The 54,286-nt window shown below is 67.0% G+C and carries 61 protein-coding genes and 1 tRNA gene (1 of these 62 running past the window's edge); 6 read left to right on the top strand and 56 right to left on the bottom strand.

The window, feature by feature from the left end; all coding sequences use genetic code 11:
* Window positions 1-379: 379 nt before the first annotated feature.
* The 37 genes from SOM18_RS07255 to rpsL all read right to left on the bottom strand — a co-directional run bounded on the left by SOM18_RS07255 (window position 380) and on the right by rpsL (window position 26,921).
* A complete protein-coding gene (locus tag SOM18_RS07255; RefSeq protein ID WP_031439108.1) occupies window positions 380-1,996 on the bottom strand; it encodes a carboxylesterase/lipase family protein in 1,617 nt (538 codons plus the stop codon).
* 107 nt (window positions 1,997-2,103) lie between these two features.
* Window positions 2,104-3,660 carry a glutamine-hydrolyzing GMP synthase gene (gene guaA, locus SOM18_RS07250; RefSeq protein WP_031439109.1) on the bottom strand — a complete coding sequence of 519 codons (1,557 nt, stop codon included), beginning with the start codon at window positions 3,658-3,660 and terminating at the stop codon, window positions 2,104-2,106.
* 94 nt (window positions 3,661-3,754) lie between these two features.
* Window positions 3,755-4,177 (bottom strand): 50S ribosomal protein L17, encoded by a 423-nt coding sequence (gene rplQ / locus SOM18_RS07245; protein ID WP_031395235.1) that lies wholly within the window; start codon window positions 4,175-4,177, stop codon window positions 3,755-3,757.
* Window positions 4,178-4,343: 166 nt separating this feature from the next.
* On the bottom strand, window positions 4,344-5,414 hold the full coding sequence (locus SOM18_RS07240; RefSeq protein ID WP_031395236.1) for a DNA-directed RNA polymerase subunit alpha: 1,071 nt from the start codon (window positions 5,412-5,414) through the stop codon (window positions 4,344-4,346).
* 100 nt (window positions 5,415-5,514) lie between these two features.
* Window positions 5,515-5,904, bottom strand: a complete 390-nt coding sequence (rpsK, locus tag SOM18_RS07235; protein ID WP_031395237.1) for a 30S ribosomal protein S11 — start codon at window positions 5,902-5,904, stop codon at window positions 5,515-5,517.
* 84 nt (window positions 5,905-5,988) lie between these two features.
* Window positions 5,989-6,357 carry a 30S ribosomal protein S13 gene (gene rpsM, locus SOM18_RS07230; protein WP_031395238.1) on the bottom strand — a complete coding sequence of 123 codons (369 nt, stop codon included), beginning with the start codon at window positions 6,355-6,357 and terminating at the stop codon, window positions 5,989-5,991.
* A gap of 215 nt (window positions 6,358-6,572) precedes the next feature.
* Window positions 6,573-6,806 carry a hypothetical protein gene (locus tag SOM18_RS07225; RefSeq protein ID WP_031395239.1) on the bottom strand — a complete coding sequence of 78 codons (234 nt, stop codon included), beginning with the start codon at window positions 6,804-6,806 and terminating at the stop codon, window positions 6,573-6,575.
* Between the two features lie 49 nt (window positions 6,807-6,855).
* Window positions 6,856-8,199, bottom strand: a complete 1,344-nt coding sequence (locus tag SOM18_RS07220; protein ID WP_031439110.1) for a sensor histidine kinase — start codon at window positions 8,197-8,199, stop codon at window positions 6,856-6,858.
* 6 nt (window positions 8,200-8,205) lie between these two features.
* Window positions 8,206-8,898, bottom strand: coding sequence for a response regulator transcription factor (locus SOM18_RS07215; protein ID WP_031395241.1), 693 nt, complete (start codon window positions 8,896-8,898; stop codon window positions 8,206-8,208).
* Window positions 8,899-9,108: 210 nt separating this feature from the next.
* Window positions 9,109-9,759 carry an adenylate kinase gene (locus tag SOM18_RS07210; protein ID WP_320481486.1) on the bottom strand — a complete coding sequence of 217 codons (651 nt, stop codon included), beginning with the start codon at window positions 9,757-9,759 and terminating at the stop codon, window positions 9,109-9,111.
* Window positions 9,760-9,810: 51 nt separating this feature from the next.
* Entirely contained in the window at window positions 9,811-11,175 is a 1,365-nt protein-coding gene (gene secY, locus SOM18_RS07205; RefSeq protein WP_031393745.1) for a preprotein translocase subunit SecY, read from the bottom strand.
* 325 nt (window positions 11,176-11,500) lie between these two features.
* On the bottom strand, window positions 11,501-12,043 hold the full coding sequence (gene rplO / locus SOM18_RS07200) for a 50S ribosomal protein L15 (RefSeq protein ID WP_031393746.1): 543 nt from the start codon (window positions 12,041-12,043) through the stop codon (window positions 11,501-11,503).
* A 116-nt stretch (window positions 12,044-12,159) separates the two neighbouring features.
* Window positions 12,160-12,336: a 50S ribosomal protein L30 gene (gene rpmD / locus SOM18_RS07195; protein WP_031393747.1), complete on the bottom strand. Its 177-nt coding sequence runs from the start codon at window positions 12,334-12,336 to the stop codon at window positions 12,160-12,162.
* Window positions 12,337-12,342: 6 nt separating this feature from the next.
* Window positions 12,343-13,134, bottom strand: coding sequence for a 30S ribosomal protein S5 (gene rpsE / locus SOM18_RS07190; RefSeq protein ID WP_043156692.1), 792 nt, complete (start codon window positions 13,132-13,134; stop codon window positions 12,343-12,345).
* Between the two features lie 3 nt (window positions 13,135-13,137).
* Window positions 13,138-13,494, bottom strand: a complete 357-nt coding sequence (gene rplR, locus SOM18_RS07185) for a 50S ribosomal protein L18 (protein ID WP_031393749.1) — start codon at window positions 13,492-13,494, stop codon at window positions 13,138-13,140.
* A complete protein-coding gene (gene rplF, locus SOM18_RS07180) occupies window positions 13,494-14,027 on the bottom strand; it encodes a 50S ribosomal protein L6 (RefSeq protein WP_031393750.1) in 534 nt (177 codons plus the stop codon). Before rplF ends, rplR begins: the two co-directional genes overlap by 1 nt.
* The gene (gene rpsH / locus SOM18_RS07175) at window positions 14,027-14,422 is read right to left on the bottom strand and encodes a 30S ribosomal protein S8 (protein WP_031393751.1); all 396 of its coding nucleotides are present in this window, start codon (window positions 14,420-14,422) and stop codon (window positions 14,027-14,029) included. Before rpsH ends, rplF begins: the two co-directional genes overlap by 1 nt.
* A 10-nt stretch (window positions 14,423-14,432) precedes the next feature.
* Complete coding sequence (rpsN, locus tag SOM18_RS07170; RefSeq protein WP_031393752.1) at window positions 14,433-14,738, bottom strand: 30S ribosomal protein S14; 306 nt, start codon at window positions 14,736-14,738, stop codon at window positions 14,433-14,435.
* A gap of 65 nt (window positions 14,739-14,803) precedes the next feature.
* Window positions 14,804-15,418 (bottom strand): 50S ribosomal protein L5, encoded by a 615-nt coding sequence (rplE, locus tag SOM18_RS07165; RefSeq protein WP_042466294.1) that lies wholly within the window; start codon window positions 15,416-15,418, stop codon window positions 14,804-14,806.
* Entirely contained in the window at window positions 15,411-15,728 is a 318-nt protein-coding gene (gene rplX / locus SOM18_RS07160; RefSeq protein WP_031439112.1) for a 50S ribosomal protein L24, read from the bottom strand. Before rplX ends, rplE begins: the two co-directional genes overlap by 8 nt.
* Window positions 15,728-16,096: a 50S ribosomal protein L14 gene (gene rplN / locus SOM18_RS07155; RefSeq protein WP_031393755.1), complete on the bottom strand. Its 369-nt coding sequence runs from the start codon at window positions 16,094-16,096 to the stop codon at window positions 15,728-15,730. The genes rplX and rplN overlap by 1 nt, the downstream gene beginning before the upstream one ends.
* A gap of 164 nt (window positions 16,097-16,260) precedes the next feature.
* Window positions 16,261-16,533, bottom strand: coding sequence for a 30S ribosomal protein S17 (rpsQ, locus tag SOM18_RS07150; protein WP_031393756.1), 273 nt, complete (start codon window positions 16,531-16,533; stop codon window positions 16,261-16,263).
* Window positions 16,534-16,543: 10 nt separating this feature from the next.
* The gene (rpmC, locus tag SOM18_RS07145; RefSeq protein ID WP_031393757.1) at window positions 16,544-16,750 is read right to left on the bottom strand and encodes a 50S ribosomal protein L29; all 207 of its coding nucleotides are present in this window, start codon (window positions 16,748-16,750) and stop codon (window positions 16,544-16,546) included.
* Window positions 16,751-16,754: 4 nt separating this feature from the next.
* Entirely contained in the window at window positions 16,755-17,189 is a 435-nt protein-coding gene (rplP, locus tag SOM18_RS07140) for a 50S ribosomal protein L16 (protein WP_031393758.1), read from the bottom strand.
* Window positions 17,190-17,204: 15 nt separating this feature from the next.
* Window positions 17,205-17,912, bottom strand: coding sequence for a 30S ribosomal protein S3 (gene rpsC / locus SOM18_RS07135; protein ID WP_031393759.1), 708 nt, complete (start codon window positions 17,910-17,912; stop codon window positions 17,205-17,207).
* Window positions 17,912-18,289 carry a 50S ribosomal protein L22 gene (gene rplV, locus SOM18_RS07130; protein WP_320481485.1) on the bottom strand — a complete coding sequence of 126 codons (378 nt, stop codon included), beginning with the start codon at window positions 18,287-18,289 and terminating at the stop codon, window positions 17,912-17,914. The genes rpsC and rplV overlap by 1 nt, the downstream gene beginning before the upstream one ends.
* On the bottom strand, window positions 18,289-18,564 hold the full coding sequence (rpsS, locus tag SOM18_RS07125) for a 30S ribosomal protein S19 (RefSeq protein ID WP_031393761.1): 276 nt from the start codon (window positions 18,562-18,564) through the stop codon (window positions 18,289-18,291). Before rpsS ends, rplV begins: the two co-directional genes overlap by 1 nt.
* Window position 18,565: 1 nt before the next feature.
* Complete coding sequence (rplB, locus tag SOM18_RS07120) at window positions 18,566-19,405, bottom strand: 50S ribosomal protein L2 (protein WP_031393762.1); 840 nt, start codon at window positions 19,403-19,405, stop codon at window positions 18,566-18,568.
* Between the two features lie 4 nt (window positions 19,406-19,409).
* Entirely contained in the window at window positions 19,410-19,724 is a 315-nt protein-coding gene (locus SOM18_RS07115) for a 50S ribosomal protein L23 (RefSeq protein WP_031393763.1), read from the bottom strand.
* Window positions 19,717-20,343, bottom strand: a complete 627-nt coding sequence (rplD, locus tag SOM18_RS07110) for a 50S ribosomal protein L4 (protein ID WP_031393764.1) — start codon at window positions 20,341-20,343, stop codon at window positions 19,717-19,719. Before rplD ends, SOM18_RS07115 begins: the two co-directional genes overlap by 8 nt.
* Before the next feature lie 2 nt (window positions 20,344-20,345).
* On the bottom strand, window positions 20,346-21,092 hold the full coding sequence (rplC, locus tag SOM18_RS07105; RefSeq protein ID WP_031439113.1) for a 50S ribosomal protein L3: 747 nt from the start codon (window positions 21,090-21,092) through the stop codon (window positions 20,346-20,348).
* A 287-nt stretch (window positions 21,093-21,379) separates the two neighbouring features.
* Complete coding sequence (rpsJ, locus tag SOM18_RS07100) at window positions 21,380-21,688, bottom strand: 30S ribosomal protein S10 (RefSeq protein ID WP_007406109.1); 309 nt, start codon at window positions 21,686-21,688, stop codon at window positions 21,380-21,382.
* Between the two features lie 224 nt (window positions 21,689-21,912).
* A complete protein-coding gene (locus SOM18_RS19420; protein WP_081874055.1) occupies window positions 21,913-22,311 on the bottom strand; it encodes a GFA family protein in 399 nt (132 codons plus the stop codon).
* Window positions 22,312-22,482: 171 nt separating this feature from the next.
* Window positions 22,483-23,676, bottom strand: coding sequence for an elongation factor Tu (tuf, locus tag SOM18_RS07095; protein ID WP_031393767.1), 1,194 nt, complete (start codon window positions 23,674-23,676; stop codon window positions 22,483-22,485).
* 106 nt (window positions 23,677-23,782) lie between these two features.
* Complete coding sequence (gene fusA / locus SOM18_RS07090) at window positions 23,783-25,879, bottom strand: elongation factor G (RefSeq protein ID WP_031393768.1); 2,097 nt, start codon at window positions 25,877-25,879, stop codon at window positions 23,783-23,785.
* A gap of 123 nt (window positions 25,880-26,002) precedes the next feature.
* Window positions 26,003-26,473 carry a 30S ribosomal protein S7 gene (rpsG, locus tag SOM18_RS07085; RefSeq protein ID WP_031393769.1) on the bottom strand — a complete coding sequence of 157 codons (471 nt, stop codon included), beginning with the start codon at window positions 26,471-26,473 and terminating at the stop codon, window positions 26,003-26,005.
* A gap of 76 nt (window positions 26,474-26,549) precedes the next feature.
* Window positions 26,550-26,921 (bottom strand): 30S ribosomal protein S12, encoded by a 372-nt coding sequence (gene rpsL / locus SOM18_RS07080; protein WP_010164594.1) that lies wholly within the window; start codon window positions 26,919-26,921, stop codon window positions 26,550-26,552.
* Window positions 26,922-27,236: 315 nt separating this feature from the next.
* Between rpsL and SOM18_RS07075 the strand changes: the two genes are divergently transcribed.
* The 3 genes from SOM18_RS07075 to nusG all read left to right on the top strand — a co-directional run bounded on the left by SOM18_RS07075 (window position 27,237) and on the right by nusG (window position 28,696).
* A tRNA-Trp gene (locus SOM18_RS07075) sits at window positions 27,237-27,313 on the top strand.
* Window positions 27,314-27,952: 639 nt separating this feature from the next.
* Complete coding sequence (secE, locus tag SOM18_RS07070) at window positions 27,953-28,150, top strand: preprotein translocase subunit SecE (RefSeq protein WP_031393770.1); 198 nt, start codon at window positions 27,953-27,955, stop codon at window positions 28,148-28,150.
* Between the two features lie 9 nt (window positions 28,151-28,159).
* Window positions 28,160-28,696, top strand: a complete 537-nt coding sequence (nusG, locus tag SOM18_RS07065; protein ID WP_031393771.1) for a transcription termination/antitermination protein NusG — start codon at window positions 28,160-28,162, stop codon at window positions 28,694-28,696.
* Between the two features lie 68 nt (window positions 28,697-28,764).
* Here the strand turns inward: nusG and SOM18_RS07060 are convergent, their stop codons facing one another.
* The 8 genes from SOM18_RS07060 to SOM18_RS07025 form a co-directional block, all read right to left on the bottom strand.
* Complete coding sequence (locus SOM18_RS07060; protein ID WP_320481484.1) at window positions 28,765-29,691, bottom strand: glycosyltransferase family A protein; 927 nt, start codon at window positions 29,689-29,691, stop codon at window positions 28,765-28,767.
* Complete coding sequence (locus tag SOM18_RS07055) at window positions 29,688-30,596, bottom strand: polysaccharide pyruvyl transferase family protein (protein WP_235188435.1); 909 nt, start codon at window positions 30,594-30,596, stop codon at window positions 29,688-29,690. The genes SOM18_RS07060 and SOM18_RS07055 overlap by 4 nt, the downstream gene beginning before the upstream one ends.
* On the bottom strand, window positions 30,593-31,666 hold the full coding sequence (locus tag SOM18_RS07050) for a glycosyltransferase (protein WP_320481483.1): 1,074 nt from the start codon (window positions 31,664-31,666) through the stop codon (window positions 30,593-30,595). The genes SOM18_RS07055 and SOM18_RS07050 overlap by 4 nt, the downstream gene beginning before the upstream one ends.
* A complete protein-coding gene (locus SOM18_RS07045) occupies window positions 31,663-32,583 on the bottom strand; it encodes a glycosyltransferase family 2 protein (RefSeq protein WP_192008293.1) in 921 nt (306 codons plus the stop codon). Before SOM18_RS07045 ends, SOM18_RS07050 begins: the two co-directional genes overlap by 4 nt.
* Window positions 32,584-32,646: 63 nt before the next feature.
* Window positions 32,647-33,759, bottom strand: a complete 1,113-nt coding sequence (locus SOM18_RS07040; RefSeq protein WP_320481482.1) for a glycosyltransferase — start codon at window positions 33,757-33,759, stop codon at window positions 32,647-32,649.
* Window positions 33,756-35,672: an HAD-IIB family hydrolase gene (locus tag SOM18_RS07035; protein WP_306286318.1), complete on the bottom strand. Its 1,917-nt coding sequence runs from the start codon at window positions 35,670-35,672 to the stop codon at window positions 33,756-33,758. Before SOM18_RS07035 ends, SOM18_RS07040 begins: the two co-directional genes overlap by 4 nt.
* A gap of 260 nt (window positions 35,673-35,932) precedes the next feature.
* Window positions 35,933-37,966, bottom strand: a complete 2,034-nt coding sequence (locus SOM18_RS07030) for an alpha/beta fold hydrolase (RefSeq protein WP_320481481.1) — start codon at window positions 37,964-37,966, stop codon at window positions 35,933-35,935.
* Window positions 37,967-38,100: 134 nt separating this feature from the next.
* Window positions 38,101-39,222, bottom strand: a complete 1,122-nt coding sequence (locus tag SOM18_RS07025; protein WP_320481480.1) for an alpha/beta hydrolase — start codon at window positions 39,220-39,222, stop codon at window positions 38,101-38,103.
* Window positions 39,223-39,336: 114 nt separating this feature from the next.
* Here SOM18_RS07025 and SOM18_RS07020 point away from each other — a divergent pair, with 114 nt between their 5' ends.
* Window positions 39,337-40,092 carry a Crp/Fnr family transcriptional regulator gene (locus SOM18_RS07020; RefSeq protein ID WP_052380898.1) on the top strand — a complete coding sequence of 252 codons (756 nt, stop codon included), beginning with the start codon at window positions 39,337-39,339 and terminating at the stop codon, window positions 40,090-40,092.
* Between the two features lie 91 nt (window positions 40,093-40,183).
* Entirely contained in the window at window positions 40,184-43,342 is a 3,159-nt protein-coding gene (locus SOM18_RS07015) for a helicase-related protein (RefSeq protein WP_320481479.1), read from the top strand.
* Between the two features lie 3 nt (window positions 43,343-43,345).
* On the opposite strand, the gene cobF is transcribed toward SOM18_RS07015, so the two are convergent.
* From cobF to cbiE, 6 genes are read right to left on the bottom strand one after another with little or no spacing between them, the layout of a single operon-like run.
* Window positions 43,346-44,113 (bottom strand): precorrin-6A synthase (deacetylating), encoded by a 768-nt coding sequence (gene cobF / locus SOM18_RS07010; protein ID WP_235188379.1) that lies wholly within the window; start codon window positions 44,111-44,113, stop codon window positions 43,346-43,348.
* Window positions 44,110-44,829: a uroporphyrinogen-III C-methyltransferase gene (cobA, locus tag SOM18_RS07005; RefSeq protein ID WP_031440828.1), complete on the bottom strand. Its 720-nt coding sequence runs from the start codon at window positions 44,827-44,829 to the stop codon at window positions 44,110-44,112. The genes cobF and cobA overlap by 4 nt, the downstream gene beginning before the upstream one ends.
* Window positions 44,826-46,148, bottom strand: coding sequence for a cobyrinate a,c-diamide synthase (locus tag SOM18_RS07000; protein ID WP_320481523.1), 1,323 nt, complete (start codon window positions 46,146-46,148; stop codon window positions 44,826-44,828). The genes cobA and SOM18_RS07000 overlap by 4 nt, the downstream gene beginning before the upstream one ends.
* A gap of 8 nt (window positions 46,149-46,156) precedes the next feature.
* Complete coding sequence (cobM, locus tag SOM18_RS06995) at window positions 46,157-46,942, bottom strand: precorrin-4 C(11)-methyltransferase (protein ID WP_320481478.1); 786 nt, start codon at window positions 46,940-46,942, stop codon at window positions 46,157-46,159.
* Window positions 46,939-47,304, bottom strand: a complete 366-nt coding sequence (locus SOM18_RS06990; RefSeq protein ID WP_320481477.1) for a cobalamin biosynthesis protein — start codon at window positions 47,302-47,304, stop codon at window positions 46,939-46,941. Before SOM18_RS06990 ends, cobM begins: the two co-directional genes overlap by 4 nt.
* Window positions 47,301-48,506: a precorrin-6y C5,15-methyltransferase (decarboxylating) subunit CbiE gene (cbiE, locus tag SOM18_RS06985; protein WP_414712103.1), complete on the bottom strand. Its 1,206-nt coding sequence runs from the start codon at window positions 48,504-48,506 to the stop codon at window positions 47,301-47,303. The genes SOM18_RS06990 and cbiE overlap by 4 nt, the downstream gene beginning before the upstream one ends.
* Between cbiE and SOM18_RS06980 the strand changes: the two genes are divergently transcribed.
* Window positions 48,496-49,245, top strand: coding sequence for a cobalt-precorrin-6A reductase (locus SOM18_RS06980; protein WP_320481522.1), 750 nt, complete (start codon window positions 48,496-48,498; stop codon window positions 49,243-49,245). The genes cbiE and SOM18_RS06980 overlap by 11 nt on opposite strands.
* Here the strand turns inward: SOM18_RS06980 and cobJ are convergent.
* The 5 genes in view from cobJ to cobN are tightly spaced (at most 5 nt apart) and all read right to left on the bottom strand, a layout consistent with a single transcriptional unit that may run on beyond the window.
* The gene (gene cobJ / locus SOM18_RS06975) at window positions 49,221-49,985 is read right to left on the bottom strand and encodes a precorrin-3B C(17)-methyltransferase (RefSeq protein ID WP_320481475.1); all 765 of its coding nucleotides are present in this window, start codon (window positions 49,983-49,985) and stop codon (window positions 49,221-49,223) included. The genes SOM18_RS06980 and cobJ overlap by 25 nt on opposite strands.
* Complete coding sequence (gene cobI, locus SOM18_RS06970; protein ID WP_268745762.1) at window positions 49,982-50,752, bottom strand: precorrin-2 C(20)-methyltransferase; 771 nt, start codon at window positions 50,750-50,752, stop codon at window positions 49,982-49,984. The genes cobJ and cobI overlap by 4 nt, the downstream gene beginning before the upstream one ends.
* Before the next feature lie 5 nt (window positions 50,753-50,757).
* A complete protein-coding gene (locus tag SOM18_RS06965) occupies window positions 50,758-51,387 on the bottom strand; it encodes a precorrin-8X methylmutase (protein ID WP_031440264.1) in 630 nt (209 codons plus the stop codon).
* A complete protein-coding gene (locus SOM18_RS06960) occupies window positions 51,387-52,511 on the bottom strand; it encodes a cobalamin biosynthesis protein CobG (protein WP_192008312.1) in 1,125 nt (374 codons plus the stop codon). Before SOM18_RS06960 ends, SOM18_RS06965 begins: the two co-directional genes overlap by 1 nt.
* A protein-coding gene (gene cobN / locus SOM18_RS06955) for a cobaltochelatase subunit CobN (RefSeq protein WP_320481474.1) crosses the window boundary here: on the bottom strand, window positions 52,508-54,286 show its 3' portion. Its footprint extends 1,515 nt past the window's final position; 1,779 of the gene's 3,294 nt are visible here — the last part of the coding sequence; the start codon falls outside the window, past its right edge; the stop codon is at window positions 52,508-52,510. Before cobN ends, SOM18_RS06960 begins: the two co-directional genes overlap by 4 nt.

Here is a 54,286-nt window from a genome sequence, read left to right as displayed (position 1 = left end):
TGCCGAGTATCGCGTAACCTTCAGCGCCCCGCCAGTTTTCAGTCACACGGGCCGGCGGGGCGCGCAGCACCATCCCTCCCCGCTTGGTCGGCATCGTTCGGTGCAGACCACACACAGCGCAATCGGGATCGCCGAATCGCAATTCGATCTCCAGATTTGTCCCGCAATCGGTCGGCACAACTTCCTTTCAAAAGTCTTGATACATCGCGGCATTCCGCCCATATCCGATCTGTCCGACGCGCTTCCCCAAGACAGCAGCGTCGGCGCTGGACTGCGGCCCGCACGAGTTATCCCCTTTTCTCGAGCGGGCCGATTCCTTCAGAAAGCGAAAGAAGACACGGACGCACGACCTATGTGCGTGAGCGCTGCGCGGCGTGCGTCAGTGCCGTTCGGGACCTGCTGCCACGGCGTCGGCGGCCCCCTGTACCGCATCCAGCCGGGCCTTGAGCGGATCCACGCCGTTGATCGCGCTCGCATCGGCCTGCAGCAGCTGCACGGCGCCCCGGCGTGCGTCGAAGGCCGGCCAGCGCGGCAGTTCTGAACCATTGGGATCGCCCTTCCGCACGAAATTGACGACATAGCGGTTGGCGAGCTGCGCGGCGCGGGCGTCCTGCGGGGTCAGCGCCGCGCCGTATTTCGCGGCAACCGTGTCGAAGAAATACGGGATGTCCGTGGCATGCGGTGCGCCCGACCAGTCCTTGCGCATCGACTGCGCGACATAGCCGAAGCGATAGAGATAGGCGGGCTGGCCCACGCGCTGCGTCTGCTGCGCGACGAGCCGCGCGGGTTCGTGCATCAGGCGGTCGCGTCCCACCTCGGGACCGATCGCGGCAAGCTCCTGCGTGCCCGCGGGATCATAGGCGGCGCGGGCGGCGTCGGCCTGCGCACCGAAGCTGGCGAACAGCCCCTCCTTGGACGTCTCGCCAAAGCCCGCGATATCCGCATCGGTGGTCCCGACCATCATCGGTACCGCCATCGCGGTCCCCCGCCGCATCGCCCCGTCGGTCGTGCCGACCACGACGCGGCCATCGACGATCGGTCCGCCCGCATAGGTCGGCACATCCACCGGGCCCCGATAGGCAAGGTTCAAGTCGCCGCGCACCTGCTCGGCGGGCAATGCGCGAAGCGCCGCGAGCGTTTCCGCCGCAGACTGTCCCGTAATGGCCTGAGTCGTCGCAAAGTTGACGCCGATCGTCTCGGCCGAAGGCCTGCCGCCCGCCTCACTGCGAAGCGGCACGCCACCGATCAGCGTGCGCCCGCCGCCCGACATCACGATCGCGCGCGCGAACAGGCCCTTTGCCATCGGCGATGCCATCAGGTTCAACACCGAAGCGCCCCCTGCCGATTCACCCATCAGCGTGACCTGCGCCGGATCGCCCCCGAATTTCGCGATGTTCGACCGCACCCATTGCAACGCCGCGATCTGGTCGAGCAGCGCATAGTTGCCGAGCGGTCCCTCGTTCGCCGCGCTCAGCGCGGGGTGCGCGAAGAAGCCGAACCGTCCGAGCCGGTAGTTGAAGCTGACGAACACGACGTCCTGCCGTGCGAACGCCGACCCGTCATAGACCGCAGGCGACGATCCGCCATTCACGAACCCGCCGCCATAGATCCAGACCAGCACGGGTTTCGGTGCCCCTGACGCCGCCGGACGCCAGACGTTGAGGACGAGACAATCCTCCGCCGGCGTCGTGCCGAGCGGCGCGGCGTCGCTCGGAAAGGGCAGCTGCATGCAGTCATGTCCGAAACGGTCCGCCGCGCGCACGCCCGACCATGTCTGCACCGGCTCCGGCGCCCGCCACCGCAAGGGGCCGACCGGCGGCGCTGCAAAGGGTATGCCCTTGAAGACTGCGACGCCTGCGGCCGTCGTGCCGGTCACCGAACCGCCCTCGACCTGGACCGCGGGCGTCACGCCCTGCGCCGCGCCTGTGCCCGGGACCATCGCGGCAACACACGTCATCGCGATCGCCAGCGTCGTCGACGCCCTCTGCATGCTCATCACCGCTCTCCCCCGGTCCTGCTTGTCTACGAGGGAATGGAACACCCGCGCCCATCCTGCAATCGGGGAAACCGCTCAGGCGAAGAGGCGCACGCCGCCCATGGGGCTCACTCCCACTCGATCGTGCCGGGCGGCTTCGACGTATAGTCGTAGGTGACGCGGTTGATGCCCTTGACCTCGTTGATGATCCGGGTCGCCACGCGCGGCAGGAAGTCGCCGGGGAACTGGAACGCCTGCGCGGTCATCCCGTCGGTCGACGTCACCGCGCGCAGGGCGAGGACGTTGTCGTAGGTTCGACCGTCGCCCATCACGCCCACGCTGCGCACGGGCAAGAGCACCGCGAACGCCTGCCAGATCGTGTCGTAGAGCCCCGCATTGCGGATCTCCTCGAGATAGATCGCATCCGCCTTGCGCAGGATGTCGCAGCGTTCCTTGGTAACTTCGCCGGGGATGCGGATCGCGAGGCCGGGTCCGGGGAACGGGTGGCGCCCGACGAAGATCTCCGGCAGCCCGAGCTCGCGACCCAGCACGCGGACCTCGTCCTTGAACAGCTCGCGCAAGGGCTCGACGAGCTTCATGTTCATGCGCTCAGGGAGACCACCGACATTGTGGTGGCTCTTGATCGTCACCGATGGCCCGCCCGTAAAGCTGACGCTCTCGATCACGTCGGGATAGAGCGTTCCCTGAGCCAGGAACTCCGCCCCGCCCAGCTTCTTGGCCTCGGCATCGAACACGTCGATGAAGGTCTTGCCGATGAACTTGCGCTTCAGCTCAGGGTCGGTGATGCCCGCGAGACCGCTGAGGAACAGCTCCTCCACGTTCACATGGATCAGCGGGATGTTGTAGGCACCGCGGAACAGGCTGACGACCTGCTCGCTCTCGCCCGCGCGCATCAGCCCGTGGTCGACATAGACGCAGGTGAGCTGCTCGCCGATCGCCTCATGGATCAGCACCGCCGCCACCGCCGAATCGACGCCGCCCGACAGGCCGCAGATGACGCGGCCCGTGCCGACCTGCGCGCGGATCTCGGCGATCTTGGTCTCGCGGAACTCGGCCATCGTCCAGTCGCCGCTGAGCCCGCAGACGTGCCGCGCGAAGTTCGCGATCAGCTTGCCGCCGTCGGGCGTGTGGACGACCTCGGGATGGAACTGCACGCCGTAGAAGCGCCGCGCCTCGTCGGCGACGATCGCATAGGGGGCACCGGTCGACACCGCGACGGGGGTGAAGCCCGGCGGGATCGCGTCGACCTTGTCGCCATGGCTCATCCAGACCTGATGCCGCTCGCCCTCGGCCCACAGCCCGTCGAACAACGCGCAAGGCGACTTCACCTCGACGAACGCGCTGCCGAATTCGCCGCCGTCACCCGAGACGATCACGTTGCCGCCGAGCTGTGCGGACATGACCTGCTGGCCGTAGCAGATGCCGAGGATCGGGATCCCCGCCTCGAAGAAATGCTGCGGCACCCGGGGGCTGTTCTCGGTCGTGACCGAGGCGGGGCCACCCGACAGGATGATCCCCTTTGGCTGCATCCGTTCGAACGCGGCCGCGGCGGACTGGAAGGGGGCGATCTCGCTATAGACGCCCGCCTCGCGCACGCGGCGGGCGATCAGCTGGGTTACCTGGCTGCCGAAATCGACGATGAGAATGCTGTCTGGGTGCTCCATGTCGGGCGCATAGCCGGATGGGACCCGTAACGAAAGAGGCCGCGCCTCCCGGATGGGAAACGCGGCCTGCAATTCGACTAACGAGAGGCGGGGATTATGCCGCTTCGTTGTAATCCTCGTCCGACATCACCGGACCCGAATCCTGGCCCTTCGCCGAGACGTCGCGGTCGACGAACTCGATGACCGCCATCGGCGAGGCGTCCGACATGCGGATGCCAGCCTTGATGACGCGGGTATAGCCGCCGTTGCGATCCGCATAGCGGGTCGCCAGAACGTCGAACAGCTTCACCAGCTGTGCATCGTCGAGCAGCTTGCCGTGCGCGAGACGACGGTTGGACAGGCCACCCTTCTTCGCGAGCGTGATCAGCTTCTCGATGTAGGGACGCAGTTCCTTCGCCTTGGCGACGGTGGTGGTGATCTGCTCGTGCTTGATGAGCGCGGCGCTCATGTTGCGGAACAGAGCAAGACGGTGGGCCGAGGTCCGTTGAAGCTTACGGCCGCCTACGCGATGGCGCATGTTTAATACCTTTTCGTTCGTTCAGGGGCCGTATGAGGTACCCGGGAGCTGGTGGGGACGGCGGCCCACCCGATTATCCGTCATCCCAGCGAAGGCTGGGATCCAGGGTAGAATACGGTGCCGTTCGTCATCCTGCCTTGAGTTAGGATAACGGACGGCTTCGCATTCAGCCCATGATTTCCTGCTCGAGCTTCTTGGCCATCTCTTCGATGTTCTCAGGCGGCCAGCCCGGGATTTCCATGCCCAGGCGAAGACCCATCGACGACAGCACTTCCTTGATCTCGTTCAAGGACTTGCGGCCGAAGTTAGGCGTCCGCAGCATCTCGGCTTCGGTCTTTCCGACCAGATCGCCGATATAGATGATGTTGTCGTTCTTGAGGCAGTTCGCCGAACGCACCGACAGCTCGAGCTCGTCGACCTTCTTGAGAAGGTACCGATTGATCTGCTGCGTGTCGCCTGCGGGCTCCGCACCACCGGCAGCGGGTGCTGCCTGGCCGATCGGGGCCGACGAACGGGTGACCGACGAATCGTCGAAGTGCACGAACAGCGCGAGCTGGTCCTGGAGAATGCGACCGGCATAGCCGACTGCGTCTTCCGGGGTGATCGTGCCGTCGGTTTCGATCGTCAGCGTCAGCTTGTCGTAATCCAGGTCCTGACCGACGCGGGTCGGGTCGACCTTGTACGAAACCTGACGTACCGGCGAGTAGAGCGCATCGACCGGGATCAGACCGATCGGCGCGTCGGCCGGGCGGTTTGCGGTCGCGGGCACGTAACCCTTACCGATGTCGGCGGTCAGCTCCATGTTGAGCGTTGCACCCTCATCGAGGTGGCAGATCACGAGATCCTTGTTCATGATCTCGATGTCGCCCGAGACGGCGATGTCGCCAGCCTTGACTTCACCCGGACCCGTTGCCGAGAGCTGGAGGCGCTTGGGCCCCTCGCCCTGCATGCGGATCGCGATCTGCTTCACGTTGAGGACGATGTCGGTCACGTCCTCGCGGACGCCGGCCAGAGACGAGAACTCATGCAGCACGTTCTCGATCTTGATCGAGGTCACGGCCGCGCCCTGCAGCGACGAAAGCAACACGCGACGCAGCGCGTTGCCGAGCGTCAGGCCGAAGCCACGCTCAAGCGGCTCGGCGATGAAGGTCGCCTTGCGCTTGGTGTCGCCACCGGCCTTTTTCTCCAGGCCGCTGGGCTTCTTGAGTTCCTGCCAGTTCTTTGCGTTGACAGACACTTGCTTCCCCTAATTTGGGGGCCGGCGGACAGGACGTCCACCGGCCATGAATATGCACCCGTGCCGCGCGATCAACCGCGCACGGGCAACGTCGGAGAAATCAGACGCGACGACGCTTCGAAGGACGAACGCCGTTGTGCGGGATCGAGGTCACGTCGCGGATCGACGTGATCTGGAAACCGACCGCCTGCAGCGCACGCAGTGCCGACTCGCGGCCCGAACCGGGGCCCTTCACTTCGACTTCGATCGTCCGGACGCCGTGCTCGGCGGCCTTCTTGCCGGCGTCTTCCGCTGCGACCTGCGCCGCGTACGGAGTCGACTTGCGCGAGCCCTTGAAGCCCATTGCGCCGGCCGACGACCACGAGATCGCGTTGCCCTGGGCATCGGTGATCGTGATCATGGTGTTGTTGAAGCTGGCATTCACGTGTGCGACGCCAGAGGTGATGTTCTTGCGCTCGCGCCGCTTAATGCGCTGAGGTTCGCGTGCCATGGTGTATTTCCTGACCTGTATCTGCGTGACGCCGGGCGGTCCCTCGGGACCAGCGCCGGCGGAGTAATCCGGTGTTGAGTCGGATTACTTCTTCTTGCCGGCGATCGGCTTGGCCTTGCCCTTGCGGGTGCGCGCATTGGTGTGCGTACGCTGGCCGCGGACCGGCAGGCCCTTGCGGTGACGAAGACCACGATAGCAGGCGAGATCCATCAGGCGCTTGATGTTCATCGACACCTGGCGACGCAGATCGCCTTCGACCGTGTAGTCGGCGTCGATCGCCTCACGGATATGCAGCACTTCCTGGTCGGTCAGGTCCTGGACTCGTGCGGTGTCGGCAATGCCGAGCTTCGCGACGATTTCCTTGGCCTTGGTCGAACCGATGCCGTGAATATAGGTCAGCGCGATTACCACGCGCTTGTTGGTCGGGATATTAACACCCGCGATACGTGCCATGAACTTGGTTCTCCTGCTCCACGAGGTCCGGCATGGCTGCACGGCCCTCATCTCCTAGCGATGATCCGAAACGCACGATAACGGCGAACGCAAAAGAGCGCCGCCGGGAACCGTCGTATCGGGGAGGTCGAATTAGGCGCGCGCTAACGAACTGTCAAGCCGCGGGTTCCGCCGCCCGCGTGATGCGCCCCTGCGATGCGTAAAGTGCGACCGCGTCAGGGCCGGGGCTCGGCCACCCGTCGCATCACGATCCAGCGCCGCAGCGCGACGACGAACCAGATCAGCTCGACCAGACCGAACGGCCATGCCCCCTGCAGGAAGCCATAGGCCGATCCGAACAGGCATCCAACGGCGAAGCCGAACGTCCACCAATGCGATCCCGATTCCTTGGCATAGCACAGCAGGGTGAAGGAGACCGCGGCAAGCCCGAAAAGCGAAAGTGCGTCCATCGGCCGCCTCTTGCCGCGTCCGCACGCACAAAGCCATCCCCGCGCGCGGTCAGACCGGCAGGACGATCCGCGCGACGAGGCCGGGCGCATTGTCACCCAGTTCGAACCGCCCGTCATGCAGCCGCGCGACCGCCTCGACCAGCGCCATGCCCAGCCCCGCCCCCGGGGTCGTGCGTGCGCTGTCGAGCCGCCCGAATCGCTTGAGCGCCTGTGCACGGTCCGCCACCGCGATCCCTGGCCCGCGATCCTCGACCTGGATCACGACGCCGTCACCGCGCTCGATCAGGCGCAGCGTTACCGTGCCACCACTGGCCCCATGCCGCAGCGCGTTGTCGATCATGTTGGTGATCGCCTGGCTCAGCAGTTCGCGGTGCAACGCCATGGCCGGAGGCCGATCGTCAATCGCCACGACGAAGCTCAGGCCCGCATCCTCGGCGACCGGGGCATAGAGCTCACCGATCTCCTCGAGCAGATTCGCAGGCGACACCTGGATGAACCGGTCGCGCGACACCGATCCAGACCGGCTGATCTCGATCACCATCGTCAGCATCCGCATGACGAGGTCGGTTTCCGTCAGCAGCCCGCCCAATGCCACTTCACGCGCGTCGGGGTCCGCGATCAGCACCGCCTGCTCGGTCTTGGTCCGCAACCGTGCCAACGGCGAGCGCAGGTCATGGGCCAGGCTGTCGGTCACGACGCGCAGCTCGGCCATCACCCCCTCAAGCTTGCTGAGCATGACGTTCAGCCGCGCGGCCAGCCGGTCGAACGCGTCACCGCCACCCGCGACCACGGCCACCCGGCGTGACAGGTCACCCTCGCCCGCGGCCTCGACGACACTCGCTATCCCGTCGAGACGCCGACCGACATAGCGCGCGAGCACGAGCCCCCCGACGATGCCGAGCGCGAGCGAGAGGGTGATGGCGAAGGCCAGCGCGCGCTCCATCGCACGTTCCTCCGCCGCGATCAGGTCGAGATTGCGGCCCGTCAGCAGCCATTGCCGGCCGATAGGATACAGGGCGTACCCCGTCTCGCGCGCATTCCACAACGCGTCGTCGCCAAGCCGGGCGATCCTGAAGCGGGTCATCCGCAGCGGCACGGTCAGCCGCGCAGGCGCGACTCCCTGGACGGTACGTCCGTCCGCGTCGACGAGCGCGAGTACCAGCGAGACGTCGCCGGGGCTGACCGCCTCGCCGATCGCCTGGCGCAGTTCGGGAATACCGCCGACCTGCCAGACGGTGCGCAGCGCATCAGACTGTTCGGTGGTCTCGCGCCGGATCGCATCGATCGCATCGGCGCTGGTCTGTTTCCAGACGAAGCCGATCAGCGCGAGGTTGGACACCAGCGACAGCATGATCGCGAGCAGCGCGATCCGCGCGGTGACCGACAACCGCATCGCGGTTCAGCCCTCCACGGCGAGCCGGTATCCTGCCCCGCGTACCGTATGGAGGATCGGCGTCGGGAACCCGTCCTCGAGCTTGCGCCGCAACCGCCCGATATGAACGTCGACGACGTTAGATCCTGGGTCAAAGTGATAGTTCCAGATCTTCTCGAGCATCATCGTCCGCGTCACGACCTGCCCCGCATGCCGGGCGAGGAATTCGAGCAGGTTGAATTCGCGCGCACCCAGCGGGATCGTGTGCCCGCCGCGCGACACGACGCGTGAAAGCAGGTCGATCTCGAGATCGCCGACCGACAGCTTGGTCTTTTGCGGATCGCTCGCGAGGCGGTCCGACCGGCGCACCAGCGCCTCGACGCGCGCCGACAGTTCCGCGAACGAGAAGGGCTTGCAGAGATAGTCGTCGGCCCCGGCCTTCAGCCCGTCGACCCGGTGATCGACCGCCGCGAGCGCGGAAAGGATGAGGACCGGGGTGACGATGCCGGCCGCGCGGACCGCGCTGACCATGGCGAGGCCGTCGAGCCCTGGCAGCATCCGGTCGGCGATGATGAGGTCGAAGATCCCCTCGCTGGCAAGAAACAGTCCGTCACGCCCATCGCCACAGGTCTCGACGGCGTAGCCCGCTTCGGTCAGTCCCTTTGCGAGATAGCTCGCGGTGGACACATCATCTTCGACTATCAGGATCTTGCGGTTCACGGCGTCATCGCTTTCCCCTATCCCATAACGGAAAGGCCGGCGGAAATCACTTCCCGCCGGCCCCCACGGTACCCCCGGGAGTGACGGGCACCGATCTCTGGAAACTCGCGCCGCTCTTTCGGGCGACACGTGTCTCTTAGGATCGGGCACTCGACAGGGGGATGACCCGAACATGACAAACCTGTCATGTTAGGGTCGGTGATCGTCTAATCAGTGGTCGTCGAGGATCGCCGCAATCGCGACGCCGACATGGCCGATGTCCGCCATCCCGTCGACGCGGCGCACGAGACCACGCGCATCGTAGATCGGCAGGATCGGCGCGGTCTTGGCGCGATATTCGGCCATCCGCGTCTTGACGGTTTCGGCATTGTCGTCGGGACGGCGCTTGAACTCGGTCGAGCCACACACGTCGCAGACCCCGGCAACCGCCGGCTGCTTGAACCGGTCGTGATAGCCGGCGCCGCAGTTCGCGCAGGTGTACCGGCCAACCACGCGGTCGATCAGTGCGGCTTCGTCGACACCAAGCTCGATCACATAGTCGAGCGTACGGCCCCGGGCTGCGAGCAGCCCGTCGAGCGCCTCGGCCTGGGCCGCGGTGCGCGGATAGCCGTCGAAGATCACGCCGTTTGCGGTATCGGGCTGGTCGAGCCGCTCGCCGATGATGCCCGACACGATGTCGTCGCTCACCAGGCCGCCGGCCGCCATCACGGCTTTCGCCTGAAGGCCGACGGGCGATTCCGCGGCGACCGCAGCGCGCAGCATGTCGCCGGTGGACAGCTGGACCATGCCGCGTTCGGCCACGAGCGTCGCGGCCTGCGTGCCCTTGCCCGCGCCTGGCGGGCCAAGAAGGATGATATTCACGAAACGCACTCCCCTCGTTCGTGCAGGATTATAAACCGGTAACCCCGCAACTTAGCGAAGTCGACCGCCCTTCAGCTTCGCCTTCTTGATCAGATCGCCATATTGATGCGCGAGCAGATGGCTCTGGATCTGTGTCACCGTATCCATCGTCACGTTGACGACGATCAGCAGGCTTGTGCCGCCGAGATAGAAGGGGATCGACAGCGCCGTGACCAGATATTCGGGCAGCAGGCAGATGATCGTCAGATAGGCGGCACCGATGACGGTGATGCGCGTCAGTACGTAATCGAAATAGTTCTCGGTGTTCTTGCCCGGACGGATGCCGGGGATGAACCCGCCATGCCGCTTCAGATTGTCCGCCGTCTCTTCGGGATTGAAGACGATCGCGGTGTAGAAGAACGAGAAGAAGATGATGCCGGCACCGTAGAGCAGCATGTACACGGGGCTGCCGTGCTGCAGATACTGGTTGAGGGTGATGATGAAATCGCCCCACTGCGACTCACCCGCGACGCGCTGTCCGGCGAACTGCGAGATCGTCAGCGGCATCAGCAGCAGCGACGAGGCGAAGATCGGCGGGATGACGCCCGCGGTGTTGATCTTCAGCGGCAGATGGCTGCGATCGGCCTGCATCCCGCGCTGCGTCTGGCGCTTGGGATACTGGATCAGGATGCGACGCTGCGCGCGCTCCATGAAGCAGATGAACAGGACGAGGAGGACGACCGCGACGATGATGCCGATCAGCTTGATCGGGTCGAGGCTGCCCGAACGGCCGCCCTCGAGCAAGTTCACCAGGGTCGTCGGCAGATGCGCGACGATGCCCGCCATGATGATCAGCGAGACGCCGTTGCCGATGCCGCGGCTGGTGATCTGCTCACCGAGCCACATCAGGAACATCGTGCCGCCGATCAGCGAGATGACCGCCGCGATGCGGAAGGTCATGCCCGGCTCGATCACCGCGGCGATGCCCTGGTTCGCGCCGAGCGTCTCGAGCCCGACGGCGATGAAATAGCCCTGCACCGCGGTCAGGCCGACCGTGCCGTAGCGGGTATACTGGTTCAGCCGCTTGCGGCCTGATTCGCCGTCCTTCTTGATCGCGGCAAGCGTGGGGCTCAGCGAGGTCGCGAGCTGCACCACGATCGAGGCGGTGATGTAGGGCATCACGCCGAGCGCGATCAGCGACATGCGGCTGAGCGAGCCACCCGAGAAGGTGTTGAAGAAGTCGAGCACGCCGCCCTGTGTCTGCTGCGACAACAGGCCCAGCGCGGTCGGGTCGACACCCGGCAACGGAACATAGCTGAGCAGGCGGAAGACGATCAGGGCGCCGATCGTGAACCACAACCGCTTCTTGAGATCGGTCGCCTTGGCGAATTTGGACAGGCTGACGCTTTGCGCCATCTGGTCGGCTGCGGATGCCATACGTGTGATCGTCCTGGAAACAAAGAAGGCGGGAAGCGTTGTGACCGCCCCCGCCGCTCATATAGGCGCAGGAGCGCGCTTGTCTAATGCCTAGGTGCGTTATGCGAGCCCGAGGGGCGCTCGGTCGCCCCCTGCCCCGTTCGTCCTGCGCGAAGTCGAAGGACGTTGCCCCAGGTGACGTACCCTTCGACTACGCTCAGGGCGAACGGAGGAAGGGTGGTCCTGAAAAACGGGCGGGTCGAAAGCGGGCGACAGGAAGCCGCCAGGTCAGGCATATAAAAAAAAGGGGCCGGCGCTCTCGCACCCGCCCCCTTTCTCGTTCGACTCAGGCCTTGAACGACGCCTTGTGCGCCGCACGCTCCTTGTACTTCACGCCCTTCTTGGCGGCAGCCTTCTCGGCTGCGGGGACGAAGTGGATCACCTCGACCTTGCCGCCGATCTTCTCGACCGCCTCGATCGCGCCCTTCGACGCGCCGTCGACGGTGAACGAGAGGACCGTGGTCAGCTCGCCCTTGGCGAGGAGGCGGACGCCGTCCTTGCCACCGCGTGCGAGGCCAGCGGCCTTGAGCGCGTTGTGGTCGAGCGTGGCGTTCGCCTCGATCTTGCCGGCATCAACCGCGAGCTGGATCGCGCCGAGGTTGACCTCTGCGAAGTCCTTGCGGAAGATGTTGTTGAAGCCGCGCTTAGGCAGACGCATGTGGAGCGGCATCTGGCCGCCTTCGAAGCCGGCGATGGACACGCCCTCACGGCTCTTCTGGCCCTTCTGGCCGCGGCCGCCGGTCTTGCCCTTGCCCGAGCCGATGCCGCGTCCGACGCGCATCTTGGACTTACGGGCACCTTCGTTATCGCGGAGTTCGTTGAGCTTCATGGTAATGCACTCGCTTTCGCTTGTTACGCGCTGGTTGAAAAACCGGGTTGGATTCTGGAATAAGAAAGGGGGCCGTTAGCCCCCTTTCCCGTATTTGTCACGTGGGTCGTGAAGGCTCAGCCTTCGACCGACACCATGTGCTGCACCTTGCGGATCATGCCGCGGACCTCTGGGCTGTCTTCCAGCTCGCGGGTCTTGTGCATCTTGTTCAGACCGAGACCGACCAGCGTTGCGCGCTGGTCCTTCTCGCGGCGGATCGGCGAACCGGTCTGCGTGATCTTGATGGTAGCCATGATCGCTTACTCCGTGATCGCAGCTGCATCGGCCTCGGCGGTCTTCGAACCACCATGGCCGAGCAGGTCGGCGATCTTCTTGCCGCGACGCTGTGCGACGGCCTTGGGCGAGGTCTGCTCGCCAAGGGCTTCGAACGTTGCGCGGATCATGTTGTAGGGGTTCGACGTGCCGACCGACTTGGTCACGACGTCTGCGACACCCAGCGACTCGAAGACGGCGCGCATCGGGCCACCGGCGATGATGCCCGTACCCTGAGGCGCCGACCGCAGCGTGACCTTGCCGGCACCGAAGTGACCGTTGCCGTCATGATGCAGCGTGCGACCGTCCTTGAGCGGAACGCGAACCATCTTCTTCTTGGCAGCTGCCGTCGCCTTCGAAATGGCTTCCGGCACTTCGCGTGCCTTGCCATGACCGAAGCCTGCACGGCCCTTGCCGTCGCCGACGACGACGAGTGCTGCAAAGCCGAAGCGCTTGCCGCCCTTGACCGTCTTCGAGACGCGGTTGATGTGCACCAGCTTCTCGATCAGCTCTTCGCCGCCATCGTCCGAACCCGGACGACCGCCACGATTGTCACGACCGCCACGACCGCCATCGCGACCACCACGGTTGCCACCGGGGCCACCGCCACGGTTGCCGCCGGGGCCACCACGACCGCCACCGCCGCCGCCACCCGGACGACCACGGCCACCGCCGCTGTTGCCCTGGTATCCGGTGCTCTGGGGCACGTTCTGAGCCGTGACGTCCTGTGCGGTCGTCTCGGGTGCGATTACCGCTGGCGTGTTGTTTTCGTCAGCCATGTCTTAGAACTCCAATCCGGCTTCGCGCGCGGCATCGGCAAGAGCCTTCACGCGACCGTGGTAGAGGAAGCCGCCGCGATCGAACACGACCTGGGTCACGCCCGCTGCCTTGGCAGCCTCGGCGACGCGCTTGCCGACCGAAGTCGCCGCGTCGATGTTGGCGCCGGACGTGCCGCGCACGTCCTTCTCCAGCGTCGAGGCCGAAGCGACCGTCGTGCCGGCGGCATCGTCGATCACCTGGGCATAGATGTGCTTGCCCGAGCGATGCACGGACAGGCGAGGACGGGTGCCCGCGCGTGCGCGCAGCGCGGTACGGTTGCGGCGACGCCGCTTGGCGAAAAGAGAAAGTCCCTTGGTCATTACTTCTTCTTCCCTTCCTTGCGGAAGATGAACTCGCCGTCGTACTTGATGCCCTTGCCCTTGTACGGCTCGGGCTTGCGCCACTGACGAATCTCCGCGGCCAGCTGGCCAACCATCTGCTTGTCCGAACCCGAGATCTCGATCGTCGTGTTGTCCGGCGTCTTCACCTCGATGCCCTCGGGCACGTCGATGTTGACGTCATGGCTGTAGCCGAGCTGCAGCTTGAGGTTGCGACCCTGGGCTGCGGCACGATAGCCGACGCCGCTGATCAGCAGCTTCTTGGTGAAGCCTTCCGACACGCCGGTGACCAGGTTCTGCACCATGGTCCGCTGCATGCCCCAGAACGCGCGAGCGCGCTTGGTGTCGTTGGCCGGCTGCACCGAAATGCCGCCGTCTTCGATCGTGTAGCTGATCTCGTCGCGCAGCGGCATCTTCAGGGTCCCCTTGGGGCCCTTCATCGTCAGCTGCTTGCCCTCGATCGTCGGCGTGATGCCCGCCGGTACGGTGACCGGCTTCTTACCAATACGGCTCATCAGAACACCTCCGCGAGGACTTCGCCGCCGACGTTCTGCTCACGTGCTTCGGAATCCGAAAGCACGCCGCGGGGCGTCGAGACGATGGTGATGCCGAGGCCGTTGCGGACGCGGGGAAGTTCCTGCGAACCGGAATAGACGCGACGGCCGGGCTTCGAGACGCGCGCGACATGCTTGATCGCAGGCTGGCCCTCGAAATACTTCAGCTCGATGCGAAGGCCGGCCGCGGGGCCCATCTGCTCTTCGCTATAGCCACGGATATAGCCTTCGCGCTGCAGAACGTCGAGCACGCGGACGCGCAGCTTCGACGCCGGAGTCAGGACGGAGTCCTTCTTCGCGCGCTGGCCATTACGGATACGGGTGAGCAAATCACCCAGGGGATCGGTCACTGCCATGATGTAGTCCTTACCAGCTCGACTTCGTGACGCCGGGGATCAGGCCCTTGTTGGCCAGATCGCGCAGCTGAATACGGCAGAGCCGGAACTTGCGGTAATAAGCGCGCGGGCGACCGGTCAGCTCGCACCGGTTACGGATGCGGGTCGGGTTCGCGTTGCGCGGGATTGCCGCCATCTTGAGGCGAGCGATCAGACGCTCACCATCGTCGAGCGTCTTGTCCGCTGCGATTGCCTTCAGTGCCGCGTACTTCGGGGCATACTGCTTGACCATGCGCTTGCGGCGCTCGTTCTTGTTGACTGAACTCAGTTTCGCCATCGACTTAAGTTCTTTCTTTCCTGAAGCGCCGCCCGTGACACGAGGTCAGGGGCGGCGGTTGGTAGTTAAGCTGCCTTCTTCTCGTCGGCAGCGTCGTCTTCGATCGGGAACGGGAAGCCGAAGAGACGGAGAAGCTCGCGAGCCTCGTCGTCGGTCTTGGCGGTCGTCGTCACGATCACATCCATGCCGCGGACCTTGTCGACCCGGTCATAGCTGATTTCTGGGAACACGATCTGCTCCTTGATACCGCAGGCATAGTTGCCACGGCCATCGAAGCTCTTCGGGTTGAGACCGCGGAAATCGCGGACGCGGGGAAGAGCGATCGTGATGAAACGGTCGAGAAACTCGTACATGCGCTCGCGGCGAAGGGTAACCTTCACGCCGATCGGCATGCCCTCACGCAGCTTGAACTGCGCGATCGACTTCTTGGCCTTGGTCACGACGGGCTTCTGGCCGGCAATCAGCTCCATTTCCTGGGCTGCCTGGTCGACCTTCTTCTTGTCCTGCGTCGCTTCGCCGACACCCATGTTCAGCACGATCTTGTCGATCCGGGGGATCTCCATGACGTTCTTGTAGCCGAACTTCTCGGTCATCGCCTTGATGATCGTCTCATCATACATCTTCCGCATGCGCGGCGTGTAGGCAGCCTCGGTGCCAGCGGCGGTGTTCTGATCAACCATTGATCTTCTCCCCGGTCTTGACGGCCACGCGGACCTTCTTGCCATCCTGCTCCTCGAAGCGGACGCGGGTCGGCTTGCCGTCGGCGGTCACGTGCGCGACCTTCGAGACGTGCATCGGTGCTTCCTTGCGGACCAGGCCACCCTGCGGGTCACCCTGGGTCGGCTTGGTGTGGCGCACGGCGATGTTCACGCCCGAGACCACGACCTTGTCGGTCTTCGGCATCGACATCGTGACTTCGCCGGTCTTACCCTTGTCCTTGCCGGACAGGACGATGACCTTGTCACCCTTCTTAATACGCTGGCTCGCCATTACAGCACCTCCGGCGCAAGGCTGATGATCTTCATGTGCTTCTTGCCACGCAGCTCGCGAACGACTGGGCCGAAGATACGGGTGCCGATCGGCTCCTCGTTCTTGTTGACCAGCACCGCGGCGTTGCCGTCGAAGCGGATGACCGTACCGTCTGCACGGCGGATATCCTTGGCGGTACGTACGATCACCGCGCGGTGAACGTCGCCCTTCTTCACGCGGCCCCGTGGCTGCGCTTCCTTGATGCTGACGACGATGATGTCGCCAACGCCTGCAACACGACGCTTGGAACCCCCAAGCACCTTGATGCACTGCACCCGCTTCGCGCCGCTGTTGTCAGCGACGTCGAGATTGGACTGCATCTGGATCATGGATCCGTATCCCTTCTCTGTCTCTGGGGTCGATACCGACCGAACCCCGCCTAAAAAATCACCCCGCCGCGGACGAATCCGCAACGGGGAGGAGCGGCCGCTTAGCCGTTCCCGTTTACGAAAACAAGAGCGCAGGGAGTTGCCCCCCTGCCCTCATGTTTGATTCAGCCCTCGGCCGAAGCCCGCTCCGGCGTCGCGTGGGTGTTGACCCGCTCGATCACCTTCCAGGTCTTCAGCTTGGAGATCGGTGCGGTCTCTTCGATCCGCACGGTCTCGCCCTGCTTGAACTCGTTGCTCTCGTCATGAGCATGATACTTCTTCGAGCGACGGATGATCTTCCCGTAGAGCGGGTGCTTCACCTTACGCTCGACGTTCACGACCACCGTCTTGTCGCCCTTGTCGGACACGACCAGACCGGTCAGCACGCGCTTCGGCATGATGTGTTCCTTACTTCGCGGCGTCAGCGCTGGTGCGCTGAGCCTGCAGGGTCTTGATGCGAGCGATGTCGCGGCGGACCTCACGAACGCGGCTCGGCTTTTCGAGCTGGTTCGTGGCGGCCTGGAAGCGCAGGTTGAACTGCTCGCGCTTCAGTTCGCCAAGCGACTCCGACAGCTGGTCGTCGCTCTTGGCCTTCATGTCGTCGATACGAGCCATGATCTTACTCGCCTCCCAGATGCGAGGTGTCGCCCAGGCGGGCAACGACCTTTACCTTGATCGGCAGCTTCATGGCCGCCCGCTCGAACGCCTCGGCGGCGATCTTGCCGTCGACGCCGTCGAGCTCGAACAGGATCCGACCCGGCTTGACTCGAGCGGCCCAATATTCCGGCGCGCCCTTGCCCTTACCCATGCGGACTTCGGCTGGCTTTCCCGAGACCGGAAGGTCTGGGAAAATGCGGATCCACAAACGCCCCTGGCGCTTCATGTGACGCGTGATCGCGCGGCGGGCCGCCTCGATCTGACGTGCGGTGATCCGGTCGGGCTCCATGGCCTTCAGGCCGTAGGAGCCGAAATTGAGCGAGAAGCCACTCTTGGCGTCGCCCGAAATCTTGCCCTTGAAGGCCTTCCGGAACTTGGTCTTTTTTGGTTGCAGCATGTCTGTTCCTGCCCCTTAGCGACGATCGTCGCGCTGCGGCCGCACGCCGGAGGTCTGAGCCTCCATCATGATGCGGTCGTACGACGTCGGATCGTTGCCGAGAATCTCGCCCTTGAAGACCCAGACCTTCACGCCGCAAACGCCGTAAGACGTGTGCGCCGTAGCCTCGGCATAATCGATGTTCGCGCGCAGCGTGTGCAACGGAACCCGACCCTCACGATAGCTCTCCGACCGTGCGATCTCGGCGCCGCCAAGACGGCCGCCGCAGTTCACGCGGATGCCTTCGGCACCGAGACGCATCGCCGACTGAACCGCACGCTTCATGGCGCGACGGAAGGCGATACGACGCTCGAGCTGATCGGCGATGCCCTGCGCGACGAGACGCGCATCGACTTCCGGCTTGCGGATCTCGACGATGTTCAGCGACACGGTCGACGACGTCATCTTGCCGATCGTCGAACGCAGCTTCTCGATGTCCGCACCCTTCTTGCCGATGATCACGCCGGGGCGTGCAGCGAAGATGGAGATGCGGGCCAGCTTGGCCGGACGCTCGATCACAACCTTGGAGATCGCGGCCTGCGGCAGCGTCTTCATGATATATGCGCGGATCTTAAGATCCTCGAGCAGGAGCCGACCATAGTCGGCGCCTTCGGCGTACCAGCGGCTATCCCAGGTACGGTTGATCTGCAGACGCAGACCGATGGGGTTGCTCTTCTGACCCATTATGCTTCTTCCTGCTCGCGCACGACGATGCGCAGACGGCTGAATGGCTTGAGGATGCGGGTCGACTTGCCGCGGCCGCGGGTCGCGAAGCGCTTCATCGTGATCGACTTGCCAACCGATGCCTCGGCGACGACCAGCGAGTCGACGTCGAGGTTGTGGTTGTTCTCCGCATTGGCGATGGCCGAGGCCAGCACCTTGCGGGCTTCGATCGCCATGCCCTTGGTCGAGAAGGCGAGGATGTTCATCGCATCGCCGACCTTCTTGCCACGGATGAGCGCAGCCACGAGGCCGAGCTTCTGTGCGGAACCGCGGATCTGCGTACCGACCGAAAGCGCCTCGTTGTCCGCGACCTTGCGCGGGCTGAATTGCTTAGACATCAGCGCTTGCCCTTCTTGTCGGCGGAGTGGCCGGGGAAGTAGCGCGTGGGCGCGAACTCGCCCAGCTTCATCCCGACCATGTCCTCGTTGACCGAGACCGGCACGAACTTGCGGCCGTTATAGACGTTGAACGTGAGGCCCACGAACGACGGCAGGATCGTCGAGCGACGCGACCAGGTCTTGATCGGCGAACGCGCGTTGGTGTCCTGGGCGGTTTCTGCCTTCTTGAGCAGATGAAGGTCCACGAACGGACCCTTCCAGACTGAACGAGCCATGTTAGCCCTTCCTCTTCGTCGAATGACGCGACCGGATGATCATCTTGTCGGTCGATTTGTTGTGACGCGTGCGCGCACCCTTCGTCGGCTTGCCCCACGGCGTGACCGGATGACGGCCACCCGAGGTGCGGCCTTCACCACCGCCGTGCGGATGGTCGACCGGGTTCTTGGCGACGCCGCGCGTCAGCGGACGAATACCAAGCCAGCGCGAACGCCCTGCCTTGCCCAGGTTCTGGTTCTGGTTGTCGGGGTTCGAAACCGCGCCAACCGTCGCCATGCAATCGCTGCGGATGTAGCGCTGCTCGCCCGAGTTCAGGCGGACCATCACCATGCCCTTGTCGCGACCGACGACCTGCACATACGTGCCGGCCGAACGGGCGATCTGGCCACCCTTCATCGGCTTCATCTCCACATTGTGGACGATGGTGCCGACCGGCATCTGACCGAGTTCCATGGCATTGCCTGGCTTCACGTCGGTCTTCTTGGCCGCGAGGACCTTGTCGCCTACGGCCAGACGCTGCGGCGCCAGGATGTAGGCGAGCTCTTCGTCCGGGTACTTGACCAGGGCGATGAACGCGGTGCGGTTGGGATCATACTCGATCCGCTCGACAGTGCCTTCGACGTCCCACTTGCGACGCTTGAAGTCGATGTAGCGGTACTTCTGCTTGTGACCACCGGCGATGCCGCGCGAGGTCACGTGACCCTTGTTGTTACGACCGCCGGTCTTGTGCTTGCCTTCGGTCAGCGCCTTGACGGGCTTGCCCTTCCAGAGCGACGACTTGTCGACCAGGATGAGACCGCGGCGTGCCGGCGATGTCGGATTATAATGCTTGAGTGCCATGGCCTCAGATCCCCGTCGTCACGTCGATGGACTGACCGTCCTTCAACGTCACGATTGCCTTTTTCATGTCGGAGCGCGAGTAGTTCGTGCCCTTCCACTTCTTGGTCTTGCCCTTCTGGACGAGCGTGTTCACGCCGACGACGTTCACGTCGAACAGCGCCTCTACGGCCGCCTTGATCTCGGGCTTCGTGGCGTCGTTGGACACCTTGAACACCACCGCGTTGTGCTCCGACAGAGTCGTCGTCTTCTCGGTGATGTGCGGGGCCAGGATAACGTCGTAATGACGATTATCGATGCCCGCCTTCTGCTTCTTAGCCATGGAAGCGCGCCTCCAGCTTTTCGACAGCGGCGCGCGTCAGCACCAGCGTGTCATGCTTCAGGATGTCGTAAACGTTGGCGCCGGCTGCCGGCATCACGTTCACTTCGTACAGGTTGCCCGCAGCGAATGCGAAGCTGGTGTCGACCATGTCGCCGTCGATGACGAGCGCACGCTTGCCGAAGCCGAGCTTGGCGAGATCGCCCTGCAGCGTCTTGGTCTTGCCACCCTCGACAGCCAGGCTGTCCATGATGACCAGCGAACCCGCCTTGGCGTGGCTGCTGAGCGCCATGCGCAGACCGAGCGCGCGAACCTTCTTGTTCAGCGACGGGTTGAAGTCACGGACGCGGGCGCCGTGTGCCTTACCACCACCGATGAACACGGGCGCGCGACGATCGCCGTGACGTGCCGTACCGCCGCCCTTCTGGCGACCGAACTTCTTGCCGGTGCGAGCGACGTCTGCGCGCTCACGGGTGCCACGAGCCGTCTCGCGACGCTTCTCGAGCTGCCAGGTGACCACACGGTGCAGGATGTCGGCGCGCGGATCGAGACCGAAGATCTCGTCGTTGAGCTCGATGTCCGCGCCCTCGGTGCCGGCGAAAGATGAAAGCTTGATCTTCACGCTCAGCCCTCCTGGCCGTCGGCTGCAGGTGCGTCGGTCGTTTCGGCCGGCGTGTCTGCTGCGATGTTGCTGTTGGCGGTCTTGAGACCGGCGGGGAACGGTGCGTCGGCGTGGCGCGCGACCTTCACCGAGTCCTTGACGAAGAGCCAGCCGCCCTTGGAGCCAGGAACCGAACCCTTGACGAACAGGAGACCACGCTCGACGTCCGTCGATACGATCTCGAGGTTCTGCTGGGTGCGATACTTGTCGCCCATGTGGCCGGCCATCTTCTTGTTCTTGAAGACCTTGCCCGGATCCTGGCGCTGACCGGTCGAACCGAGCGAGCGGTGCGAGACCGACACGCCGTGGGTTGCCCGCAGACCGCCGAAGCCCCAACGCTTCATGCCGCCCTGGAAGCCCTTACCCTGGGTCTTGCCCTGGATATCGACGATCTGGCCTGCGACATAATGGTCAGCCGAGATCTCGGCGCCAACGTCGAGCAGGCCGTCTGCGTTCACGCGGAACTCATGGACGACAGCCTTGGGCTCCACTTCGGCCTTGCCGAAATGGCCGCGCTGCGGCTTTGCGACATTCTTCGACTTGGCAACGCCTGCACCAAGCTGGACGGCCGTGTAGCCGTCACGATCCATTTCGCGAACGGAAATGACCTGATTGCCTTCGAGTGCCAGAACGGTGACCGGCACGTGCCGACCATCTTCCTGGAACAGGCGGGTCATCCCCATTTTCTTCGCGATCACGCCAGTACGCATGATCTTGTCCCTTCCTAGACAGAGGCCCCGTCGGACTATTCCTCGGGGGCTTGCGGACCATGTCCGGAGCAAGCTCCATGATGCATCCACCTGACCCCATCCACGGCAAAAGCCCTGAATGGAGTCGGATCAACCCGGTAAATACGAAACGCGCCCCGTCCCGGGCTGGTGCTCCTGCGAATGCGAGAGCGTGACGGGGGACGCTGCCCCGTCGGTTTGCACCGACGGCGGTATCCCAATGTCGAACGGCGCGGGACCGTTACCGGTCGACCGCGCCGCGCTCGCCCTTAGGCGAGCTTGATCTCGACGTCAACGCCAGCGGCGAGGTCCAGCTTCATCAGCGCATCGACCGTCTGCGGCGTCGGCTGGACGATATCCAGCATACGCTTGTACGTGCGCACCTCGAACTGCTCGCGCGACTTCTTGTCGATGTGCGGGCCGCGGTTCACGGTGAATTTTTCGATGCGCGTCGGAAGGGGAATCGGACCGCGGATGAGCGCGCCGGTGCGGCGTGCGGTGTCGGCGATGTCGCCAGTGGCCTGATCGAGCACACGGTGATCGAACGCCTTCAGACGAATGCGGATATTGCTGTCCATAGTCCCTACCGATGCGAAAGAGCGGGCCCGTTTCCGGGCTCTTGCTGGTTGATGTTTAAACCGAAGGCGGGCCATTACGGGAGAGTCGCCGAAAAGGCAACTAGCGCGACGACGATTTTAGGCCGCCCCCTCGCGGCGGCAATAGGCTCATGACTACCCCCACCCGACCCCTTTGGCACTACCTCGGTCTAGGGCGGGCGCCCGAGCAGCCGGATAACCGACGCCTACACGCGGCCTTTAGCGAAATGCTGTACTTCACGTGGCAAGGTCACCCAGTGATGCATCGATTCCTCCCAAACAGAGCGAACGGGAGCTGGGAAAGCAGGATCGGCGATAGCGCCCACGGCGACCCCGATCATCGACGGGTGCTTGGCGGTCCTCGCATAGACCGTTGATCCGCACTCTGGGCAGAAGACCGTCTCGAAGCGATTGCCTTCGTCCGTCGCTCGCTCAAACCGTTTGCCCTCACCGGCGACAGCGAGCAGTTCCTCGGGATAATAGGCTAGAACACCAAAGGGCGATCCGCTTCGGCGCTGACAGGCGATGCAGTGACATGCCACCACGGCAGGCGATGGCCCCGGAAGCTCGACCGTGAGTCGACCGCACTGACATTGCGCACGCATAAGCCCCGCCCCCCGTGGCGTGCCTAATCTAGCCGCTCGACGGACCCTGGCAATTGCCTGCTTGCCGCCCAACGCTTTGGCGATGCTGCGGCCGCCCCCAAACACGAAAAAGCCCGGCCTCTCTCGCGAGAAGCCGGGCTCTTTTCGATCATCTCCCGAAGGAGAAGATGCTTACTTGTCGATCTGACTGACGACGCCTGCACCGACGGTACGGCCGCCTTCGCGGATCGTGAAGCGCTGGCCCACGTCCATGGCGATCGGTGCGATCAGCTTGATGCCGAGCGACACGTTGTCGCCTGGCATGACCATCTCGGTGCCCTCAGGCAGCTCGACGGTGCCGGTCACGTCCGTCGTACGGAAGTAGAACTGCGGGCGGTAGTTGGCGAAGAACGGCGTGTGACGGCCACCCTCTTCCTTCGACAGCACGTACACTTCCGAGTTGAAGTCGGTGTGCGGCTTGATCGTGCCTGGCTTGCAGAGCACCTGGCCACGCTCGACTTCGTCGCGAGCGACGCCGCGGATCAGCGCGCCGACGTTATCGCCAGCCTGGCCCTGATCGAGCAGCTTGCGGAACATTTCGACGCCCGTGACCGTGGTCTTGCGGACGGTCGGGTGGATACCGACGATCTCGACTTCCTCGCCAACCTTGACGATGCCGGTCTCGACGCGGCCGGTGACGACCGTACCACGACCCGAGATCGAGAACACGTCCTCGATCGGCATCATGAACGGCTTGTCGAGCGGACGCTCGGGCTGCGGGATGTAGTCGTCGACAGCCTGCATCAGCTCGGTGACGGCGTCGGCGCCGAGCTTCTGGTTCGAACCCGACAGCGCGCAGGTTGCCGAACCCTTGATGACGGGGATATCGTCGCCTGGGAAGTCGTACGAGCTGAGCAGCTCGCGGATTTCCATCTCGACCAGCTCGAGGATTTCCTCGTCGTCGACCAGATCGACCTTGTTCATGAACACGACCATTGCAGGCACGCCGACCTGGCGTGCGAGCAGGATGTGCTCACGGGTCTGCGGCATCGGGCCATCGGTCGCCGAAACGACGAGGATCGCGCCGTCCATCTGGGCTGCGCCGGTGATCATGTTCTTCACATAATCGGCGTGGCCCGGGCAATCGACGTGTGCGTAGTGACGGTTGGCCGTCTCGTACTCGACGTGTGCGGTCGAGATCGTGATGCCGCGCTCGCGCTCCTCGGGAGCCTTGTCGATGTTTGCGAAGTCGACAGCGGTACCGCCGGTCGTCTCGGCGAGAACCTTCGTGATCGCAGCGGTGAGCGACGTCTTGCCATGATCGACGTGACCGATGGTGCCGATGTTGAGATGCGGCTTGTTCCGCTCAAATTTTGCCTTGGCCATTGTTTCCTACCTTCTGATTCGTATTCCGGTGCCACACCGGGAACCGCGCGAACGCGGCCCCATAGCGGCTGTTAAAGCCTGACGCTAGCCCTACCCCCTTAAAGGGTTAGGCCAGTTTCGCCTTCACCTCGTCAGCAACGTTCTGCGGCACTTCATCATAATGCGAGAACTGCATCGAGTATTGCGCGCGGCCCTGCGTGAACGAGCGGAGCGAGTTCACATAGCCGAACATGTTGGCCAGCGGCACCATCGCCTCGACCGTCTGCGCGTTGCCGCGGCTGTCGGTGCCCTGGATCTGGCCACGACGGCTGTTCATGTCGCCGATGACGTCGCCCAGATAGTCCTCCGGGGTGACGACCTCAACCTTCATGACCGGCTCGAGCAGCGTGATGCCCGACTTCTGCGCCACTTCGCGCATTGCGCCACGTGCACAGATTTCGAACGCCAGAGCCGACGAGTCGACGTCGTGATACGCGCCGTCATACAGCACGATCTCGAAATCGATGATCGGGAAGCCGACCAGCGAACCCGAAGCAGCGGTCTCGCGGAAGCCCTTCTCGATCGCGGGCAGATATTCCTTCGGAATGTTGCCGCCCTTGATCTCGTCCTTGAACGTGATGCCCGAACCGCGCTCGCCCGGCGTGACCTTGACCTTCACGCGACCGAACTGGCCGGTGCCGCCCGACTGCTTCTTGTGCGTGTAGTCGACGTCGACCGGCTTCTTCAGATATTCGCGATACGCGACCTGAGGAGCGCCGACATTGGCCTCGACCTTGAACTCGCGCTTCATGCGGTCGACCAGGATCTCGAGATGGAGCTCGCCCATGCCCTTGATGATGGTCTGGCCCGACTCGGGGTCCGACGACACGCGGAACGAGGGATCCTCGCGTGCGAGACGATTGAGCGCGACGCCCATCTTCTCCTGGTCGGCCTTGGTCTTCGGCTCCACCGACAGCTCGATCACGGGCTCGGGGAATTCCATCCGCTCGAGGATGATCGGTGCGTTCATCGCGCAAAGCGTGTCGCCCGTCGTGGTGTCCTTGAGGCCTGCGAGAGCGACGATGTCGCCCGCGAACGCTTCCTGGATGTCCTCACGGCTGTTCGCATGCATGAGCAGCATGCGGCCGACCTTTTCCTTCTTGTCCTTGACCGAGTTGGTGACCTGCGATGCGGTCTCCAGCTTGCCCGAATAGATGCGGGCGAAGGTCAGCGTGCCGACGAACGGATCGTTCATGATCTTGAACGCCAGTGCCGAGAACGGAACCTCGTCCGACGAAGGACGCTCGTCCGGCGTCACGCCGTCGAGCTTCAGACCCTGAATCGCGGGAACGTCGAGCGGCGACGGCAGATAGTCGACCACGGCGTCGAGCAGGGGCTGGACGCCCTTGTTCTTGAACGCCGAACCGCAGACCACGGGGACGAACGCCATGCTGAGCGTACCCTTGCGGATCAGCTTCTTGAGGTCGGCGACGCTGGGCTCGTTACCCTCAAGATAGGCTTCCATCAGAGCATCGTCCTGCTCGACAGCCATCTCGATCAGGTCGCTGCGATACTTCGCGGCCTTGTCGGCCATGTCCGCCGGGATGTCCTGATATTCGAACTTCGCGCCCAGGCTCTCTTCGAGCCAGATGATCGCGCGGTTCTCGACGAGGTCGACCAGGCCCTTGAAGCCGCCTTCCATGCCGATCGGCAGGTACAGGACCGCCGGGCGCGCACCGAGACGCTCGATGATCGAGTCGACGCAGAAGTAGAAGTCGGCACCGGTGCGGTCGAGCTTGTTGACGAAGCACATGCGCGGCACGCCGTACTTGTCAGCCTGACGCCACACGGTCTCGGACTGCGGCTCGACACCGGCAACGCCGTCGAAGCACGCGACCGCGCCGTCGAGGACGCGCAGCGAACGCTCGACTTCGATCGTGAAATCGACGTGGCCCGGGGTGTCGATGATGTTGATAAGGTGCTCTTCACCCTTACCTTCTTCGGCGCGCCACTTGCAGGTGGTTGCAGCCGACGTGATCGTGATCCCGCGCTCCTGCTCCTGCTCCATCCAGTCCATCGTCGCGGTGCCTTCATGCACCTCGCCGATCTTGTAGGACTTGCCGGTGTAATAGAGGATGCGCTCGGTCGTCGTCGTCTTGCCGGCGTCGATGTGCGCCATGATGCCGATGTTGCGGTAACGGTCGAGCGGATGGCTGCGGGCCATGATCGTGCTTCCTTAAGGATATGGGGAGCCGAACGTGCCGGCTCCCCAATATATAGGTGTTTGCGTTACGGGCGAAAGACCGCCCGTGACACGGTTACCAATGCTAGGCTTCGAAGCCCGCTGTTACCAGCGGTAGTGCGAGAATGCACGGTTGGCTTCTGCCATCCGGTGCGTGTCTTCGCGCTTCTTGACCGCGTTGCCGCGGTTGTTGGCCGCGTCCATCAGCTCGCCCGACAGCCGTGCGGCCATCGTGTTCTCGCTGCGCGAACGTGCCGCACCGATCAGCCAGCGGATTGCCAGCGCCTGTGCACGCTCGGGACGCACTTCGACGGGAACCTGGTAGGTTGCACCACCGACGCGACGCGAACGGACTTCGATGCCCGGCTTCACGTTGTTGAGCGCATCGTGAAAAACGCCGATCGGGTCGCGCTTGGCGCGGCTCTCGACGGTTTCGAATGCACCGTACACGATCAGCTCTGCGACGGACTTCTTGCCGTCCAGCATGACGCTGTTCATGAACTTCGACAGAACCTCATCCCCGAACTTGGGATCAGGCAGGATGACCCGCTTTTCGGGACGACGACGACGTGCCATTTTATATTCCTTCTAAACTTCAGCCTGTGTGATCAAACATACCAGTGCCGACTTGCGTCGGTTGGCATTGATCGGCTTACTTCGGACGCTTGGCGCCGTACTTGGAACGCGACTGACGCCGGTCCTTCACACCCTGTGTATCGAGCACGCCGCGCAGGACGTGATAGCGAACACCGGGAAGATCGCGGACACGACCGCCACGGATCAGGACAACCGAATGCTCCTGAAGATTGTGGCCCTCGCCCGGGATGTAGCTGATGACTTCGCGCTGGTTGGTCAGGCGAACCTTGGCCACCTTGCGCAGAGCCGAGTTCGGCTTCTTCGGGGTCGTCGTGTAGACGCGGGTGCAAACGCCGCGCTTCTGCGGGTTGGCTTCCATCGCAGGGACCTTCGACTTGGCCTTCTGCGGATCGCGGCCCTTGCGGACCAGCTGGTTGATCGTCGGCATTGAAGCCTTCACCTTTCAAATGGTTACTTTGCTGGAGCCATTGAGGCGCCTGAGAATACAAAAAGGACCCTAGGAAGCGCAAAACGCTCCTCAGGCCCTGGAATGCATCCAGCAATGTTCAAGCATGCCCGGCGGGAAAGACTCCCGAAGAACAGGGCGCGCCTATAGGTCAGGAGTCAGCCGCGGTCAACACGGGGATCACCCCACCCTGCCCTGAACCCGACGCCAGATTGGTTGCACGTTCGACAATCGTGCGTCGGGCATGAACAGGTGCTTGCCCTGCCGCGGACATGGCGCTAGAGCCCGCCACCGCACAGGAGTGTAGCTCAGTTGGTTAGAGCGTCGGTCTCCAAAACCGAAGGCCCTCGGTTCGAATCCGAGCACTCCTGCCAGATCTTCTCACATCGCCGATCGACAGCTGCCGTTACCCATTGGTCAGCGGCCGACGTACTGCGCCTGTCACGATTGCACAAAACGCATTTCATAATGCAATTTGCGCAGTTGTGAAATTCGCTGCTGCGATGCACAAAGACTGTGCCTTTCAGGCATCCTCTCCTAAAACTTTTACGGCCGGTCTTTGACCGGCCTTTTTTTTGGTCTGCGCGCTGATATACCGATGTCGGTCCGTCACGCCGGCAAACATAACAGAAACGCAGGAGAGGCGCCGCCGGCAAGACCGGCACCGGTTGACGGCCGGCGGGGGAGAGGGCGCAAACGCCCGCCCCCGCGCCTTCCGGTCCCGCCTCCTACGCATCCCCTTATGCTTTTAACCGTGTGCGAAAGGCTGGTGCATCGCGGCGTACGCGCTGCCGAGTCGGGCCATCACAGGGCCGCCCGGCGGACGCTGCCGCCCCGCCCCTTGCGTTCCGTCGGCGCGGAAGCTATCTGCGCCGCCATCCGACAGCGAGACGGACGCATGCCCGACCCCTTTGACGGGGCCCTATTGACGGGGCGACCCTTCACAGGGAGCGGGTTATGGGTCTATGCCTCGCTTCTTTTCATGTCTCCATCAGGCGGGTTCGAACAGCACCGTGGCTAAAACGTCCCCACTCGAATTCATCCGGCAGGTCCGCACCGAAACCTCGAAGGTTACGTGGCCGACGCGTCGCGAGACGATCATGACCGGGGTGATGGTCGTCATCATGACGACGATCCTGGCGCTCTTCTTCTTCGGCGTCGACTCGATCCTTCAGGCGATCGTCACCGCCCTTCTGAAACTCGCTCAATAAGGTCCGCACATGGCGCGCTGGTACATCATTCACGCCTATTCGGGCTTCGAGGGCAAGGTCCGCGACTCGATCATGGCAGAGGCGACCCGCATGGGTCTCGAGCAGCTCGTCGAGCAGATCGAAGTCCCCACCGAGACGATCACCGAGGCCCGTCGCGGCAAAAAGATCGCGGTCGAGCGCAAGTTCATGCCGGGCTATGTGCTCGCCAAGCTGAACATGAACGACGACGTCTATCACCTCGTCAAGAACACCCCCAAGGTGACCGGCTTCCTCGGCAGCATGGGCAAGCCACAGGCGATCAGCGAGGCAGAAGCCACGCGGATGCTCAACAGCAAGGAAGAGGCCGCCGCTGCGCCGAAGCAGAAGGTCAAGGTCGACTACGAGATCGGCGATCAGGTCAAGGTGCTCGACGGTCCGTTCGCGAGCTTCAACGGTCTGGTCGAGGAACTCGATTTCGACCGCAGCCGCGTCAAGGTGTCGGTGTCGATCTTCGGTCGCGCCACCCCGGTCGAGCTCGAGTTCGAGCAGGTCGAGCGCTCGAAGTAATCACCGCCTGAGTCTGCGGGCTCAGTCGATACGAATGATCAGAGGCCTGATGCTGCGACGCCGCGGCATCAGGCCTTTTCGTGTGCGGGCCAAAGCCGTGCCCGCGCTGTAAGCTCGACGCCCGCATAAGCGATGAAGCCGCGCAACACGTGGCGCAGGCGGAAGCTGTGGAAGCGCCGGATATAGGGAAAGGGCCGCGTCCCCGCGCGGATCTCGCCAAGCGCATCGCCAAGGTCGCGGCGGATCGCGCCCAGAATTCGCCGGTCGGTCAGGATATGCTTGGCGTAGAGCGCGCCGTCGCCATAGCCATAGCCCGCGAGCAGCGTGATTACCTGGTCGGGCCGGCAGCGCCCATGATGATGCTCGACGACGAAATACGGGTCGTAGGCGACGACCACCCCGGCCGCGATCGCGCGGAACAGGAAATCGGTATCCTCCGCTGCGACGAACCGCGCGCCCGCGCCGAACCGCGTATCGAACGGCCCCGTCCGCGCAATGACGTCGTGCGTGAAGGCTAGATTGGCCCCCATCACGAATCCGCCGGGAAACGCGCCCGGCACCGGCTCCATCGGATGATCCTCGAGCTTCAGCGTCACCGGCAGGTCTGCGGTATCGCCCGGCAGGATCCGCCCGCCGACGATCGTCGGCATCGCGATCCCCGCGAACCGGCGGACGAGCGCGAGCAGATAGTCCGGCTTCAGCACGCAATCGTCGTCGGTCATCGCGACGATCCGCCCGCGGACATGCGCCAGCCCCAGATTGCGCGCCCGCGCCAGCCCCGCGAGTGGTTCGGCCAGCAGCAGCACGGGAAACGCCTGCTCCGCCTGCCAGGCCGCCAGCCGCGCCGCGGTGTCGTCGCGCGACCCGTTGTCGACGACCACCATCTCGACCGCCACGTCCCCCGCAACCCCGACCGCGCGCGTCACCGAATCGAGCGTGCGCGACAGCGACGCCCCCCGGTCGCGCGTGCAGATCAGCACACTGACGTCGATCATTCGCGCAGCAGCAGCGGCGATCGCGCGGTCCAGGCGGCGATATAGGCGGACAGCTTGCCATAATCATTGTCGAGCGCGACGTGCGGGATGCCCAGCAGCAGCGCGAGGATATGCGCGTGCAGCCGGTCGGTCACGACCTGCCGCCCGCGCGACAGCAGCGCCAGCCCGCGCGCGACCCGCGCACCAGCCAGCCGCTCATAGTGTGCAGCACGCGGCATCCCCGCCTCCCATAGGGGCAGCACGCCGTCCTCGAGCCAGTCGAGCACCACCGCCCCCTCCGGCACCGGCCCGCGATCCCCCGCCACGCGCTCGTCATCGGTCCGCATCAGCATCAGCAGGTCGCAATCCGAAGCCCCACGCGGCTGCGCCCCCAGCGCGAACGCGGAATCGGGTGCGAGCGCGACCGGGCAGGACAGGTGCCGCGCAAGGTCGAGGCTGCGGGCATCGCGGACATAGAGGTGGAAATCGGGATGCGCGTCGACGCAGGCAGCTAAACGGTCGAGCCCTTCGACAGCGCGGAAATGGATCGACTGCGGCAGCTGGACGATCGTCCGGTCGCGAAACGCCGCCAGCATAGCCTCGCGAAACCGCTGATGATGCGGCCAGATATCGCCCAGATTGCCGCCACCGTGCAGGAACACGACCCCCGCCGGGCTGTCGAGGCGAAACGCGTCCGCGTCGAACGCGTCCCAGGTGCAGACATGATCGGGATCGCGCCCGGTGATCGCGCGGAGCATCGCGATCTCGCCCAGCCAGATCGCGCTGTCGCCAACATTGGCGTGATCGGGAAAGTCGAGCAGCGCATAGCGGTCGCCGGGCCCGACATGCTGCCGGTACAGCCCCGCCAGCGCTGCCTGCTGCACCGCGACCACGTCGTCGCCCTGTATCCGTGCAGACACCGTCACGCGACCATCTCCGCCTTGGCCGCGCATACCTCCGCATAGAGTGCCTCGCACCGGTCGAGCCAGCGGTCGCGCGTGAACAGCCGTTCGACCCGAGCGCGCGGTACATCGCGCGGGATCGCCATCGCCGCAGGGATCGCCGCCGCCAGCCCCTCGACGTCGCCCGGCCCAGCGAGACACCCTGCCTCACCCACGACCTCGCGTGCCGCGCCCATGTCGAGCGCGGCGACCGGCAGGCCGCACGCCAGCGCCTCTGCCGCGACCAGCCCGAACGGCTCGTCCCAGCACGGCGTGAACAGGAACACCGACGCCTGCCCGAGCGCCGACGCCAGCGCCGCGCCGTCCAGATGCCCGCCATAGCGCACGTCGGGCCCCAGATGCGGCGCGACCTCGGCCGCCCAATAGTCCGGATCTTCGATCTGCCCGTACAGCGTGATCGCCACGCCTGCGTGCCGCGCCGCCTGCACCGCCAGATGCGGCCCCTTGTTCGGCGTCATCCGTCCCGACCAGACCGCGCTGCCGTCCCCTGCGGGCGAGAACCGCCACGCGGCGGGGTCGATGCCGTTGTGTAGCACCGACGCCTCGGCGGGCGCACCGTCCGGCCACCAGGCACGCAACTGTGATTGCGACGTCACCGTCAGCCGGTGCGTCGGTGACGGGCTCGCCTTCACGAACCAGTGCAGCGCGTCATAGGGCGGCACGTGGAGCGAGGTGACGGTCGGCACGATCGCGGTCCGCTGCGGCTCGATCGGGAAGCGGCTCAGGCTGTTGTTGTGCACCACGTCGAACCCACCCGCCGCGATCCTCTCGCACGCCGCGATATAGCCCTGGTCGACATGCGCGATCAGCGGCGCCGACCCGCGATGCTCGGCCCAGGGGAACACCCGCTCATAATGCTGGGGCAGCACCGGATCGATCGCGAAGCGCGGGTCGCTGTCGCCGCTCGCGAACAGCACGACGTCGTGCCCGCGTGCCTGCAGTCCTTCGGCCAGATACCAGCTGTGCGATTCCATCCCGCCCATGAACGGCTGCGCGATCCGCTGGCGGACGTGCGAGAGCAAAGCGATCCTCACGCCGCCGCGGCACTCGCGGCGACACGCTCTTCCAGCAGCCGGATGACGCTTGCGGTATTGGCATAGGGCTGGTGGCTCTGCTGTCCGGTCAGCGCGAGATCCGCGTCATCGGGGCGGCGGAGCACGCGTATCGGCTGGCCGGGCCGGTCGTCGATCAGCCCCATCAGCCGAAACGCGTGCAGCCAGTGCCCCATTGTCCGATAGCCCCAGCGCGCCTCGAACAGCTCGGCATTGCGGATCACGCTGTCGAGATGATGGACCGGCGGCATGTGGTGCGGATGATATTGATGATGCGCCAGCCCGCCCTTGATCCACGCGATCGGCACGCCCGCGGTGTCGAGCACCTTGCCGAAGTCGGTATCCTCGCCGCCATAGCCGTTATAGCCCTCGTGGAACCCGCCGACCGCGAGAAAGGTCGCGCGCCGCATCGCGAAGTTGAGCGACCAGAAACAGCGATAGTCGCCGCACGCCTCGATCCCCTCGGCGGGTGGTCCGCGCCGGTCCGAATGCCGCACCGCGACGTCCGCGAAATCCTCGCTGCGCCAGTCCCCCTTCGTCGCGCCGCCCGGCAGGTACATCACCTCGCCCATCAGCAACCCGTCATAGGTCGCGAGGTGCCCGGCATAGTCCGCGACGAGACCCGGCGCCGGGATGCAGTCCATGTCGAGGAAGATCAGCCCCTCCCCCGTCGCGGTCCGCGCCGCCAGGTTGCGCGCAGCGGCCAGCGGCAACGCCTCGCCCGCGATCATCAGCTGGCGGACCGGAAAATCCGTCTCGGGCAGGACATAGGGCTCGTCCTGCATCACCGCGACGATCAGTTCGCGCGGCGGGGTCGTCTGTCTCGTGAGCCCCAAAACCAGATTGTAGAGATGCTCCGCCCGCCCCTTGGCCAGCGTGACGATCGAGATAGCGGACATGGGCAGGGCTCCAATGGGATCTGGGAACAGGACGGAACAGGGTAACGACGGGGGCAGAACGGATCAGGCCGGGTGCGGTGCCGTGCCCCAGAGCCGCGCCGCCAGCGCCTCGAGCCAGCGCGCGGCATCGTCGGCGGGAGCCTCGGCGATCATCGCGCGCTGCCGTTCGGGACGGTGCTGCGCATAGGCGGCGTCGATCGCCTGGGTCCACGCGTCCGCCGACGACGGCAGATGCGGCCGGGTGCACGCCACCCCCGCCGCGCCGAGCGCGTCCGCCTTGCGGTGCTGCTCGTCGAAATAGCGCCATTCGGGCACCGCGATCCACGGCCGCGCCGCCGCCAGGATCTGCTGGCAGGTCGTGTTCCCCGTCGACGCGATCACCAGGTCGGCCGCCGCGACATAGTCCGCCGCATTCTCCACCCAGCCGCGATGGTCGATATTGGCGGGTTCGGTCGCATGCCAGTCGCGCACGACCGGCCCGATCGTGATCCAGCGCGCGGCAGGCCGGCTGCGCGCGCCGACGCCCAGTGGCGCCTGGCCGAACCCGCTGCCGCCGCCGCCGGCCATGACGAGGATCATCTCCTCGCGCTCGCCGATCCCCAGCCGCTCCCGCGCCGCGCTCCGGTCGGGGCCCTGCGTATCGACCCCCAGCCCGCCCGCGAAACACGTCTTTTCGACCATCGCCGCGTCCCAATCGGGCTGGGCGAGATCGCGGTGGAATGCGGCGAGCAGCCCGGCGGCGCCGTCATAGGCCGCGCGGTGCCCCGCATCGCCGCGGTCGCCATGCTGCAGCACCTTCACGTGCGGCACGCTGCAGATCCGCGCCAGCTGTGCGATCTCCGCCGACACGTCGCAGATCATCAGCGCGGGGTCCGCTTGCGCGAACCAGTCGGCGATCGTCGCCATCGCGCTTCGGATCCCCGGCCAGCCGAGCGGCGCGCAGTGCAGCGTCGCGGGCGTCGCGACCCAGTCCATCGCCACCTCCGCCCCGGTCGGCTCGAACAGCGACGGGATCATCACGATCCGCGCCTGCGCCGGCAGCGCGGGGAAGATGTCGTCGCGCGCGCAGAAGATCGTCACGGGACGCGACGGCGGCAGCGCCTGCAGGATCGCGGCACAGCGTTCCGCATGCCCGCGACCCTGATGGTGGACGAAATAGCCGAACGGACGCGTCATGCCGCGACTTGCACGGCCGGCGTGGTCAATCCGAGCCGCGCCAGCCCCTCGATCACCCCGGCGGCATGGTTGCGCGTGGCGCGATGCAGCCCGGGACGCGCGGCAAGTGTCGCCAGTTCATCACTCGCATTGGCAACAACAATCGCGAACCCGCACGCGTCGAGCATGTCGAGGTCATTGCCGCTGTCGCCCGCTGCAATGCAGTCGTCGAGCGTCAGCCCCAACCCGGCCGCATAGGCCGCGATCGCCGCCGCCTTGCCGCCGCCGGGGGACAGCACGTCGATCAGCCGACCGTGCGAGAACACGACCCGCGCTGCAAGCCCCGCCTGCGCCAGAGCCGTGCGGATCGCTGCGACGTCGGCGGCGTCGCCAAAGAAGCTGAGCTTGTGCGCGCCCTCGGTAACGACCGGCTGGGCGCAGATGCCGAGCGGGGCGATCGCCGCACGTACCGCCGCCCGGTCCCAGTCCTGATCAAGCGCGGTAGTGAACGCGGCGCAGCACTGCCACTCGCCATGTGCCGCCGGACGGAGGATCCGCGTCCCGACGTCGACGATGAACGCGTCCGGCTCGGGCAAATGCCACTGCGCCAGCACCGCGCGCGCCTCGGCGAAGCTGCGCCCCGTCGCGACCACGAACGGCAGGCTGCTGCCATGCCGCCAGCGTGCGAACGCCGCCGCGCCATCGACCGACCCGGTCAGCGTGTTGTCGATGTCGCAGGCCAGCAGCGCAGGCTGGCGCCGCAACGCCGCGTAGATGTCGATCGCTGCATCGGCATAGCGCCGCCAGTCATATGCCGCACTTCCGACACGTGCCGCCCGGCTCAACCGCGCGTGAAGCCCCGCATCCCCGATCACCGCACGACACGCCGCCGCAATTCCCGGCTCGTCGCGCGGATCGACCAGCAAGCCGTGACCGATCTGCGCGACGATCTCCGCTGGCCCTCCGTTGCGGGTCGCAACGACCGGAACGCCGGCCGCTGCCGCTTCGATCAGGGTCAGCCCGAACGGCTCGTGCAGCGCCGGGTTGACGAACACGCCGCCTGCCGCCGCTCGCCGGTACAGCGCAGTGACGTCCGAAGCATCGTGCCGCGGCGGCAAGGCAAACCGCCCGCGCAGCGCAGGACTAGCGGCAAGCGCCTGCAGCTCGCCCAGCACCGCCCGTTCCTCGCTCGACGACTGGCCCCCATGTTGCCCGGCGAGGATCACCAGATTCGCACGTTCGTGCAGAACCGGATCCGCCGCGAACGCGCGGACAAGGACCGCGAGGTTCTTCTTCGCCACCGGTCGCGCGATCGCTAGCAGGATCGGGAGATCCGGCCGATCGAGCCAGTCTCCCAGACGGTCAACCAACGTCGCTGTGCCTCCTGCATAGGGACGGCGGGGCACGCCCGGCGGCACGCAGTGGATCCGGCCCGCGACCCCGACGCCATAGGCCGGGACCTGCCGTTCGGCCTCGTCCCGCGTCGATACGATCAGCGCGTCTGCCGCAGCGATCGCGGTGGTTTCCGCCGCAATCCGCGTGCCGAGTTCGGCTCCGCCAAGGCCCTGACGGCGCTTGTCGATCGCCAGCGCATGCGGCGTGTACACGAACGGAATGCCGAACCGGCGGCGTGCCTCGATCGCGACGGCTGCGGCATCGGCGAAATGCGCATGGATGACGTTGGGCATGACCGCCAGTCCGGCGATGTGACGGCAAAACGCCTCGGTGAATGCGGGCAAGTCGGCGGCGAGCGCCTCCTTCTCGAGATAGCGGTCGTCGCCACTATCGACCCGATCGATCGTCAACCTGTCGGTGACGCGCTCCGATCGCTGGCCATGCACGGATGGCAGATCCGCAGACCGGAACAACCGGGTAACGATCGAGACCCGGTCCACGCCGGGAAGCTCTGCCTGAACCAGCGCTGCGTCGACCACATACGCCAGATGCCCCCCGGAGTCGGCCGTAATGCCGAAGTCGATGGGCGGCGCTTTCAGGCAGCCCCCGAGGGCCAAATGCAGAATGAACAAGGCGACCCCGTATCGTTAGTATGGCGAAACGACACGCCACGACATTCGATCCCGGGGTGCGCGGTTATCGCGTTGCGCTATGTTAACCCTGTTGCAATCTGACGTTTTCCGCCGCTGCCGGGCAGAGCCGCCCCGGCATGTCTGCATGCCCGGGGCGCCCGTTCATGTCACCGCGCGGGGTCGAATGCGAACAAAGCGGTCGGCAGCGATGCCGGCGCACCCGGCTTGAACCAGCTGGTGTCCTGGATATGGCTCGCTGTCACATAGATCCGGCCATCGGGCCCTTCCGAAAACGTATCGGGCCAGCGCAGCCGCTTGTCGGTCAGCACCGGCTCGACACGATCGCCGACCAGCCGCGTGATGCTGTCGTTGGTCGGCGACGTGATGTACAGCACCCCCGCCTTGCTCATCCACAGCCCGTCCGCGACATGCGTCTCCGCGATGGTCTTCACCCCCGCCGCCTGCTGCGCTGCGCTCACGCCCTCGCGGAGCAGCCCGGTATCGATCGCGTACAGCGTCTTGCCGGTGAGCGCCTGGTAATACAGCGTCTTGCCATCGTTCGAGATCGCGATCCCGTCCGCGGAGAAGGCCGGCTGGCGGCCATCGGGACGGACCAGCGGCTTGCCGTCGGTCATGACCGTCACGCTCTTGTCGATCTGCGTCGAGCCATGCCCGTCGAGCGCGCGCATTCCCTTGCCGCTCTCCAGGTCGATCACGATGATCGCGCCGCGCGTGCCCGAATCGGTGATGTAGCCGGTCTTGCCGTCGGGCGAGAAGCGGATGTCGTTGAGGTACGTGCCCTGCAGCGCAACATCGGCCGCGACCTTGATCACCTTGGTCACGCGGTTCGTCGCCAGATCGATCCTGACCAGCTTCGGCGCGCCCTCGAGCGGCTTTTCGTTACCCGGCGCGCCGGGATCGAGCACCCACAGATTGCCGTGCCCGTCGGGCACGATCGACTGAACGCAGACGAAATAGTCGCCGACCGGCAATTCGTTCGCGCGCGCGTTGCGCCAGCTGTTCCACGTATCGTCGGGATAGGCCTTAAGCTTTCCGTCCGGCAGCACCTCGGCGACCGAGATCGGCGCATCGTCGGTCCAGCGCGGGAAGTTGACGAACCGTCGTCCGTCTGCGGTCACCGCGACGCCGGTCACCTGGTGGTCGAACGTCGCCACCTGAGTCAGCGGGCTCGCCGCGGTCTTGGCCTGTGCGACGCCGGCCGCGGTTGCGGCGGCGGCGAGCGCGAACAGCGCCGCACCTGCCAGAAGGGGTTTGAACTTGGACATGTCGTGGCTCCGGTAAATCGTGTCGGACAAGGTGGCGGGATCGCCGGTGAACAGCGTGACGAGCAGGTCGGCGACCGCCTCGGGCCGCTCACGCTGTGGAAAATGGCCGACGCCCGGCAAGGTGACGAAGGCGAAGGGTCCCGAGAATTTCTCCGGTACCGCGGTGGTCGCGCTCGGCGGGTTCACCCCGTCCTCCGCACCCTGAATGTACAGCGCGGGCAGCGACAGCGTCGCGCTCGCCTTTACCGCTTCCTCAAGCCAGACGCTCGCGGGATCGGGTGCCGCCTCGTCCCAGCGCGCGCGATAGCTGTGCAGCGTGACGTCGACCCAGTCCGGATTCCCGAATGCGCGCGCCACCCGTGCAAAGGTCGCCTCGTCGAACCAGCCCGGCGGCGACCAGTTGGTCCAGTGGACATGCGCAAACCCCCTGGGGTCATCGCGCACCGCCTGCGCGCCGCGCGCGGTGGCCATGAACCAGTGATACCATTGCCGCTGCGTCTGTTCGAACGGCGGCGTCGGCATGCCGCCCAGTCGCGGCGGCGTCGCGAGCATCGCGATCCGCTGCACCCGCTCGGGCCAACCGACCGCCAGCGCCTCGGCGATGTTCGAGCCCCAGTCATGCCCCGCGACCATGAAACGCGCGATCCCCAGCCCGTCCATCAGCGCAATCGCGTCCATCGCCAGGACCGCGCTGTTGCCGGTGCGCGGCGTATCTGCCGCCACGAACCGCGTTTCGCCGAACCCGCGCAGGCTCGGTACGATCGTCCGCAGTCCGGCTTCGTGCAGCGCGGGTAGGACGTCGTCCCAGGTCGAGGAGTCATCGGGCCAGCCGTGCAGCGACAACACCGCATCGCCCTCGCGCGGGCCCGTATCGGTATAGGCGATCGCCAGCGTTGGCGTGGTTATCACGGGCATCTCAGCGCTCCGCCATCAGCAGGGCCACAACCCGCCCGAAGGCACGATAGCGGGGCGAAGAGGCATGGGTCGTCGACGTCATGGCATTACTCGCTGCAAAAATGGGAGGGAGAAACTATCCCCCTCCCAACGCATCAGCGCTTCGCAGGAGCCATGGCGAACGCCGCCTTCAGCCGTGCGACCGCGAGATCGTTCGCATCCTTGGCGCCGCGCACGATCGTGCCCATGCCGAAGAATTCATGCGTCACGCCCGGGAAGGTACGCTGCTCGACCTTGTCGCCCGCCGCACGCATCGCCGCGGCCAGCGTCTCGCCGTCCGACCGCAGCGGATCGATCTGCGCATTGATGATCGTCGTCGGCGGCAGCCCGCGCAGGTTCGCCCCGACCGGGTTCAGCCGTGGATCCTGCGCATCCGCCTTGCTGGTCTGGTAGTAATAACCGAACCACGGCAGCATCGCACCGTTGAGCGGCTTCGCATTCGCCGAATCCCTGCGCGAGGGCAGCGTCTTGCTGCTGTTGGCGATCGGATAGACCGAGACGATGTGCAGCGGCGCGGTCAGGCGATTGTCGCGGGCATAGATCGCCGTCGCGACTGCCAGATTGCCGCCGGCGCTCTCGCCCGCAACCGCGATCTTCGCCGGGTTGCCACCCCATGCCGCGGCATTGGCCAGCGTCCAGCGATAGGCTGCCGCTGCGTCGTCATGCTGTGCGGGGAACTTGAACTCGGGGGCATGACGATATTCGACCGACACGACGATCGCGTTCAGCGCCTTCGCCATCGCGCGCGGTGCCGCGTCATAGGTGGCGACATCCGCGATCACCCAGCCGCCGCCGTGATAATAGACCACGACCGGCAGGCCCTTGGCATTGGCCGCGCTCGCCGGCTTGTACACGCGGGCGAACTGCTTGGCGTCGCTGCCATAGGGCATGTCCTGCGTCGTCACCGATGCGTCGGGGGTCGTTGGCATGCCCTTCTGTGCCATCACCGCCTTGGCGCCATCGGCAGCCGAGGGCTGCTGGCGTGCTTCGGCGGGCGTCAGCGTCTCGATCGGCTTGCCGCCGAGGCCGGCCAGCGCGTCGAGCACGGCCTGCATGTCGGGCGCAGCCTTGGCCGGCGCCATCTTGGTGGCAGGCGGCGGGGGCGGAGGCGGCGCAGTGACGCTCCGCGCCGACTGGGCGAGCGCGGCGCCCGGGATAAGTACGAGCGTCGATGCAAACACGCCGGCGAGCAGCGTCCGTCGAATGGAATGTGTCAAAATTGCCTCCTGTATCATTGAGAGGCGCAACCCCGGCGGCGGCGTGGGAGTTGCTGTACGAAACCGGACGAAGACCGGATCGTATTGAATTCATGCAGTGTTTCAGGGGGCGTGATGGCGGGCGACAATCGACTGGAGACCATCGATCGGGATGGGGCTGGCGACGCGTCGTCGGCGCGAGGCACAGGAAACCGGCTGCTTCAGCGTCTGAGCCCCGACGACTTCGCGTTGATCGCCCCGCATCTCGACCGCGTCCCCTTTGCGGTCGGCGAGTCGCTGACGCGTGCGGGCGACCGGATCGAGACGCTCTGCTTTCCCGAGGAGGGGATCGCCGGCGTGCTCGACGCGCTCGAGGGCGATCATCGCTTTGCGGTCGGGCTGATCGGCGCGGAGGGCTTTGTCGGCTGGTCCGCGCTGCTCGGCGACAACCGCTCGCCCTATGACGTCGTGATGCGCGCCGAACAGGGCGTCGCGCTGCAGCTGCCGCTCGACCGCTTCCACGCCGCCGCCGCGCAGAGCGACACGCTGCAGCTCGCGCTGCTCCGTTTCGTGCAGGTGTTCATGACCCAGATGGGCCGCACGATCGTATCGTCGCTTGCGCATTCGATCGAGCGACGCATGGCGCGCTGGATCCTGCTCTATCACGATCGCATCCGCGACGACGCGATCTGCATGACGCATGAGGAGTTCCGCCTGATGCTCGGCGTCCGGCGCAGCAGCGTGACCGAAGCGCTCCACCGGCTCGAGGAGGAGCATGCGATTCGCTCGGTCCGCGGCCGTGTGCTGGTTCGCGACCGCGACATTCTGATGCGCATGGCGGGCGACACCTATGGCCATGCCGAATCCGAGTATCGACGCCTGCTCGGCTGAGCCGGTCGGAACATTTCGTGCACGGATCACGGAACGAGCCGGTCCGCATACCGTTCATTCAATGGGCGCCAACGGCCCGACCGGAGGGGCCATGCTGAAGCGTACCGACCATATCGACCTGCCGGGTGACACGCGCGCTGCACCGGCAACTCTGCCCGCGGCGATCGTCGTTGCCGAGTTGCTGACCGCCGGGATCGACCGTGCCATTCTGGTAGTCGAGGACGAGTCGCGCGCCGAGGCGATCGCCTGTCTCGCTGAGGGGTTCGCCCCTGCGATGACCGTCGTCCATCTCGTTGCGAGCGATGCGCTCCCCGGCGACTCCGCGCCGCCCAGCGCCGCCAATGTCGGCCGCCGGGTCGAGGCGCTGCGCCGTCTGCGCGCCGCGACCGCTACAACCTCGACTGACCCGATCCTCCTCGTCCTCTCCGCCGAGGCGAGCGCGGTCCGCTATCCAGCCCCTGCCGCATTCGACGAGGCGCCTCCGGTGTTCCGCGTCGGCGACACGATCGACATCGCCGCGCTACCCGCGCTCGCCGAAACGATCGGCTACACGATCGACGACCGGGTCGACGAACCCGGCGAGATCGCGATCCGCGGCAGCGTCGTCGACCTGTTTCCGGCCGATCGTGCGAACCCCGCCCGGATCGAATTCGACGACGATTCGGTCATCACCGAAATCCGCAGCTATGACCCGGTGTCGCAGCGCAGCCTGGAAACGCTCGACGCGGTAATCGTCGGTCGCGCCTGCGAACCCGATCTGGGTGACGGTGTCGCGATTACCGAGCATTTGCCCGACGCCGCGCTCCATTTCGACCCTCTGGTCGCCGACCGCCGCACGCGGTTCCTGGCGCTTGCCGCCGACGGCACCGCGGCGCGTCAGGTCAAGGCCGCGCTGGTCGACACGCGCGCCTGGAACAAGGCGACCGTCGGCCGCCAGAGCCTCGCCACCGACACCCCGGTCGAACGCACCCCGCGCTTCATCGAGCGGCGCGATCCGGTCCGCGCGTTCCGCCGCTTCGCCCGTTCGGTGATCGCCGACGGCCGGCTCGCGATCGCCGGGTCCGCGCGTGACCTTCGTTTCCTCGCATCGCGGCTCGGCGTCGACGCCGAACACGTCGACAGCCTTGCTGAGGCGGCGGCCGCACCCGTCGGTTCGGTGTCACTGCTCTGCGCTCCGCTCGACCAGGGCTTTGTCCATGCCGATCTCACCATCGTCGCCGCCGCCGATCTGCTCGGCAGCCGCGCACGACTGGACGACGGCCCCGGTGTTGGCGTTGCGGCCTTTGCCGAAGGTGCGACGCTGCAGACCGGCGACATTGTCGTGCATGAGGATCACGGCATCGGTCGCGTTCTCGGGGTCGAGGCGCTGCCCGACCTCGATGGCGTCGCGGCCGACGCGATCGTGCTCGACTATGCCAAGGGCGCCCGCCGGCTCGTACCCGTGCATGAAGCCGATCGCATCTGGCGTTATGGCGCAGACGCGGATGCGGTGACGCTCGACACGCTCGACGGGGGAAGCTGGACCAAGCGTCGCGCCGCGATCGACACCGCGATTGCGGAAAGCGCACGTGCGCTTCAGGCGGTTGCTGCCGAACGCGACGCGCGGACGACACCGCCGATCGTCCCGGATGTCGCACTCTACGAACGTTTCGCCGCGGGTTTTCCCTTTGCCGAGACCCCCGACCAGGCGCGTGCGATCGCCGCGGTCCGTAGCGATCTCGCCAGCGGCAAGCCGATGGACCGGCTGATCGTCGGCGATGTCGGCTATGGCAAGACCGAGGTCGCACTTCGCGCCGCCGCGCTCGTCGCGCTCGCGGGACGGCAAGTCGCGATCGTCGCACCGACCACCGTGCTGATCCGCCAGCATCTTGAAACGTTCCGCACGCGCTTTGTCGGCACCGGGCTGGAGGTCGCTGCGCTGTCTCGGCTGTCGACGCCCGCGGAGCGCAAGCGCGTCTGCGCCGGGCTTGCCGACGGGTCGATCGCGGTCGTGGTCGGCACCAGCGCGGTCGGTGGCAAGGGTGTCGCCTTTGCCGATCTCGCGCTCGTCGTGATCGACGAGGAACAGCGGTTCGGCGCGAAGGCCAAGGGGTCGCTGCGCGACATGGGCGCGGGCCATGTCCTCACGCTCAGCGCCACGCCGATCCCGCGCACGCTCCAGTCGGCGATGGTCGGCATCCAGGCGATCTCGGTCATCGCGACTCCGCCCGCGCGCCGCCAGCCGATCCGCACCATCGTCGCGCCGTTCGACGACGCCGCGGTCCGCAAGGCGCTCCGCCGCGAACGCGCGCGTGGCGGCCAGAGCTTCGTCGTCGTGCCGCGGATCGAGGACATCGCCCCGCTCGCGAAGACGCTCGCGCGGCTCGTCCCCGAACTCGGCCTCGTCATCGCGCACGGCAAGATGGACGCCGCCGAGCTCGACGACGCCATGGCGGGCTTTGCCGCGGGTGACGGCGACGTGCTGCTCGCGACCAACATCATCGAGGCGGGGCTCGACGTGCCGCGCGCCAACACGATGATCGTCCACCATGCCGACCGGTTCGGCCTGTCGCAGCTCCACCAGCTGCGCGGCCGGGTCGGGCGCGGCGGCCGGCGCGGTCAGATCCTGCTGTCGACCGACGGTGAGGCCATGATCGCCGAGGCGACAATGAAGCGCCTGCGCACGCTCCAGGCGTTCGACCAGCTCGGCGCGGGCTTCGCGATCAGTGCGCGTGATCTCGACATGCGCGGCGCGGGCGATCTGGTCGGCGAGGATCAGGCCGGCCACATGAAGCTGATCGGTATCGACCTCTACCAGCACCTGCTGGGTCGCGCGCTGAAAGCCGCGCGCGGCGAACCGGTCGATCAGTGCCAGCCGGTGCTCAATCTCGGCGTCGGCGGCATGCTTCCCGAAGAGTGGATCCCCGAGACCGACCTGCGGCTGACGCTCTACGGCCAGCTCGCGCATCTGACCGACATCGCCGCGCTCGATGCGTTCCAGGCCGAGCTCGAGGACCGGTTCGGCGCACTTCCCGACAATGCCGTCCGCCTGCTCGAATGCGCGCGGATCCGCGCACTCGCCGCCGCCGCCGAAATTCGCCAGATCGATGTCGGCCCGGGCGCCATCGCCTTCACCCCGGGCGACCCCACCGCCGCCCTGCCCGCGCCGTTCGAACAGGCCAAGCGCCGCTGGCTGGTCCGCGAACGGATCGAGGATCCCCTCGCCCGCCTCGACCGCGTCCGCGAGCTGCTGAGCGACCTGTCGGAGTGACGCTCAGCCGCCCGTGCGGCGTAGGAGATACACGTCCATGATCCAGCCGTGCCGGGCGCGCAGTCCGGCACGGCACGTGATGATCTCCGCCCCGACTGAGGCGAGCGGCCCGGCGACCAGCGCCTCCTGCGCCATCCCCAGATACGCCCCCCACCAGATCATGACCCCCTCGGGTGCGAGCGTCTCGAACGCGCACGCCCCGTCGAGCATCACCGCCAGCGTCTCGACCCCCGCTGGCCACCCCTCGGCGCGCAGCCGCCGACCGGTGGTGATCGTCACGGGCGCAGCGAGCGTGTTGAGCGGGATCGCATGCGCCGCGGTCAGCGCCTGCAGGCTGGTGATCCCCGGCACCACGCTGACCCCGATCGACCGCCCTCCCGCTCGCAGCCGGTTAGCGATCCGGAGGCTGCTGTCGTAGAGCGACGGATCCCCCCAGACGAGGAACGCGACCCGTCCTCCGCCCGGCAGATGCTCGGCGATCTGCGCCGCCCACACCGCCGCGATATCATCGTGCCACGCATCGACCGCCGCACGGTACGGCGCGTCCGCATCGCGCTCGGGCAGATCGAACTCCACCACTCTGGCAGGCCCGGTCAGCAGCGCGGCGCAGATCGTCCGGCGCAGATCGACCAGATCGGATTTCCCCGCGCCTTTCCGCGGCAACAGGATCAGGTCGGCGGCGTTCATCGCCGTGACTGCGGCGCGCGTCACATGATCGGGATTGCCCGTGCCGATCCCGATCAGCGATATCGCGATGTCGACTCCGCTCACGGCGCCATCAACGATCCATAGAGGATCAGCGCGGGCTTGTCGGACACGCCCCCCGCCAGCCGCGCCGCGAGCCCCGCGATCGTCGACCAGGTCAGGCTCTGGTCGGGATGCCCGACATTCTCGGCGAGCAGCGCGGTCGTGTCGCCCGGCAGGCCATGTGCGACGAGCGACTCAACCAGAGCCGGAAACGTCCGCTGCGGCATGAACACGACCGTTGTCGCCTCCGGATCGGCGAGCGCGGCCATGTTGCGCTGCTGCGGCAACTGCCCGGTCACGTCATGGCCGGTGACATATTGCACCCGGCGCGCGGACAGCCGGCGCGTCAGCGGGATCGCGGCGGCGGCAGCAGCCGCGCTCGCCGCGCTGATCCCCGGGACGATCTCGAACGTCACGCCCGCCTCGCGCAGCGCGACGATCTCCTCCTCCAGCCGCCCGAACATCCCCGCATCGCCAGACTTCAGCCGGACGACGCGCGCCCCCGTTAGCGCGTGGTCGACCAGCAGTTGCGAGACATGCGACTGGCGCGGCGACGGCCGCCCCGCGCGCTTGCCGACCGCGACCAGTTCGGCACCGACGCGCGCATGACCCAGCACCGCGCCCGACGACAGATCGTCGAACAGCACGACGTCGGCGCGCTGCAACCGCGTCACCGCCTTCAGCGTCAGCAATTCGGGGTCGCCGGGGCCGGAACCGACGAACGAAACGAAACCGGTCATGCAGCCGGTTGGCCAAGGGGGGCGATCATGTGGAAGAAACTACCCGTCACGCCGCCGCGATGCGAGCCGGTTTCGGGCACGGCCTGCGCATTCGCGTCGACCACCTGCGCCAGCGGCGCGTCGGGCTGGTCGAGGATCGTCGAATAATGGAATTCATGCCCCGCCAGCATCGCCCCCGCCGCGATCCCGCCGATCGGCGCGTGCAGCGTCGCGCGGCGATAGCCCAGATGCATCCGCCGCTTCTCGTAACTCGTCACCAGCCCGAGCAGCCCCGCCATCCGGTGCCGCGTCCCGTCCACATCGATCAGCCCCTCACCCAGCGCCATATAGCCGCCGCACTCGCCGTGCACCGGCCGCGTTTCGGCATGCAGCGCCAGCGCCGCGCGGAACCGGTCCGCCGCCGCCAGCGCACCCGCATGCAGTTCGGGATAGCCCCCCGGCAGCCAGACCAGATCGGCATCCTTCGCCGGCGCCTCGTCCGCCAGCGGCGAAAAGGGCAGGATCTCCACCCCCGCGCTGCGCCACCCGTCGAGCACATGCGCATAGGTGAACGAAAAGGCGGCATCCTGCGCCAGCGCGATCCGCTGCGCCGGCGGGGTCGGCACGACCGTCCCCTGCGCGACCGGCCGCGGCGTGGCGGCGGCCGCCTCGCGCAGTGCGGCGATATCGACATGCGCGCGCAGGAACGTCGCATAAGCCGCGATCTGCGCGTCGAGCGCGGGGTGCTCGATCGCCTGCACGAGCCCCAGATGTCGCTCGGGGAGCGTCAGGTCGCCACGCCGTGGCAGCGCGCCGAACACGCGGATCCCGACCGCTTCCATCCCGCTGCGCGCCAGCCGCTCGTGCCGCTCGCTCGCCACGCGGTTGAGGATCACGCCTGCGACCCTTACGCCTGGATCATAGCGCGCGAACCCCAAAGCGGTCGCCGCCGCGGACTGCGCCTGGCCCGACACGTCGATCACCAGCACGACCGGCCAGCCCATCCGCCGCGCGACGTCCGCGCTCGCGCCATTGCCCGTCGCGCCTGCGTGCGCAACGCCGTCGAACATCCCCATCGACCCTTCGGCCAGCGTCATGTCCGCATCGTCGCCGCGCGCCGCGATCCCGTCGAGCCGCGGCCCCGTCATGGCCCAGCTGTCGAGGTTGAACGACGCGCGCCCGCTCGCCGCGCGGTGAAACGCCGGGTCGATATAGTCGGGCCCGCACTTGAACGGCTGCACCGCGATCCCGTCGTCGCGCAGCGCCCGCAACAGCCCGAGCATCACCGTCGTCTTCCCCGTTCCCGACGCAGGCGCAGCGACCAGCAGGCCCGGGGTCATGCCGCGCGTCATGGCGTGTCTCCTGCGAACCGGGACTCCGCCGACTGCGGCCGGAACCGCCGGTCATAGCCTTGCGCATACAGGCTGCTCGTCGCGAAGTCGCCCGGCGCCAGCACGCGCCCGACCAGGATCAGCGCGGTCCGCTCGGGCCGCCCCGTCACCGCCGCCTCGATCGTCGACAGCGTCGCGCGGACGATCTGCTCGTCGGGCCAGCTCGCGCGCCACACCACCGCGACCGGGCAGTCGCCGCCATAAGCGGGCAGCAGATCCGCGACGACCTGCGCCAGATTGTGCACCGACAGGTGGATCGCCAGCGTCGCCTGCGTCGCGGCGAACGCGGCGAGCGTCTCGGCCGGCGGCATCGAGCTTGCCCGCCCCGGCGTCCGCGTCAGCACCACCGACTGCGCCAGTTCGGGCAAGGTCAGTTCGACCTCGAGCGCGGCGGCGGCGGCGGCAAAGGCGGGGACGCCGGGGGTGATCGTCACCGGAATGTCCAGCGCGCGCAGCCGCCGCAGCTGCTCGCCCATCGCCGACCAGATCGACAGATCCCCCGAATGCAGCCGCGCCACATCCTGTCCGGCCGCGTGCGCGGTGACGATCTCAGCGATGATCTGGTCGAGGTCCATCGGCGCGGTGTTGACGATCCGCGCACCCGGCGGGCAATGCTCCAGCAGCGCCTCAGGGATCAGCGACCCGGCATAGAGGCACATCGGTGACATCGCGATCCGATCGCGCCCCCGCAACGTCAGCAGGTCGGGCGCACCCGGCCCCGCGCCGATGAAATGCACGGTCATGGTCGAAATCCTTGGGCAATGGCGCAGGTCGCGCGGCGGCACGGCGAAATATGGCGAAGGGTCAGCAGCCGCGCGCCCGGCCCCGCGGCGGCAAGCGCGGCGGCCTCGGCGACGCTGCCGGTCCCCCGCACGGCAAGGCTCGCAGGGGACCGGGTGACGGGACTGGCCGCAATCAGCGCGGCGGGATCGACCGTGATCAGCGGCAGACCCAGCAGCGCTGCGATCTCGCCGGGCAGCCCCTGCTTGTCATCGGGCGCCGCCAGCGCCTCGACCCGCGGGAGGCCCTGTTGCGCGGCGGCCAGCGCGGCGCGCAACGCGGCGGCATCCGCGGCCGTGTTGAAGCCAAAACCGGCGACGATCATGCCGGATAGGTCCACTGCACCACCGGGAACTGCATGCGCCACCCGCGCCGTGTCCCGATCGGCACCGCCTGCGCCACCTCGATCCGCATCAGGCTCCCCCCCTGCGCCGCCTGCCACTGCGTCAGCAGCGCCTCCGATTCGAGCGTCACCGCATTGGCGACGATCCGCGCGCCCTGCTCGACCCGCGGCCACAGCGCGCGCAACAGCGCCTCGGACAGCCCGCCGCCGACGAACACCGCATCGGGACACGGCAGCTCGCCGAGACAGTCGGGCGCCCGCCCCTCGACCACCATCAGCCGGTCGACGCCAATCGTCGCCGCATTGTCGACGATCCGCCCCGCGCGCACCGGATCCGCCTCGAACGCAATTGCCCGCGTTGACGGGTGCGCGAGGAGCCAAGAAATCCCGATCGATCCCGATCCAGCGCCGATATCCCACAGGCTCTCGCCCGGCTTCGGCGCGAGTGCGGCCAGCGTCACCGCGCGGATCGGCGACTTGGTGATCTGCCCATCATGCGCGAACCAGGCGTCGGACAGCCCCGCCTGCGGCAGGACCGCGCCCGCCCCGTCGAAGACGATCCCGACCGCGACCGGATGCGCGATGTCGTCGAACGCGATCGTCGCGGCGGTCGTGTGGCGGATCCGTTCGCGCGGCCCGCCCAGCGCCTCGAGCACGTGCAGCGCCGACGCGCCGAACCCCGCCGCATCCAGATACGCCGCCAGCCCGCCGACCGCCGCCCCGTCGCGCACCAGCACGATCGCGCGCCGCCCCCGCGCGATATGCGGCCGTAACCGCCCGAACGGCGCGGCGTGTAGCCCCAGGCATGTGCAGTCCTCGAGTCCCCAGCCGAGCCGCGCCGCCGCCAGCGCGAAGCTCGACGGTGCGGGATGCGCGGTCCATTCGCCCGGTGCCAGATGCCGCGTCACCGACGTGCCCGCGCCGAACCAGAACGGATCCCCCGATGCCAGCATCACCACCCTCTTACCGCGATGCCCGATCAGCCGCGCGATCCCGTCCTCGAACGGCACTGGCCAAGCCTCGACCGCCCCCCTAAGCTCGCCGGCAAGCGCCAGATGGCGGGTCGCGCCCGTCACGATCTCGGCATCGGCCAGCGCCGCGCGCGCCGCGGCGGACAGCCCGGCCACGCCGTCCTCGCCGATCCCGACTATCGTCAGCCACGGAGCCTCAGTCATTCCGACCATCCTGCTTCTCGGCGGCACCACCGAAGCCAGCGCACTCGCCGCACGGCTCGCGGCGCGCGGCGACCCGACCGTGCTGAGCTATGCCGGCCGCGTCGCCAACCCGCGCGCGCAGCCGGTCCCCGTCTGCATCGGCGGCTTTGGCGGCGTCGACGGCCTCGTCGCCTGGCTGCAGGAGCACCGCGTCACGCATCTGATCGACGCGACACACCCCTTCGCCGCGCAGATGCACCGCCATGCGGTCGACGCCGCGGCACGGGCAGGCGTCGCGCATGTCGCGCTGACCCGCCCCGCCTGGACCCCGGTCGCGGGCGATCGCTGGCACCGCGTCGCCGATATCTCGGCCGCCGTCGCGGCGCTCGCCGGCCCGCCGCAGCGCGTGATGCTCGCGCTTGGCCGGATGCATGTCGATGCCTTCGCGCAGCAGCCGCAGCACGACTATCTGCTGCGTTTCGTCGATACGCCCGACCATCCGCCGCCGCTCCCCCGCCACCGCCTGGTGGTCGATCGCGGCCCGTTCGACGCGGCCGGCGACACCCGATTGATGCGCGACCACGCGACCGAACTGGTCGTCTGCAAGAACGCCGGCGGCAGCGGCGCGGCGGCCAAGCTCGTCGCCGCGCGCACGCTCGGCCTGCCGGTGATCATGATCGACCGCCCGCCGCTGCCTGCGCGGCACGCGGTCGATACGGTCGACGCGGTGCTCGACTGGCTCGATCATGGCGCCGACCGCGGCGTATAGAGGATCGGCCCCGACGCCCGCGCGATGATCCGCGTCAGGCTCGATCCGACGATCACCATCGTCCGCATGTCCGCCATCTCTGCGCGCGCGTCGGTCAGCGGTACGATCGACAGCGCTTCCTCGGGCGTCGACACCGCCCGCGCGAACAGCACCGGGCGATCGTCGCCGCACGTCGTGCGAAGGATCTCGAACGCGCGGACCAGCCCGTCGAGTCGCGCCTTCGATCGCGGATTGTAGAAGGCGATCGCGAAATCGGCCTCCGCCGCCAGCCGCACGCGCCGCTCGATCAGCGCCTGGGGCTTCAGATTGTCCGAAAGGTTGATCGCGCAGAAATCATGCCCCAGCGGCGCCCCCGCGCGCGCACTCGCCGCCAGCATCGCGGTGATCCCCGGCAGCACGCGGATGTCGATCTCTCCCCACGCCGCCGGCCCCGCCTCGAGCGCCTCGAACACCGCCGCCGCCATCGCGAACACGCCGGGATCCCCCGACGACACGACGACGACGCGCGCGCCTTCCGCTGCCAGTTCGAGCGCATGGCGCGCGCGGTCGATCTCGACCCGGTTGTCGCTCGCATGCAGTGTCAGACCGTCGCGCGCCGGAACCCTCGCGACATAGGGGATATAGCCGATCACGTCGGTTGCCTCGGTCAGCGCCGCGCTGACCTCGGGCGTCACCAGCGCGGTATCCCCCGGCCCCAGCCCCGCAATCGCCAGCCAGCCAGCCCCTGCGCTCTGGATCATGGCCGCCGCCCCTGCCCGTGGATCAGCAGTATCGCGAAATAGGGCGTGACCGCATCCGCCTCGCACAGCCGCGTGACGCGCTGCTCGGCCATCGCGGCATATTCGACCAGCCACGCCGCCTCCTCGCGCCCCGCCGCGGCGACCGCGCGGCGCAGCTTGGCGAGGTGGCGGCCGATCTTCATCACCACCAGCGCATCGGTGTCGCGGATGCGCCGCACCAGGTCCGCCTCGGGCAGCGTCCCCATTACCACCGTCAGCACGTCGTCGCCCCAGGTGATCGGCGCGCCGCTCGCGGTCCAGGCGCCCGACATGCCGGTGATGCCGGGGACGACCGCGACCGGCGCGACCCCCTGCAACCGCGTATAGAGATGCATGAACGATCCGTAGAAGAACGGGTCGCCCTCGCACAGCACGACCACGTCCTCGCCGCCCAGCGCCAGCGCCGCGAGGTGATCGATGCACCCCGCGTAAAAGCCCGACAGCCGGTCGTTGTAGCGCGGATCGGTCAATGCGATCTCGGTGGTGACGGGATATTCCATGGGATATTCGATCACGTCGTCGCGCAGCATCCCCTCGACGATCCGCCGCGCCTGTCCCGGCCGCCCCGCCTTGCGGAAATAGGCGACGTGGCGCGCGCCGCGTACCAGCCGATCCGCGCGCACGCTCATCAGGTCGCACGCCCCCGGCCCCAGCCCGACGCCGTGGATCGTGCCGGTTACGACCACCTGTCCCGGCGGCGGCACCAGGGTCGCGGATGGCTCCGCCACGCCGATCATTCCGCCGCGCTCGCGAGCGCGTTGATCGCCGCGACGGTGATCGCGCTGCCGCCCAGCCGCCCCTCGACGATCACGCACGGCACCGGCTGCGCCGCCCACAATGCGTCCTTCGATTCGACCGCACCGACGAAACCCACCGGACAGCCGATGATCGCCGCCGGCCGCGGACAGTCGGGATCCTCCAGCATCGTGAGCAGGTAGAACAGCGCGGTCGGCGCATTGCCGATCGCCACCACCGCGCCCGCCAGATACGGCCGCCAGAACTCCAGCGCCGCGGCCGAACGCGTCGTTGCCATTTCTTTCGCCAGCGCGACCGTCTCGGGCGTGTGCAGCGTACAGATCACCGCATTGTTCGCCGGCAGGCGCGCGCGCGTGATCCCCTCGGTCACCATCCGCGCATCGCACAGGATCGGCGCGCCCGCCCGCAACGCCGCACGCGCGGTCCGTGCGAAGCCGGGCGAAAAGCGGATATCCCCCGCCAGCGCGACCAGCCCCGCAGCGTGGATCATCCGCACCGCGACCGGCTCCTCCTCGGCATCGAAGCGCGCCAGATCCGCCTCGGCACGGATCATCGCGAACGACTGGCGATAGATCGCGGCCCCGTCGGTCTCATAGGCATAGGGCATCAGGCAGCTCCGGACGGCTGGGAGAAATGGGCGATAATCTGAGCGGGTTCGAGTGCGCCAAGCAGCGACGGCGCGCCCGCGCGCGCGTGCAGGGCAAGGTCGAACAGCCCGTCGCGCCCGGTCAGCACGACGTCCGCAGGCCGCGCCCGCGCGCAGCCCTTGGCGCATCCCGACACGTGCAGGCTGCCAGCGACCAGTGGTGCCAGCAGCCGCGCGAGGTCGCGCGTCGCGACGCTCGCCTGCGGACAGGCGGGCGCGCCGACACAGGCGTCGACCCCGGCGCGCACGGCGCTGCGGTCGCGCGCGCCATCCGCCACCCCGCCTTCGAGGATCAGCATCCGCCACGGCGTCACGCGGATCGCCGTGACCGGGTCCGCGGCGATCCGGTCGCGCAGATCCGCTGCCGCGATCCGCCCGAAGCCGAGCGCGATCGCCGCGCCCAGCGGGTGCGCCCCGGCCTCGGGCGGCGGCGCGGCAGGTGCGGGAGCCAAGGTCGCGGGCCCCGGCACGGCCGCCGCATGGCGTGCCATCCGCCCCGCCGCCGCACCGCCGCTGTCGACGAACCACCGCGCCAGCGCGATCAGCGCGTCGACCGCGGTGTCGCGCGTCACGTTCACCCCCGCCGCACGCCCCTCGCCGCGCACCAGCAGCCTGCCGTCCACCGCGCGCTCGACCCGGAAATCGGCGGGCGCGCGGGTCAGCACCGGTGCAGCGCCCGCATCGATCGCAAAACCAACCTTGCCAGGCAGCACCGGCAGGTCAGCCAAACGCTCGCGCAACGCGGTGGCGATATGCTGCGTATCGTCCCCGTCCCGCCAGTCGGGCGCGACCAGCATCGCACCGCGCGCCTCGCGCTCCGGATCGGGATCGATCAGCCCGACGGCCAGCAACGCCTCGACCAGCCCCCGCCAGCCCGCCTCGGTCACGCCGCGGATCTGCAGGTTCGCGCGGCTGGTCACGTCGATCTCGCCATTTCCCCACGCGATCGCCGCATCGCACAGCGCGAGTGTCTGCGCGCGCGTCAGCCGCCCGAGCGGCGGGCGGATCCGCACCAGCAACCCGTCGCCCGCCGCCATCGGCCGCCACGCATCGGGGCACCATCCCTTGACGACGAACGCGCTCATGCCGGCAGGTCGAGCTGCGCGAGGATCGAATTGCGCCGCGTCGGCCACAGCCCCGCCGTGTGCAGCGCCGCGAACCGCGCGGTCATCGCCGCCAGCGCCGCGGGGTTTGCGCTCTCCAGAAACGCACGCACCGCGTCGCGCCCCAATGTCGCATCATAATAGAGATCGATCAGCTCGGGCGACACCACTCGCGCCAGCTGCGCGAACATCGCCATATGGTCGAGCGTCGCGGCGATCTCCGCGCCCCCGCGAAACCCGTGCCGCATCATCCCCTCGACCCAGGCCGGGTTCGCCGCGCGTGCATGAACGACCCGCGCAACCTCCTCGTCCAGCGACCGCGCGCGCGGCCGTTCCGGATCGCGCGCATCGAGATGATACAGCGCCGCGCTCTTACCCCCGGCAACCGCCTGCGCCGCCGCGAACCCCGCCTCGTGCGCGGCATAATCCGCGGCGAGCAACAGGTCGGTCTCGGGCAAATCCTGGACATGGACGAACCCGTCGGCGGCGACGACCCGGTCGCGGATCCCCGCCGGGTCGAACCGCGTCGCATTGTCATCGCCCGCCCCGTCCAGCGCATGGCTCGACGCCGCCAGCCACGCGGCGCCCGCCGCCGCCCGCGCCGCCTCGCCATAGGCCTCGCCCGCATCACCCAGCTCGAGCCCGTAGCGACCCGGCTCGGGCCCATAGACGCGCGCACCGACGGCAGCGCCGACGAACGGGTTCCAGTCACCGGGCTCGTCGCGCAGCGCCAGCGCGCGCACCGCCTGCCCGAACATCTGGCCGAGCGCGGGAAACGCATCGCGGAACAGCCCCGACACACGCAGCGTCACGTCGATCCGCGGCCGGTCGAGCCTTGCCAGCGGCAGGATCTCGACCCCCGTGACCCGGTCCGACGCATGATCCCAGACCGGCTCCGCGCCGAGCAGGTGTAGCGCCATCGCAAACTCCTCGCCCGCGGTCCGCATCGTCGCCGACGCCCACAGGTCGACGACCAGCGCGCGCGGATAGTCGCCCTCGTCCTGCAGATGCCGGCGGACCAGCTCGTCGGCCAGCCGCACGCCCTGCGCATGCGCCGCGCGCGACGGCACCGCGCGCGCGTCGGTCGCATACAGGTTGCGCCCGGTCGGCAGGACGTCGCTGCGTCCGCGCCACGGCGACCCCGACGGCCCCGCCGCGATCCGCTTGCCCCGCAACGCGTTCAGCAACCCGTCGCGTTCGGCCTCGCCCTGGTCGCCACGCCCATAGACGTGCAGCCCGTCGCCGAACTGGCTCTCCTTCACGTCGCACACGAACGTGTCGATACGGGTGATCGCCTCCACCTGGCTCGCCGCCTCGTCGAGCCGCAGCGTCGCCGCCAGTCCGCTCGCGCGCGCCTCGTCCGCAATGTCGCGCTGCAGCCGGTCGCGCCGCGCGGGGTCGAGCCCGTCGGCGGTCGAAAACTCGTCGAGCAGCGATTCGAGCCGCCCCAGCCCCGCACCGCTGCGCGTCGTCGCCGCCGGCGGCGGGACATGGCCGATCGTCACCGCGCCGATCCGCCGCCGTGCCTGTGCGGCCTCGCCCGGATCGTTGACGATGAACGGATAGAGCACCGGCATCGCCCCGGTCAGCGCCTCGGGCCAGCATTCCCCCGACAGCGCGACCGCCTTGCCCGGCAGCCATTCGAGCGTCCCGTGCGCGCCGACATGAATCAGCGCATCGGTTTTCCGCGCGCGCAGCCACAGATAGAAGGCGACATAGGCGTGGCAGGGACAGCGCGACAGGTCGTGATACTCCCC

This window comes from Sphingomonas sp. CFBP9019, assembly GCF_034045155.1.
Classification (GTDB): Bacteria; Pseudomonadota; Alphaproteobacteria; order Sphingomonadales; family Sphingomonadaceae; genus Sphingomonas; species Sphingomonas aerolata.
Note: the sequence above shows the minus strand (reverse complement) of the source record. Positions and strands in the feature narration are given on the sequence as shown.

What these genes read in the sequence shown, in the direction of transcription:
- SOM18_RS06965 (WP_031440264.1), bottom strand. Translation starts at nt 51,387, where the DNA reads ATGCCCTATGCCTATGAGACCGACGGGGCCGCGATCTATCGCCAGTCG.
- rpsS (WP_031393761.1), bottom strand. Translation starts at nt 18,564, where the DNA reads ATGGCTCGTTCAGTCTGGAAGGGTCCGTTCGTGGACCTTCATCTGCTC.
- rpmC (WP_031393757.1), bottom strand. Translation starts at nt 16,750, where the DNA reads ATGGCTCGTATCGACGACATGAAGGCCAAGAGCGACGACCAGCTGTCG.
- rplQ (WP_031395235.1), bottom strand. Translation starts at nt 4,177, where the DNA reads ATGCGCCATCGCGTAGGCGGCCGTAAGCTTCAACGGACCTCGGCCCAC.
- rplB (WP_031393762.1), bottom strand. Translation starts at nt 19,405, where the DNA reads ATGGCACTCAAGCATTATAATCCGACATCGCCGGCACGCCGCGGTCTC.
- fusA (WP_031393768.1), bottom strand. Translation starts at nt 25,879, where the DNA reads ATGGCCCGCAGCCATCCGCTCGACCGTTACCGCAACATCGGCATCATG.
- SOM18_RS06960 (WP_192008312.1), bottom strand. Translation starts at nt 52,511, where the DNA reads ATGAGCGCGTTCGTCGTCAAGGGATGGTGCCCCGATGCGTGGCGGCCG.
- SOM18_RS07040 (WP_320481482.1), bottom strand. Translation starts at nt 33,759, where the DNA reads ATGACGCGTCCGTTCGGCTATTTCGTCCACCATCAGGGTCGCGGGCAT.
- rpsH (WP_031393751.1), bottom strand. Translation starts at nt 14,422, where the DNA reads ATGGCAGTGACCGATCCCCTGGGTGATTTGCTCACCCGTATCCGTAAT.
- SOM18_RS07255 (WP_031439108.1), bottom strand. Translation starts at nt 1,996, where the DNA reads ATGAGCATGCAGAGGGCGTCGACGACGCTGGCGATCGCGATGACGTGT.
- SOM18_RS07225 (WP_031395239.1), bottom strand. Translation starts at nt 6,806, where the DNA reads ATGGACGCACTTTCGCTTTTCGGGCTTGCCGCGGTCTCCTTCACCCTG.
- rplP (WP_031393758.1), bottom strand. Translation starts at nt 17,189, where the DNA reads ATGCTGCAACCAAAAAAGACCAAGTTCCGGAAGGCCTTCAAGGGCAAG.
- rpsG (WP_031393769.1), bottom strand. Translation starts at nt 26,473, where the DNA reads ATGGCACGTCGTCGTCGTCCCGAAAAGCGGGTCATCCTGCCTGATCCC.
- cobJ (WP_320481475.1), bottom strand. Translation starts at nt 49,985, where the DNA reads ATGATCCAGAGCGCAGGGGCTGGCTGGCTGGCGATTGCGGGGCTGGGG.
- rplO (WP_031393746.1), bottom strand. Translation starts at nt 12,043, where the DNA reads ATGAAGCTCAACGAACTCCGCGATAACGAAGGTGCCCGTAAGTCCAAG.
- guaA (WP_031439109.1), bottom strand. Translation starts at nt 3,660, where the DNA reads ATGGAGCACCCAGACAGCATTCTCATCGTCGATTTCGGCAGCCAGGTA.
- SOM18_RS07045 (WP_192008293.1), bottom strand. Translation starts at nt 32,583, where the DNA reads ATGTCCGCTATCTCGATCGTCACGCTGGCCAAGGGGCGGGCGGAGCAT.
- cobA (WP_031440828.1), bottom strand. Translation starts at nt 44,829, where the DNA reads ATGACCGGTTTCGTTTCGTTCGTCGGTTCCGGCCCCGGCGACCCCGAA.
- rplN (WP_031393755.1), bottom strand. Translation starts at nt 16,096, where the DNA reads ATGATCCAGATGCAGTCCAATCTCGACGTCGCTGACAACAGCGGCGCG.
- rplX (WP_031439112.1), bottom strand. Translation starts at nt 15,728, where the DNA reads ATGGCGAGCCAGCGTATTAAGAAGGGTGACAAGGTCATCGTCCTGTCC.
- SOM18_RS07115 (WP_031393763.1), bottom strand. Translation starts at nt 19,724, where the DNA reads ATGGCTAAGAAGCAGAAGGCGGGCATCGATAATCGTCATTACGACGTT.
- rplC (WP_031439113.1), bottom strand. Translation starts at nt 21,092, where the DNA reads ATGCGTACTGGCGTGATCGCGAAGAAAATGGGGATGACCCGCCTGTTC.
- rpmD (WP_031393747.1), bottom strand. Translation starts at nt 12,336, where the DNA reads ATGGCTACCATCAAGATCACGCAGACCGGTTCGCCGATCCGCCGCGAG.
- rplV (WP_320481485.1), bottom strand. Translation starts at nt 18,289, where the DNA reads ATGTCTAAGCAATTCAGCCCGCGCAAGGTCGCGGACAACGAGGCGCTT.
- rpsL (WP_010164594.1), bottom strand. Translation starts at nt 26,921, where the DNA reads ATGCCGACGATCAACCAGCTGGTCCGCAAGGGCCGCGATCCGCAGAAG.
- rpsC (WP_031393759.1), bottom strand. Translation starts at nt 17,912, where the DNA reads ATGGGTCAGAAGAGCAACCCCATCGGTCTGCGTCTGCAGATCAACCGT.
- SOM18_RS07060 (WP_320481484.1), bottom strand. Translation starts at nt 29,691, where the DNA reads ATGATCGACGTCAGTGTGCTGATCTGCACGCGCGACCGGGGGGCGTCG.
- nusG (WP_031393771.1), top strand. Translation starts at nt 28,160, where the DNA reads ATGGCGCGCTGGTACATCATTCACGCCTATTCGGGCTTCGAGGGCAAG.
- cbiE (WP_414712103.1), bottom strand. Translation starts at nt 48,506, where the DNA reads ATGGTCGGAATGACTGAGGCTCCGTGGCTGACGATAGTCGGGATCGGC.
- secY (WP_031393745.1), bottom strand. Translation starts at nt 11,175, where the DNA reads ATGGCATCCGCAGCCGACCAGATGGCGCAAAGCGTCAGCCTGTCCAAA.
- tuf (WP_031393767.1), bottom strand. Translation starts at nt 23,676, where the DNA reads ATGGCCAAGGCAAAATTTGAGCGGAACAAGCCGCATCTCAACATCGGC.
- rplE (WP_042466294.1), bottom strand. Translation starts at nt 15,418, where the DNA reads ATGGTTGATCAGAACACCGCCGCTGGCACCGAGGCTGCCTACACGCCG.
- rpsJ (WP_007406109.1), bottom strand. Translation starts at nt 21,688, where the DNA reads ATGGACAGCAATATCCGCATTCGTCTGAAGGCGTTCGATCACCGTGTG.
- SOM18_RS07030 (WP_320481481.1), bottom strand. Translation starts at nt 37,966, where the DNA reads ATGCCCGTGATAACCACGCCAACGCTGGCGATCGCCTATACCGATACG.
- rpsM (WP_031395238.1), bottom strand. Translation starts at nt 6,357, where the DNA reads ATGGCACGTATCGCGGGTGTTAATATCCCGACCAACAAGCGCGTGGTA.
- rpsE (WP_043156692.1), bottom strand. Translation starts at nt 13,134, where the DNA reads ATGGCTGACGAAAACAACACGCCAGCGGTAATCGCACCCGAGACGACC.
- rplR (WP_031393749.1), bottom strand. Translation starts at nt 13,494, where the DNA reads ATGACCAAGGGACTTTCTCTTTTCGCCAAGCGGCGTCGCCGCAACCGT.
- rplF (WP_031393750.1), bottom strand. Translation starts at nt 14,027, where the DNA reads ATGAGCCGTATTGGTAAGAAGCCGGTCACCGTACCGGCGGGCATCACG.
- SOM18_RS07020 (WP_052380898.1), top strand. Translation starts at nt 39,337, where the DNA reads ATGGCGGGCGACAATCGACTGGAGACCATCGATCGGGATGGGGCTGGC.
- SOM18_RS07220 (WP_031439110.1), bottom strand. Translation starts at nt 8,199, where the DNA reads ATGCGGTTGTCGGTCACCGCGCGGATCGCGCTGCTCGCGATCATGCTG.
- cobM (WP_320481478.1), bottom strand. Translation starts at nt 46,942, where the DNA reads ATGACCGTGCATTTCATCGGCGCGGGGCCGGGTGCGCCCGACCTGCTG.
- SOM18_RS07015 (WP_320481479.1), top strand. Translation starts at nt 40,184, where the DNA reads ATGCTGAAGCGTACCGACCATATCGACCTGCCGGGTGACACGCGCGCT.
- SOM18_RS19420 (WP_081874055.1), bottom strand. Translation starts at nt 22,311, where the DNA reads ATGCGTGCGCAATGTCAGTGCGGTCGACTCACGGTCGAGCTTCCGGGG.
- SOM18_RS06990 (WP_320481477.1), bottom strand. Translation starts at nt 47,304, where the DNA reads ATGATCGTCGCCGGTTTTGGCTTCAACACGGCCGCGGATGCCGCCGCG.
- rpsK (WP_031395237.1), bottom strand. Translation starts at nt 5,904, where the DNA reads ATGGCACGCGAACCTCAGCGCATTAAGCGGCGCGAGCGCAAGAACATC.
- rpsQ (WP_031393756.1), bottom strand. Translation starts at nt 16,533, where the DNA reads ATGCCGAAGCGCGTGCTGACCGGTCTGGTCGTGTCCGACAAGGGCGAC.
- rpsN (WP_031393752.1), bottom strand. Translation starts at nt 14,738, where the DNA reads ATGGCGAAACTGAGTTCAGTCAACAAGAACGAGCGCCGCAAGCGCATG.
- SOM18_RS07000 (WP_320481523.1), bottom strand. Translation starts at nt 46,148, where the DNA reads ATGACCCCGGGCCTGCTGGTCGCTGCGCCTGCGTCGGGAACGGGGAAG.